The organism is Plantibacter sp. ME-Dv--P-095 (genome assembly GCF_030209365.1).
Lineage (GTDB): Bacteria > Actinomycetota > Actinomycetes > Actinomycetales > Microbacteriaceae > Plantibacter.
Window position 1 is genome coordinate 168,123 of record NZ_JARVSB010000003.1, and the last position, 56,095, is coordinate 224,217.

A 56,095-nucleotide genomic window follows, 5' to 3' on the forward strand; every position below is an offset into this window, starting at 1 on the left:
CGGGCTCAGGGACCGGGACCAGAACCCTGTCACCGCGCAACGACACTGATCAACACTCGAACCGCTCAAGGATCGAGAGAACGTAGAGAACATGGCAGACGAAACCAACGACGAGGTAGAGGTCCCCGACGAGGACCACGGCGTACACGGCCGCATCGACCAGGTCGACCTCCAGCTCGAGATGCAGCGCAGCTACCTCGACTACGCGATGAGTGTCATCGTCGGCCGTGCGCTCCCTGACGTCCGCGACGGCCTGAAGCCCGTCCACCGCCGGGTCATCTACGCGATGTACGACGGCGGATACCGTCCCGACCGCTCCTTCTCCAAGTGCGCGCGCGTGGTCGGCGACGTCATGGGCCAGTTCCACCCCCACGGCGACACCGCGATCTACGACGCCCTGGTGCGTCTCGTCCAGCCGTGGAGCCTCCGCTACCCGCTCGCGCTCGGCCAGGGCAACTTCGGTTCGCCCGGTAACGACGGCGCTGCAGCCCCTCGGTACACCGAGACGAAGATGGCGCCGCTCGCGATGGAGATGGTGCGCGACATCGACGAGGAGACCGTCGACTTCCAGCCGAACTACGACGGCGAATCGCAGGAGCCGGTCGTCCTGCCGGCGCGGTTCCCGAACCTGCTCGTCAACGGTTCCGTCGGTATCGCGGTCGGCATGGCCACCAACATCCCGCCGCACAACCTGCGCGAGGTCGCCGACGGCGCCCTGTGGCACCTGTCGAACCCCGACGCCAGCCGTGAGGAGCTCCTCGAGGCGCTCATGCAGCGCATCAAGGGACCGGACTTCCCCACCGGTGCCCAGATCCTCGGCATCAAGGGCATCCAGGACGCGTATCGGACGGGCCGCGGCTCCATCACGATGCGCGCCGTCGTGAACGTCGAGGAGATCCAGGGTCGTACCTGCCTGGTCGTCACCGAGCTGCCGTACCAGGTGAACCCCGACAACCTGGCGCTGAAGATCGCCGACCTCGTCAAGGAGGGTCGCCTCGGCGGCGTCGCCGACATCCGCGACGAGACCTCCGGCCGCACCGGCCAGCGGCTCGTGATCGTGCTCAAGCGCGACGCGGTCGCGAAGGTCGTCCTCAACAACCTCTACAAGCACACGCCGCTGCAGGACAACTTCGGTGCGAACATGCTCGCGATCGTCGACGGCATCCCGCGCACCCTGCCGCTCGACGGCTTCATCACCAACTGGGTCACCCACCAGGTCGAGGTCATCGTCCGCCGTACGGTGTTCCGCCTGCGGAAGAAGGAGGAGCGCGCGCACATCCTCCGTGGATACCTCAAGGCGCTCGACGCCTTGGACGAGGTCATCGCCCTCATCCGTCGTTCGCCGTCGGCCGACGAGGCGCGGACCGGCCTGATGGACCTCCTCGAGATCGACGAGCTCCAGGCCAGCGCCATCCTCGACATGCAGCTGCGTCGGCTCGCAGCGCTGGAACGTCAGAAGATCATCGACGAGGCTGCCGAGATCGAGGCGCAGATCGCCGACCTCAAGGACATCCTCGCGAAGCCCGAGCGCCAGCGTCAGATCGTCAGCGAGGAGCTCACCGCGATCGTCGACCGGTACGGTGACGACCGTCGCACCGAGATCATGTTCGGCTTCGACGGCGACATGAACATGGAAGACCTCATTCCCGAGGAGGAGATGGTCATCACCGTCACCCGCGGCGGATACATCAAGCGGACGCGGAGCGACAACTACCGTCAGCAGCACCGCGGCGGCAAGGGCGTGAAGGGTGCCCAGCTGCGCGCGGACGACGTGGTCGACCACTTCTTCGTCACGACGACGCACCACTGGCTCCTCTTCTTCACCACCAAGGGTCGTGTGTACCGCGCGAAGGCGTACGAGCTGCAGGAGGCCGGCCGCGACGCGAAGGGCCAGCACGTCGCGAACCTGCTCGCCATGCAGCCCGACGAGGAGATAGCCGAGATCCTCGACATCCGCGACTACGAGGCGGCCACCTACCTCGTCCTCGCGACGCACGACGGTCTCGTCAAGAAGACGGCTCTCTCGGAGTACGACACGAACCGCTCCGGCGGCATCATCGCGATCAACCTGCGCGAGGGCGACGAGCTCACCTCGGCCCTCCTCGTGGAGAACGACAGTGACATCCTGCTCGTCTCCCGCAAGGGCATGTCGATCCGGTTCACCGCGAGCGACGAGACGCTGCGACCGATGGGACGTGCCGCCAGCGGCGTCATCGGGATGCACTTCCGCGACGAGGACAAGCTCTTGTCCGCCTCGGTCCTGCCCTCCCTCGAGGGCGAGGAACGGGAAGCGTTCGTGTTCGTCGTCACCGAAGGCGGGTTCGCCAAGCGGACCAACATCGACCAGTACCGCGGTCAGAACCGCGGTGGTCTGGGCATCAAGGTGGCCAAGCTGAACGACGATCGAGGCACGCTCGCCGGCGCCCTGATCGTGGATGAGGGCGACGAGGTCCTTGTGGTTCTCGCCAGTGGCAAGGTGGTAAGGTCTGCCGTGGCCGAAGTTCCAGCGAAGGGGCGCGACACGATGGGCGTCGTCTTCGCACGTTTCGCGGAGAGCGACCGAATCATCGCGCTGGCCAAGAACAGTGACCGAAACCTTGAGACCCAGGATGTTCCGGAGACGGTTGCAGACGCAGCGGCTCTGGAGGGTGCAGAACCCGAAGCATCCGTGCCGGACGAGACTCCGGCGATGAAGGAAGAAGTAGATGAGCAGTAGCGTCGCAGAGAAGTTGGCCAAGAAGTCGACCAAACGCACCAGCACCAAGCAGGTGCGCCTCAAGCTGGTGTACATCGACTTCTGGTCGGCGGTGAAGCTGTCGTTCCTGGCGGCGATCGCGGTCGCCGTGGTCATCGTGGTGTTCTTCTTCCTGGTGTACACCGTGCTCAACACCACGGGTGTCTTCACGAAGGTGGGCGGGCTCTTCACCGACATCGCCGGTCCCGGGAACAACATCCTCCAGTACGTCAACCTGCCGCAGGTCATGGCCTTCGCCGGCATCGTGGCGCTGCTCAACCTGATCGTCATCACGCTGATGGGAGCCCTGCTCGCGGGGCTCTACAACCTCAGCGTGAAGATCACGGGTGGTCTCCTCGTCGGGTTCACCAACAACTGACCTTCCTCCCGGTCCCAGCGTCGCTCGATTATGAGTTGCGCTGGGAATCGGGTAGTCTCATCAAGGTTCAAAACGGGGCTATAGCTCAGGCGGTTAGAGCGCTTCGCTGATAACGAAGAGGTCCCAGGTTCAAGTCCTGGTAGCCCCACCCTGCACGACACGCAACACACTCGATGGATCAGGATCTCGTGTCCGGATCTGTTCGGGGCCTTAGCTCAGTTGGTAGAGCGCCTGCTTTGCAAGCAGGATGTCGGGAGTTCGATTCTCCCAGGCTCCACAATCGAGAAGCAGCCTCCGTCACTCGACGGGGGCTGTTCTTGTTCGAGCAAGCAGCTCGCGAGCACCGCTACATCGCCGTCTACGATGTGTCACTCGCTCGGCCGCCACGACCAATCGGTCCAGTAGTCGCCACGCACGACCCACACGTCGTCGCCGAACTCTTCCGCTGACACGGTGATCGGCCGTGGGTCCCAGAGGGTGCCGTCCAGCCGGCCGCGGTCGACGAGGTAGGTGTTCTCGAAGGCTGTCCGCTCAGCTCCCGCTGGGGGTCTCACGGTGAAGAGCGACCAGCACCCGCCGTTGGCGCATTCGCTCCGCACGCTCATCAGCGTGGTGCCGTGTGGGAACCGCATCGCCTCGGTCGACGGAACGGCGGCACTCTCGGAGCGTCCGAAATCCAGGATCAGGAGCCGAAGCGGGTAGAGATGCAAAGAGACGTCCAGCACCAGCGCCACGGCGATGAGGACGGCCGCCGTCCAAGCCCGTCGGCGTCTCGTCCCTTGCATGGTGCCCCCGTCTCGCCGGCCCCCGCCGGAGACTCGACGGTAGCAGCGTTGCCCGTTCCCCGAGCGACGGCGGTTAAGCTGGCGGCATGGACATCCGCGTCGCTGCATATGCCGTCATCGTCGACGAACGGGGCATGCTGCTCTCCCACTGGAACGAGAGCGGCCACAGCGGCTGGACACTTCCAGGCGGCGGGATCGACCCCGGTGAAGACCCGGCCGACGCGGCCGTGCGCGAGGTGTTCGAGGAGACCGGGTACCACGCAGAGCTCGACGAGCTGATCGGCGTCGACTCGCAGGTCGTGCCCGCTGAGCGTCGCCTCAGCTCGACGGCCACCGGGCCGCTCCACACCCTGCGGATCGTGTACCGGGCGCACCTCACCGGCGGCACCCTGACCTATGAGGCCGATGGCAGCACCGACTATGCAGCGTGGTACCCGCTCGAGGAGGTCGGCTCGCTCGACCGCGTCAGCCTCGTCGACGTCGGCCGACGCTTCGCCGGCCTCATCTGAGGCAAGCGACCGCGGCACACGCGGCCCGCACAACACGAAGCCCCTCCCCGGTCGGAACCGGCGAGGGGCTGCGTCGTGCGAAGCGAACTCAGGAAGCCGCGGGCTCCTCGTCGGAGACCCAGAGCTCGTCGTCGGCACGGAACGTCTGCCAGACGGCGTACGCGACACCGGCCGCGGCGAGGACGCCCAAGCCGATCGCGATGACGGTACCGGCGCCGGCACCCTTCTTGGCGGGCAGCACCTGCTCGGGGACGTGGAGGCGACGCAGCGCCGACTGCACGCGCGTGTCCTTCGCGATGTCGCCGATGCTCAACACCGTGCCGACGACGCCACCGACAGCGGGGACGACGCCGTGCGAGATGCCGTGCTTCACGCCGTCGACGGCGTTCCGCGAGTACTTGATACCGCGGTCGACCGTGGGGACGACGCGGTGCTCGTAGGTGTCGCGGACGACAGGCGCCACCTGCTCCTTCGAGAAGTTCCCGAGCTGACGGCTCACCTCACGAGCGACCTCGTTGGCGTGGTTGAGTACATCCTGCTGGGAGTCCCAGAGGTCGGCAGCGGAACCCTTGAGCTTCTTGAGCTCTTTCCGGCGCTTGCGTGACAGGCTCATGTGGTCATCTCCAATGATCGCGGCAACAACGTAACCTCCATCTTGCCACTTAGACCCCTGGATACCATCCGAGAGTCCCGAACCCTTGTGCAAGAATTGTCTGTATGTCAAAGCACACCGCAGTCGCCACGTTGCACACCAACCACGGTGAGATCAAGGTCAACCTCTTCGGAGACCACGCTCCCAAGACGGTCAAGAACTTCACCGACCTGGCGACCGGCGGGCGCGAGTGGACGGACTCGAAGACGGGCCAGACCCGGAACGACGCGCTGTACAGCGACCTCATCTTCCACCGCATCATCCCCGCCTTCATGATCCAGGGCGGCGACCCGCTCGGCACCGGCACCGGCGGCCCGGGCTACAACTTCGACGACGAGATCCACCCGGAGCTCACTTTCGACGAGCCCTACATCCTCGCCATGGCGAACGCCGGCAAGCGCCGCAACGCGATCACCGGTGCCGTCGAAGGCACCAACGGCTCGCAGTTCTTCATCACCACCGTTCCGACGCAGTGGCTCCAGGGCAAGCACACCATCTTCGGTGAGGTCGCCGACGCCGACTCCCGCGCCGTCGTCGACGCCATCCAGACAGTCCCGACCGGTGCCGGCGACAAGCCGATCGAGCCGGTCGTCCTGCAGAGCGTCACCATTTCCGAGGCGTAGACCCGACTCGGAGGACAGACCGTGACCCTGCCCCGGGATCCGTCGGCCAACGTCTGCTATCGCCACCCAGACCGTCAGAGCTTCGTGCTCTGCCAGCGCTGCGGTAGGACGATCTGCGGCGAATGCCAGACGCCCGGGGCAGTCGGTTTCATCTGCCCCGAGGACATGAAGGCGCAACGCCAGAGTGCCCCGCGCAACCGGATCGGCGCGAGGATCAGCAACTCCTCCCCGATCGTCACCTACGCGATCATCGCCGTGACGGCGTTCGTGTTCCTCCTGCAATGGATTCCCGGGCTCGGCGTCACCAACGCCCTGCTGTACGCCGGCGTGTACTCGGATCCCGCCTACGGCGCCTTCCAGCCCTGGCGGATGCTGACCGCGGTCTTCGTGCACTCGCAGGGGTTCATCTTCCACATCCTGCTGAACATGTACACGCTCTGGATCTTCGGCCGGATCCTCGAGACCATGCTCGGCCACTGGCGCTTCCTCGCGCTGTACCTCGTCGCCGGGTTCGCGGGCTCCCTCGGCGTGTTGTTCCTCTCCGCCCCGCAGACCGCCGTCGTCGGTGCATCGGGAGCCATCTTCGGCCTCCTCGGCGCGTTCCTCGTCATCCAACGCCGGATGGGCGCGGACACCCGCGGGCTCCTGGTGCTCCTCGGCATCAACCTCGTGATCGGGTTCATCCCGGGTGTGAACATCGCGTGGCAGGCCCACCTGGGCGGCCTCGTCGGTGGCGCCCTCATCGGCCTCATCCTCGTCAATACCCGGAAGCGCACGCAGCAGCCCCTCCAGGTGGTCCTCATCGGCGCCGTGAGCCTCGCCTTGGTCGGCGCGAGCCTGGTCCCCGCGCTGGTCTGACGCACCTCGACAGGCTCGGTGACCGGGTCCGGCTCGGTGACCGGGTCCAGCTCGGTGACCTGGTCGGGGCTGCCGACCTGGCCTCGTCGGCGATCCCGAACCACACTCGCTTCGCGTCCATCGGTCGGGGCCGTCGGAGCGTTCGTGTGCGCCGAGCCCACGAAGGTTCAACCATGCAGCCCACGTTGAAGCTTCGAGGAGTTATCCACAGAGTTATGAACACTGGGGATAATTACACGGTTGTCATTCCCCGTGTTTCCGCGGGCCTGTGGAGTTCTCCACAGCGCGGTGTGGATAACCGGGAAGTTCTCCACATTCCTGTGGAGAACTTGGCCGGCTAGGTGCTCCGCGCACGAAACAGCGGGCCGTCCGAAGGACGACCCGCTGTGCACGAAGTATTGGGGTGGGGCTAGCGCCACCTGGTGGTCATGAGGAACCCGATGAAGGCGATGCCGAAGCCGACGAGGATGTTCCACGGCCCGAGGGACTGCACCGGCAGCAGCGTGCCGCTCAGGTAGTAGACGACGATCCAGGCGAGGCCGAGGAGCATGAACCCGAACATGACCGGCTTGAACCAGACGGCGTTCGGTGCGGGCTCGCCGCTCCTCTGCTCGGGTTCGCGGGACGGTTTGGTGCGTGCCTTCGTGCGTGCCATGCCGACATTCTACCTGTTCAGCTCAATCGCTGCCTTGAGGATCAGCTGAACCGAGGTTCTTCTGGGTAGAATCCATGGGTGACAGACGACCTTCCCTCGCGAGCGAGCGCACGCGCCTCCGAGCGCCGCGCCCCGGCGAAGCACCGCATCAGCGTCTTCGGCGTCGCGGGAGAACTCCTCATCACGGCAGGCATGGTCGTCCTGCTGTTCCTGGCTTGGCAGCTCTGGTGGAACGACATGATCATGGCCGGCAGCCAGGCGAACGCCGCATCCAGCCAGTCACAGCAGTGGATCGCGAACGCCGAGACGGAGCCGGCGCCGGAGCCGACCGTCGATGCGAGCGGCGCCCCCAACTACGGCGAACCGCCGGTGACGGCTCGCCCGGCCCCCGGCGATCCCTTCGCCGTGCTCTACGTGCCCCGGTACGGAGCGGACTACCGTCGCGTCGTCGCCGAGGGCGTCGACACGGCGACCGTCCTCAACAGCTTCGACCTCGGCGTCGGTCACTACCCCAGCACGCAGATGCCGGGTGAGGTCGGCAACTTCGTGGTCGCCGGACACCGCAAGGCCTACGGCGGCGCGATGACGCTGATCAGCGACCTGCAGATCGGCGACCGCGTCTACGTGCAGACCGCAGACGGCTACTACACCTACGTTTTCCGGAACATCACCTACGTCCTGCCCACCCAGGTCGAGGTGCTGAACCCGGTTCCCCAGTTGGACGGCGTCGCGCCCACACAGCGCATCCTCACCTTGACCACCTGCAACCCGCTCTACTCGACGGCGGAACGCAGTATCGCTTACGCGGTGTACGAGTCCTGGCAGCCACTGTCCGCCGGACCGCCCGCCGAGATCGCCGCGTCCGTCGCGGCCGCAGGAGGCTGACGATGTACGGCGCACTCTGGAGGGTCCTCCCCGGACCCGTGTGGCTGAGGATTATCATCCTCATCGTGCTGTTCGTGGCCGTGGTGGCCGCGCTCTTCACCTGGGTCTTCCCCTATGTCGACTCGTTCATCGTCGATCAGAACGTGACCGTCGGCGAGGAATGACCCGCATCCTGGTCATCGACAACTACGACAGCTTCGTCTACACGCTGATCGGATACGTCGAGCAGCTGGGTGCTGAGACCACCGTCGTCCGGAACGACGGGATCGACGTCGACGACCTCGAAGGCCGCATCCGTGAGATGGACGGCGTCCTCGTCTCACCTGGACCAGGACGCCCTGCGGACGCAGGGATCTCCGTCGCCGCTGTGCGGGCTGCGCACACCACCGGCACGCCACTCCTGGGCGTGTGCCTCGGTCACCAGGCGATCGCCGAAGCGTACGGCGCAACCGTCGGCGCCGCCGAGGAACTCATGCACGGCCAGACCTCGTCGATCGAACACAACGGCAGCATGCTCTACGAGGGCGTCCCCCACCCCTTCAACGCCACCCGCTACCACTCGCTCGCCGTCGTCGACGGCACCGTCCCCGAAGACCTCGAGGTCACCAGTCGGACGGTCGGCGGCGTCATCATGGGGCTCCGACACCGCGAGGTGCCCATCCACGGCGTCCAGTTCCATCCGGAATCGGTCTTGTCCGAAGGGGGCTACCGTCTCCTGGCGAACTGGCTCGAGACGGCCGGACTGCAGGGAGCTCGACAGCGCGCGGCGGGACTCAGCCCACTCATGCAGCGAGGCCCTTCGACAAGCTCAGGGACCGGGGTTCGCTGAGGGCTGAGGCCGGTTGCCGGGCTACGGCCCTTCGACAGGCTCAGGGAGCGGGGGTTCTCTCAGGGACCGGGACTCAGGGGCCGGGGTTCGCTGAGGGACGGGCCCTTCGACAAGCTCAGGGACCGCGGGGTGCGGCTCAGGTGCCGGGGGTGCAGCTCAGGGACGGGCAGGTGGCTCAGGGGTCGAGGAGGCCTACGGGCCGGTGCAGTACGTCAGGGTGATGACGGACTTCTGCGGGACGTCTCCCGGGCCAGGTGACATCGCCTTCACCGGATCGCCGGCGACGGCCTTGCAGGTCGCGTCCGCCTGCGGCTGCACGACGAACTGCCTCGTCGAGTCCTGCAGGTAGTTGGTCGCATCGACGAGCGGCTGGCCGACGACGTCCGTCAGGGTCACGTTCCCGCTCGACACGACGAGGTTCACCGCGGAGCCCTGATCGACCGAGGTCCCCGCTGCGGGATCCATCCGGAGCACCACACCTGCCGGCACGGTCGGCGAGTTCTCGCGCGTCACGGAGCCCTGGGTGAGCCCTGCGGCGGCGATGGCGGCCCAGGCGGCCTCTGACGACTGGTTGGTGACGTCCGGGATCTCGACCTGCACACGGCCGGTGGAGACGTAGACCTTGATCTGCGTGTTCTTCGTGACCGTCGTGCCGCTCGGCGGATCGGTGCGGATCACGTGCCCGGCCTCGTAGTCGCTGCTGGCCTCGTCGAACTTCGTGGGCACGAGCTCGAGCTGCTCGATCGTGCTGTTGGCACTCTCCCACGTGGCATCGACGAGATCGGGGACCTCACGGGAGTCGGTGGAGATGCTGGTGGCCGGCGGGAGTTGCACGACCCAGAACACCAGCGAGAAGAGGATGACCGCGATACCGGCGACCGCAGCCCAGATCCACACGACCGGTGGCCGACGCTGGGTGCGCGTGACCGTGTCGTCGGAGGTGAGCTGGCGGATCGCCTGTTCGGTGCTCGAAGCGGCCGTCGGCGAGGGGCCGAACAGGGAGTCGTGGTCGTCGCGACGGACGGGGACATGACCGGCGCCGGCCTCGTCGAGGTCCTCGCGGAACTCGACCGCGCTCTGATAGCGCTCGAAGCGGTCCTTCGCGAGGCCGCGGAGCACCACCTGGTCGAGGGCAGGAGACACCTTCGGGTTGATCGAGCTCGGCTTCACCGGTCGCTCGCTGACGTGCTGGTAGGCCACGGCGACAGCGGTGTCGCCGCGGAACGGCGCCTTGCCCGTCAGCATCTCGAAGAGCACGACACCGGTCGAGTAGAGGTCCGTCCGTGCGTCGACCGTCTCGCCCTTGGCCTGCTCCGGGGAGAAGTAGGCGGCGGTACCGAGGATGGCGGTGGTCTGAGCGACGGTGGTCGATGAGTCGGAGACGGCGCGCGCGATGCCGAAGTCGGTGACCTTGACGTCGCCGGCCGTCGTGATCATGACGTTGCCCGGCTTGATGTCGCGGTGGACGACACCGGCGCGATGCGAGTACTCGAGCGCGGTGAGGATGCTGTGCGCGATCCGCACCGCCTCCTCTGAGGCGACCGGGCCCTCGGCGATGAGGTCCTTGAGCATACGGCCTTCGACGTACTCCATGACGATGAAGGGCTCGATGAGATCGTGGCCGGAGCCGTCCTTCACGCGCTCCTCGCCGGCGTCGTACACGCGGACGATCGTGGGGTGCGCCATGCGCGAAGCTGCCTGTGCCTCCTGGCGGAAGCGGGACCGGAAGGCCGGGTCGGTGGCGAGCGTCGACTTCAGGACTTTGATGGCGACGGTGCGCCCGAGCTTGGTGTCCACGCCACGGAAGACGTTGGACATGCCTCCGCGACCGATGAGGTCGCCGACGACGTATCGACCTGCGAGCAGGCGTTGATCGTCAGCCACGTACCACCCCTGAATTCGCTTGGAGGACAAACACTAACAGCTTACTCGCGCGCCCTTCGAGCGCTCTCAGGGATGACCCTGAGAGCACTCGCGGAGGCATCGGCCTACTGTTCCTTGATGACGTTGACCGCGGTCGACGACGGCGATCCGGACGAGGTGCCGGTGCTGCATCGGACCGCGTACGACACCGTCAGCTGCCCCACGGCGTCGACCGTGATGGTGCCGGTGGTGGTGTTCGCGTCGAACTGCCCGGAGGAGTTGTTCTGGAAGTACCCACCGGAGACGGCGACGGTGTAACCGAGGAAGTCCGCACCGGTCGGGCAGGCGTTCTGCAGCGCGAGCCAGTCCACCTTGATCGTGGTCGAGGTGGCGTCCTTCGGGATGACGAGCGATCCGTCGTCGAGCGAGGACTGGTCGAGCTTCGGCGCCTCGGTCGGCGGGTCGATGACGGCGACCTCGTCGTAGACGGTCAGCGTGATGGCCGAACCGGTCTTGACGTTGCCCGTGGGGTTCACGTCGTAGACGGTGTCGACCTGCTCGGGAGACGTCGCCGGGTTGCCGACGTTCTTCGAGACGCTGAAGTTGTAGGGCGGGGCACTGAAGATCGTGTTGAGCTCTTCGAAGGACCGGCCCTGGAGGTCGCTCAGGTTGATCGGGAAGACGGTCGGCGTCGGGGTGGGTGTCGGCGTCGGGGTCTTGGTCTTCGTCGGGGTGGCGGAGCTGGCGGTCGCCGACGGCGTGGTCCCGCCGGCATCGTTCCCCTGGTTCGCGAACACCGCGATGAGCGAACCCACCAGCACGATGACGAGGAGCGCGACGAGACCGATGAGCGGCCAGGTCCACTTGCTGCGCTTCTTCTTCTCGCCCTCGACCGCTGCGTCGTCCTCGAACTGCTCGGCCTCCGCGGCCGACAGCAGCTGCGTGGTGGCGTCGTCGGCGGCCGGCATGCGGCGCGTCTGGTCCATCACGGTGGTCGCGGCTTCGCCGGCTCCACCGAGGATCATCGGGACGGCTGCGGCCGCAGCGTTGAGGTCGCCACGGCGGAGGGCCTGGGCGGCCCGGGCGACGTGCGCGGAGGACGCGGGACGATCGACCGGGTTCTTGGCGATCATCGACATGACGAAACGGCGGACCGGCTCGGCGATCGTGACCGGGAGCTCCGGCGGGGCCTCGTTGATCTGGGCCATCGCGATGGCGACCTGCGACTCGCCCGTGAACGGACGACGTCCGGCCAGGCACTCGTACGCGACGATGCCGAGCGAGTAGATGTCGGTCGACGGCGACGCCGGGTGCCCGCTCGCCTGCTCCGGCGAGAGGTACTGGACCGTTCCCATGACCTGACCGGTCGCGGTGAGCGGCACCTGGTCGGCGATGCGGGCGATGCCGAAGTCGGTGATCTTGACGCGGCCGTCGGGCGTGATGAGCAGGTTGCCCGGCTTGATGTCGCGGTGGACGAGGCCGGCGGCATGCGCGGCCTGCAGTGCCGACGAGGTCTGCGCGACGATGTCGAGCACCTTGTCGGTGGGGAGCACGCGCTCGCGCTCGAGGACGGTCGAGAGCGCCTCGCCGGGGACGAGCTCCATGACGAGGAAGGCGCTGCCGTCCTCCTCGCCGTAGTCGAAGACGTTGGCGATGCCCTCGTGATTCACCAGGGCGGCGTGCCGAGCCTCGGCACGGAAGCGCTCGAGGAACCCGGGGTCCCCCATGTACTCGTCCTTGAGGATCTTGATGGCGATGGTCCGGCCGATGACGAGGTCAGTGGCCTGCCACACCTCGCCCATTCCACCGATCGCAATACGAGATTGCAGTTCGTAGCGACCCCCGAAGGTCAGCCCGGCTGTCGGTCTCATTTATTCAGCACCGCCTCTAGTACTTTCTTCGCGATCGGCGCGGCCACGAGGTTGCCGTAACCGTCCTGTCCGAGTCCACCGCCATCTTCAACAACGACCGCCACGGCGACCTTGGGGTCGTCCGCGGGCGCGAAACCGGTGAACCACAGCGTGTACGGATCGTCCGATCCGTTCTGCGCCGTGCCTGTCTTTCCAGCCACATCGACCCCATCTATTCTTGCATTAGTCGCAGCACCGCTCTGGACGCCCTGGACCATGATGTCCGTGATCTCCTTGGCCACGTCGCTCGTGATCGGCTGCGACAACTGCGCCGGTTCGAACTCCTTCAGCACGCTCAGATCCGGGTTCACGACGCGGTTGACGAGCTGCGGGTTGCAGACGACACCGCCGTTCGCGATACCCGCGGAGACCATGGCCATCTGGAGCGCCGAGGCCCGGACCGTGTACTGCCCGAAGGCGGCCATGGCGGTCTGGTCGTCGCTCAGCGCGTTGGGGAACGTGCTCGGCTGCATCGGCATGGGGTTGAGGCCGGTGCCCGTGATGTTCACGTCCATGTTGAAGCCGAAGCTCTGCGCCATGTCGCGGATCTTCTCGTACCCGAGCTCGACACCGAGCTCGGCCAGCGGGATGTTGCAGCTGAGCTGGACGGCCGTCGCGATGGAGACGGTCGCCCCACCGCCGCAGCTGCCGCCCTCCGAGTTCCGGATCACGGTGCTCGTGCCGGGGAGGGTGTACGTCGACGGGTTCGGGAACTCCGACTCCGGCGTGTACTGGCCGGAGGCGAACGCGGCCGCCGCGGTGACGAGCTTGAACGTGGACCCGGGCGGATCGAGGTCGCCGTCGACGCCCTTGTTCAACAGCGGCTGACGGTCGTCGTCGTCGAGGGCGCGGTAGGCGTCGAGGACGGCGGCGTTGTCGTGGCTCGCGAGCACGTTCGGGTCGTAGCCGGGGCTCGACACGGACGCGAGGATCTTGCCGGTCTTCGGTTCGATCGCGACGATCGCTCCCTCTTGGTCGCCGAGGGCGTCGAACGCGGCCTGCTGCACGACGGGGTCGAGCGTGACCTCGACGGCGGCGCCCTTGGGCGCCTGCCCGGAGATGAGCCGGTTGATGGAGTCGAGGAACTGCGAGTTCGACGTGCCGCTCAGGTAGTCGTTGGTGGCGAGCTCGAGCCCGGAGGACCCCTGCGTCGGTGAGAAGTAGCCGGTGACGGGTGCGTACAACGGCCCGTTCGCGTACACCCGCTGGTACTTGTACTCGTCGTCGCTCGCGACCGATGAGGCGATCGCGGTGCCGTCCGAGAGGAGGATGGGACCGCGTTCCGTGCGGTAGCTGTCGTACAGCGTGCGCGTGTTGCGGCCGTCCGCGTTGAGGGTGTCGGCCTGGAACATCTGGATGATGGTCGTCGACCCGAACAGGGCCAGGAACATCGCCAGGACGACGATGCTCACCCGCTTGAGTTCACGATTCACGAGACCACCGCCTTGGGTTGGGTTCGGACCGTGTCGGAGATGCGCAGCAGCACGGCGATGATGATCCAGTTCGCGACGAGGGACGATCCACCGGCGGCCAGGAACGGCGTCGTGAGACCGGTGAGCGGGATGATCCGCGTCACGCCGCCGACGACGACGAAGACCTGCAGGGCGACCGTGAACGCGAGGCCGATCGAGAGCAGCTTGCCGAAGTCGTCGGTGCCCGCGTAACCGACCCGGAATCCCCGGGAGACGAGCAGCAGGTACAGCGCGAAGATGGCGAACAGACCGGCGAGACCGAGCTCCTCACCGAGGCTGGCGATGATGTAGTCGCTCTGCGGGACCGGCGTGATCTCCGGCATGCCCTGGCCGAGACCGGTGCCGAGCAGCCCGCCGTGGGCGAGGCCGAAGATCCCCTGGACGAGCTGGTAGCTGCCGCCGTCGCGGTCGAAGACCTCCGGGTTGAAGGCGTCCCACCAGTTGTGGAACCGACCGGCGACGTAGGACAGCGTCTGGCCGGCGATGAACGCGCCGGCGAAGAACATGGTGAGGCCGATGATGATCCAGCTGGCGCGGCTCGTGGCGACGTACAGCATGACGAGGAACATGCCGAAGTAGAGCAGACCCGTTCCGAGGTCGCGCTGGAAGACGATCACGCCCATCGCCATCGCCCAGACCACGAGGATCGGGCCGAGGTCGCGCAGCCGCGGGAACTGGACACCGAGGAACTTCTTGCCCACCATCGACAGGCTGTCGCGGGTGCGGACGAGGTAGCCGGCGAAGAAGACGGCGAGGGCGATCTTCGCGATCTCACCGGGCTGGAAGGTGACCGCGTCACCGATCCCGATCCAGACGCGCGCACCGTTGACCTCCCGGCCGATGCCCGGGAGCAGGGGCAGCAGGAGGAGGACGAAGGCGAAGAGGCCGGCGACGTAGGTGTACTTGAAGAGGATGCGGTGGTTCCGGATGATGAGGACGACCGCGATGGCCCCGCCGATGGCGATCGCGCTCCACACCATCTGCCGGACGGCCGCGCTCTCCCAGCCGGCGTCGCCGAGGGCGATGTCGATCCGGTAGATCTCCGCGATGCCGATCCCGCCGAGGACGGTGGCGATCGGCAGGAGGAACGGGTCGGCCTCGGCTGCGGTGTAGCGGAGCACGATGTGGAACGCGAGGACGAGGAGCGACAGCCCCGAGCCGAAGGTGATCAGGGCGAAGTCGAGATGACCGAGCGCGCCGAGCTGCACGAGCATGACGGCGACCGCGTTGATCGCGAAGGCGAAGATGAGGAGTGCCAGCTCGAGGTTGCGGAGCTTCTTCGGGAGCCGGAGCCGACGCATCGTCTTGATGACGCCGGTGTCGGCCTGGATCGGGGCTGCGACGTCACTGGTCATCGGTCACCCGCAGACGTTTGACGATGTCGAGGGCCTCGGAGAACGAGGACGCGCTGATGGTCTGGTCGACGGCCTGCCGATCGAAGTCGGAGAGCGAACCGAGCGGGATGCCCGTGTCCTCCTTGACACTCGACAGCTGGATCGGCCCGACGTCCTGCTGGATGCCCTGGTAGATGACGACCGTGTCGGTGTCGCCGCCGACGAAGTAGCGCGTCTGGGTCCAGGCGTAGCCGAGCACGACGCCGCCGACGATCGCGACGATGACGACGATGAGTCCGACGAGCCAGGTGATGCGGCGGCGCCGCGCACGGCGCTCGTCCTCCTCGATCAGCTCGTCGAGGTAGTCCTCCGACGCCGGCTCGAAGTGGGAGTTGCCGAGCGAGGTGACCCGCCCCGGGTGCAGCCAGCTGTTCGGGATGAGCGACGGCTTCTTCACCGAGGGGGTGAGCGCGAAGGCGACGGGCTTCGAGGCGGAACCGACGACGACGGGATCGGCGTCGCCGACCGGCTGGTCGACGATGTCGACGACGACGACCGTCACGTTGTCGGGTGCGCCGCGGTCGAGGCTCTGTCGGACGAGCTTCTCGGCCGTCCGCTGCGCCGACAACTCCTCCGTCAGCGTGGCCGCGATGTGCGTCTCGTCGACGACGCCGGAGAGGCCGTCGGAGCAGAGGATCCAGCGGTCGCCTGGCTGCGTGCCGAGCGTCATCGTGTCGATCTCGGGCGAGGCGTCGACGTCGCCGAGGACGCGCATGAGCACGGATCGGCGCGGGTGCACCATCGCCTCCTCCGCCGTGATCCGGCCGGAGTCGACGAGGCGCTGGACGAAGGTGTGGTCGACCGTGATCTGGCTGAGCTCGCCCTCGCGGAACAGGTAGATGCGGGAGTCGCCGATGTGGGCGATGGCGACCTCGTTGCCGATGACCGCGAGGGCGGACACCGTGGTGCCCATGCCCGTGAGCTCCCGATGCTTCGAGACCGTCTCGCCGAGGATGGAGTTGGCCGCGAGGATGGCCGCCTGCAGCGTCGCCTCGGCCGCCTCCGACGAGGGATACGGCTCGTCGGCTTCGATGATGCGGTTCAGCGCCATCGCGGAGGCGACGTCGCCTCCGGCGTGGCCACCCATGCCGTCGGCGACGACGAACAGGTGACGCCCGGAATACCCGGAGTCCTGGTTGTTTGAGCGCACTTTACCCACATGGGAGAGCGCCGCGCCGGCGCCGCTGGTCGTCACCGGGTTACCGCCGCAGCTCGAAACTGGTCTGGCCGACCTTGACGGGGGTGTCGAGCGGGATCTGCGTCGGGACACTCACGCGCTTGCCGGCGAGGAACGTGCCGTTGGTGGAATCCAGGTCCTGGACCATCCATTCGTCGTTCCAGAGCATGAGGCGTGCGTGATGGGTCGAGGTGTAGTCGTCGCGGATGATGAGTCCCGAATCGGCCGAGCGGCCGATGGTGATCGGCTCGCGTCCGAGGGGCAGCTCGGTGCCCTGCTTCGGACCGGAGACGATGACGAGGCGGGACGTGTTGTCGACCGTCGCACGCGCGGGCGTGCCGCTCGAGCCGCTCGACGTCGGCCGGCTGGGAGCCGGTGCGGTCGCGGCCCGCATCGGCTGCGGTGGCGTGGCCGGCGCGCCGTTGGACGCCTGCGGTTGCGGCTTGCGGGTGCGCGGACCGAAGAGGTCGGTGCGGAGGGCGTAGACGATGCCGAAGACGAACGTCCAGAGCAGGAGCAGGAAGCCGATGCGGAGGACCAGCAGGGTCAGTTCGCTCACGCGCCGTCTCCCCACGAGTCGCTGAAGGACGACACGTCGTGACGCCGGGTCGCGTCGCTCATCCGTCGGTCCGATCCGGCGGCCTGGGCCACGACCCGGAACACGATCCGGGTGCGGCCGATCTCGATGACGGCGTCGGGGGAGAGTGCCGCCTGGCGGAAGGGCTGACCGTTGAGCTTCGAGCCGTTCGTGGAGCCGAGGTCGCGCGCCTGTCCGGCGTTGCCGTCCCAGAGGATCTCGACGTGCTTCCGCGACGTGCCCGTGTCGGGGATGGTGATGTCGGCCTCGGTGCCACGGCCGATGACGGTGCGGGCCTGCGTGATCGGGTAGCGCTTGCCACCGATGTCGAGCACGGGCGCCCAGGTGACGGAGCCCTTGAGGTTGACGCTGTCGATCTGGACGAGGCCGTCGGGCAGGGAGCGGTCGCCGGACAGCCGGATGGTCACGGCTCCCGGGAACGAGTACCCCTGGCTCTTCGCGTGCTTCTGGACGAGCGAACCGAGCTCGTCGATGAGCGAGGGCCCGATGGCGTCCATGCGCTCGAAGTCGGTGGGGGACATGCGGACGGTGAACTTGTTGGGCACGAGGATGCGGTCGCGGGAGACGACGGCGGCCTTGGTGTCGAGCTCGCGTCGGAGGGCGCTCGTGATCTCGACCGGCTGGAGTCCGGACTTGAAGGTCTTCGCGAAGGCGCCGTTGACGGCGCGTTCGAGTCCCTTCTCGAAGTTGTCCAGAATGCCCACGGTCTCTCGATTCGTGTCGGTGTCCTGGCAATGTTAGACGGTTTGGCTGTACAGGAGGCCAATCGACGCCGGTGCCGACGACAGGTGTTCACCCGCTCGGCAGGCCGGGATCGGGCGTTGTGGAGGAGCGTCGCGGCCGTTTCGTCCCGCCCTGGCGCGGATCTCCGGTGTTCTCCGCCGTGGGTTCCGCGTGCTATCCTCGATAAGTTGCCGCGAGAGCGGTGACGTCTGGTGTCTCGCGCGAGTGGCGGAATTGGCAGACGCGCTGGCTTCAGGTGCCAGTGCTCGAAAGGGCGTGCGGGTTCAAGTCCCGCCTCGCGCACCAGTGGATGTGACACGAAGGCCCTCGAGGAATCGGGGGCCTTCGTCGTGTCCGGGGTCGCTCAGCGAGCATGCTCCGGTCGCTCGCGGACTCGTTGCACCTCGAGGACGACGACCGCGACCCCGACCGCCGTCGCTGTCCCGAGCACGGTCACGATCGGGAGTGCCGCCGACGCGAGGACGACCGCCGCAGCGACGAGGAACAGCGCGGAGGCTCCGGTGGAGATCCGCCCGCGGAGGAGGACGAACCACACCGCGACCATGAACACGGTGACCGGCACCGTGAGCGAGAACGAGGCGTCGGCGGCGGTGAGATGCTCGCCGGCCTCGGTCAGGAGGTCGAGCTCCACCTCGATCCCCGCCGAGACGGCTCCGGCGGCGGCGAAGACGAAGTAGTGCGCGTACCCGAAGGTGAAGCCCTGCCGGGCTGACGTCAGTCGATCAGCCTGCTCGCGGCTGAAGTACATCCACCACATGCCGGCCGCGAGGACGATCCCGGCGACGGCGAGGCCGACGAGACCGTCGATGCGGCGGTCGGCGTTGGCGGCGTCGATGATGGCGTTCGCCGAGCCGAGCAGGCTCTCACCGAGCAGGATCAGGGTGAAGAGGCCGTAGCGTTCCGCAACGTGGTGGGGGTGCCACGGCGTGCGGTGGACACGCTCGGCCCACACGGGCACCAGTACCTCGAGGAGCATCGCGGGCCAGAAGGTCCAGAACTGCCCCTCGACCGGCAGGGCCAGGCGGGCCACCCAGAGCACCTGCACCAGGCTGATGCCGATGGCGAACCGGAGGGCGACGGCCCGCTGCTCCGGGTCGGAGAGCGCGAGCCGGAGCCACTGCGCCACCATCGCGAGGCGCATGATGACGTAGCCGACGGTGATGATCGCCCAATCACCCTCCACCATGGCGTCGTGCACGCCGGCCGCGAGCACGAGGACACCCGCCATCTGCACGATGGTCGTCAGTCGGTAGAGCCAGTCGTCGGTGTCGAACGCGGAGGCGAACCAGGTGAAGTTCATCCACGCCCACCAGATGGCGAAGAAGATCATCGCGTAGGAGATGGTCGTCTCCGCGGCGTGGCCCTCGACGATGCCGTGGTGGAGGTTCTGCGAGGCCTGCGAGACCGCGACGACGAAGACGAGGTCGAAGAGCAACTCGAGCGGACTCGCGACGCGGTGGCCCTCGCCGGGGTCGCGGCCGGACATGCGGAGGAGGCCCAGTCGGTTCAGCATGGTCTCAGTGTGCCGCCTCAACGGATGCCAAGGGCACTTGACACTCCCAGGGATGACAAGCACACTTGACGCATGTCAGGTTTCCTTGTCACTCCGGTCCTCACCGTCGAGGTGCCCCGATGAGGCCCGCGACCGGCGGACGCGAGGGTCACGGCCGCGAAGCCTTCCGGCGGCTCGCCGCGATGAGTGCCCGCGACGTGCTGAGGAATCCCCTGACCGGGGTCTCGATGTGGTTCATGACGGGCATCATCCTCGTGATCTACGTGTCGATGTGGCTGGCGTTCGTCGTGCTCGGGCCCGCTCCGGTCGCCTCCGTGGATGCTGCGGACCCCCGCATCGCGTCCGCCCTCGAACGGGCCGGCGTCCGCGTGGTCGCCGAGGACGCACCCGAGCGGAACACCGTCGTGACGGTCGTCGATGGTCGGGCGCTGGTCGTCCTCGACGCGTCCGACCAGGCCGCCTGGGATCCGATCTGGTTGGGCCTTCGCGACGCGGGCGTCCGTGCCGACGCCGTGACCGTGGTGGACGACGAGGGCGACGCCGAGCTCGACCCCCTGCAGGAGAACCTCGGGATCGTGGTCCTGGTCGGGGTCGCGAGCGTCGCGTTCATCGGGACGACCGTCCCTCTGGTCGCGATGCGGGAGCGCGGACTCCTCCGTCTGCTCGGCACGACACCCCTCCGGCGCTCGACCTTCCTCCTCGCACAGCTCCCGCTCCGCGCGCTGGTCGCCGTCGGCGTACTGCTCCTGACCGCCGGGATCGCGGTGTGGCGCCGGTACGTCGACGGGCTCGACCTGCTGACCCTCGGCACGTCCTTCCTCCTGGGGACGACGATGTTGTTCGCCGTCGCGCTGGCGTCCGCCGCCCGATCGCGGAACGCCGAGGCGACCCAGCAGACGATGGTGATGGTGACCCTCGGACTCGTCTTCGCGTCCGGAGGGCTGCTGCCGCAGGCGATCCTGCCCGCTGCGGTGCAGGTCGTCATGAACTGCCTGCCGACCACCTGGTTCGTGGCCGCCACCAGCGCCTCCCTGACCGGGGCCGAACCCTTCCTGCCCGTGCCGGCGCTGTGGGGGCTCATGGCCGTCGTCACCGTCGCCGCCGGGGCGCTCGCCGTGCGGCGGTTCGAGTGGGATCAGTCCGAACGCCGGCCGGGCGCGACAGAGACATCAGAGACATCCGAGACATCCGACACACGAAGCGAGGTCACAGCATGAGAGCGAACACCGACCGGGGATCGACCCCGCAGGAGCGACGAGCGTCCCTGCGGTACCTGTGGGAGATCGCGGCCGGGGCCATCGGCTTCCTCGTGACCTTCCTCTTCCTGCCGGAGATCGTCCGGACCGAACCGGGCTCCGCCGCAGGCGTGGTCGTCGCGCTCGTCCCACTCGTCCCCGTGGTCTGGATCGCGGTCGCGCTGATCCGCCACGTCGGCCGTGTCGACGAGCTGCAACGCGGACTCCTGCTCCTGAGCCTCGCGATCGGGTTCGGCGCGGCGATGCTGATCAGCCTCGTGATCGTGTTCCTCTCGACCGCGGCGATCGTCGTGGATCAGCCCGAGTGGTGGGTGTTCATCGGCGGGATGGCGGTCTGGGGCGTCAGCATCGGCGTCCTCTCGTTCCGGGCGAACCGATGAAGAACGACGTCCGCGCACTGCGCACCGAACGCGGATGGACCCAGGTCCAGTTCGCTGAGGCCCTCGGGGTCTCCCGGCAGACCGTGAACGCCCTCGAGACCGGCCGCTACGACCCGTCGCTGCCCCTGGCGTTCCGTGTCTCCGCCCTCCTCGCGCGCCCGATCGAGGAGATCTTCTTCCCGGGCGAACACGATGCCCCGCCGTCTGGAGGACGACGATGAACGACCACGCCAGAGCTGTCATCACCGTCGATCGGCTCAGCAAGCACTATGGAGACCGGACCGTCCTGCGCGACGTCTCCCTGAGCGTCCGGGAGGGCGAGGTGTTCGGACTCCTGGGGCCGAACGGTGCCGGGAAGACCACCACGCTGGAGACCATCGTCGGACTCCGGCGACCCAGCGCCGGAACCGTCCGGGTGCTCGACCACGACCCCGCGAGCGACCGCCGCTTCGTGACGGAGCGCCTGGCGGTGCAGCCGCAGGCCGCCACGCTGTTCCCGACGCTGACCGTCGCGGAGACGCTCGAGCTCTTCGCCTCGTTCCACGCCCGCGTCCGCCCGCCCGAGGACGTCCTGGACGAACTCGAGCTCGGCGACGCCCGCCGGGGGCGGGTGAAGCACCTCTCCGGCGGGCAGGAGCGGCGCCTGCTCATCGCCATCGCCCTGATCGGCGACCCCGAGATCGTGGTGCTCGACGAACCCTCCGCCGGACTCGACCCACAGGCTCGCCGCAACCTGTGGTCCATCATCCGGCGCCAGCAGGAACGTGGCACCACGATCCTGCTGTCGACGCATCACATGGACGAGGCCACGCAGGTCTGCGACCGGATCGCGGTGCTCGTGGACGGGTCGATCGCCGCCATGGGGGAGCCGGAGACACTGGTCCGGGAGCACGCCTCCACGGCGACAGTGACGTTCGAGATCCCCGATGCGACCACGGTCGCCGAGTTGCAATCCCACGACATCCCCGGTGCGATCACCGTGACGGCGAAGGGCGCGCTCAGCCTCGTCGAGGTCGTGACCGACGATCCCGACGCCGTCCTCCGCAGACTCACCTTCTCCACCGGCCTCCGGCCGCGGGGGTTCCGCGTCGCGCACGGCTCGCTGGAGGACCTCTTCATCGACCTCGCGAACCGCCCGCGATCCTCGGCCGAGGGCGAGCGGGCGCACGAGCGGTGAGCACGAGCACGATGCAGACGTTCCGGTCGCAGCTTCGGAGCTTCACCACGGCCCACGCGCGCGACCTCCTCCGGGACCCGAGCTCGGCCATCATCCTCGTGGCCAGCTTCCTCGGCTTGATCGGGTTGCTCTGGGGCGTCGACGTCATCGTGGCGGGAGCCGGTGGAGCCCCGGCCGGGGTACTCGAGCGCGGCCTGCCCCTGGTGGCGACGACCGGGCTCATGGCGGTCGCATTCATGCTCACCACGGTCCCGCTCGTCCGGCATCGCGGTACCAGCCTGCTGCGCGCCCTGTCGACGACGCCGGCGCGTCATGACGCGTACCTGCTCGGGCACCTGCCGATCCGCCTCGGCGTGGTCGTGGGGCAGACGGTCGTGATCGTCGCCCTCGCGGCCTGGACGTCGCCGGAGCGTCCGCTCGGCGACCTCGTGGCCGTCGCGGTCACGGTCCTGTTCGGCGGTGCCATGCTGCTCGGGCTCGGATACCTGCTCGCCACCCGGCTGTCGAACCCGGATGTCGCGATGCAGCTGGCGTACCTGCTGCCGATGCTCGCCCTCGTGACGTCCGGGGCGCTCTTCCCGCTCTCGGTCCTCCCCGAGTGGGCCGCTGGGATCTTCCGCGTCCTCCCCTCGACGTGGATCGTCGGCACGCTCGACGCGATCCTCTCGCAGACGCCGCCACCGGCACCGCTCGCGGTGATGTGGGGGCTCCTGGCGGCCTGCGCGCTCGTGGCGGGTCTCGCCGTCGGACGACTCCACCGCTGGGGTGGGCGCGAACGCCTGGCGTGATGCCGGCGGGTCAGGACCGTCGCGGTGGCGCCGTCGACTCGCGGACGATGAGCTGCGAATCCAGACTCGCGACCGACCGCGGGGCGGCACCGGCCATGGCGCGCACGAGGACCTCGACCGCGAGTGATCCGCAACGGTTGATGGCGAGTCGGACGGTCGTGAGCCCGGGCTGACGGATCGAGGCCATCTCGATGTCGTCCGTGCCGATGATGCTGAGGTCTTCCGGGCACCGCTTGCCCAGGGTCCTGACGCCGGATTCGATGCCGAGGGCGACGAGGTCGTTGTAGGCGACGACCGCGGTCGCACCGCTCGCGACGATCGTCGCCGCTGCGGCCAGGCCGCCCTGGATCGACGCCGCCTGGTGACCCAGGCGGGTGAACTCGATGTCGAGGACGGCGCACGCCGCGGCGACGGCGTCCCCACGACGCAGATCCGCCCAGGAGTGTTCGGGGCCGGCGGCGTAGGCGATGTGCCGGTGTCCGAGGGCTGCCAGGTGCTCGACCGCCTGCCGGGGACCGCTCTCCGTGTCCATCACCACGTACGGCAGACCCTCGATGATGCGGTTGACCACCACGACGGGGGTGTCGCCCACGAGCGCGCGGATCTCGTCGTCGGGGAGGCGGGGGGAGCAGAGGAGCATCCCGTTGAGCTTCCGCGCCAGTTCGAGCTGTTCGTGCTCCCGATGCAGGTCCTCATCGGTGTCGAACAACACCGGGCGGTGGCGTCCCTGCCAGGCCTGGGCGTGGACACCCTTCAGGAGTGTCGCGTACACGGGGCTCGCGACGTCGGGGACGATGACGCCGAAGGTCTTCTCCGTCGTCGCGCCGTTGGGGTTGGCGTACCCGAGGTCCGCCGCCGCGCTCAGGACCCGTTCCAGCGTCGCGTCGGCGAGTCGGTCCGGTTCGCCGAAGGCCCGCGATGCGGTGGCGATGGAGACGCCGGCGTGACGGGCGACATCGGTCAGGGTGGCGGTCACGGTTGATCCTTCGCGGGGTCTGGTCTACTCATGATGCGGCATGCCCGCGCCATGAAACTACTTGACAAACTTTGTACAAACCAATCAGAATCGCTTTCATGACGATCGATGCGGATCTCCGCCAGCCGATGCTGCAGCGCCCCGAGGCTACGCGATGACGGGCCCGATCGGGCGACTCGGTGCCGGTTCCGCCCCGCAGCCCGGACACCCCGTACCCTCCGCAGCCGGTGTCCTGCACCTCGGCCTCGGCAACTTCCATCGGGCCCACCAGGCCGTGTACACGGCTGCAGCATTGCGTGCCGGTGGTGACGACTGGGGCATCATCGGTGTCGCCTCACGCTCCCGCACGGTCGTCGACGCCATGCAGGCGCAGGACCTCCGCTACGCCGTCGCCGAGATCTCGCCCAGCGGGACGGCCATCACCGTGCCCGCCGTGCACACCGACGTCTTCGTCGCCGCAGCGGACCCCCAACGTGTCGTCGCCGGTCTCGCCGACGAGCGCATCCGGGTCGTGACGCTGACCGTGACGGAGCACGGGTACAGCACCTCACCGTCGACGGGCCTACTGGACCTCTCGGACCCGCTCATCGCCGCCGACCTGCGCGGCGGTGCACCCCGGACCACCATCGGCCAGCTCGCGCGCGGACTGCAGCGGCGCGCATCCGGAAACGGTGCCCCCGTGACGATCCTCAGCTGCGACAACCTCAGCGAGAACGGGGCCCGCACCGAGGCGCTCGTCCGGACCTTCCTCGGCGAACTGCCCGGCTCGGAGGGTGCGGAGGCGCTCGCCTACCTCGACAGTGCCGTCGCCTTCCCCTCCAGCATGGTCGACCGCATCGTGCCCGCCACGACCGCCCAGCTGCGCGACCTCGTATCGGCGCGCCTCGGCGTCCGTGACGAATCGCCCGTCTCCGCCGAACCGTTCACCATGTGGGCGATCGAGGACCGCTTCGCCGCCGCACGCCCCGCCTGGGAGGCCGGCGGGGCGGTGTTCACCGACGAGGTTGGCGCGTACGAGCAGATGAAGGTGCGGCTGCTGAACGGGACGCACTCCCTCATCGCCTACCTCGGCGCGCTCCGCGGGGCGGCCACGATCTCCGAGGCGATCGCCATGCCCGACGTGGAATCGGCTGCGCGGTCGATCCTCCACCACGAATACGAACCCTCGGTGCGATTCCCCGCCGGAGTCGACGTGGACACCTACGAAGCGCAGCTCTTCGAACGATGGGCGAACCACGCCCTCGGGCACCGCACCGCGCAGGTCGGCACCGACGGCTCGGTGAAACTCCGCCAGCGCATCCCGGAGCCCGCCCTCCGCAGCCTCGACAGCGGATCGACACCGCATCTCATCGCGCTCACCGTCGCGGCCTACCTGTCCTGCATCGCCCCGATGCCCGGGTTCGACCCCGGTCCGCACGCGCGGGCCATGGTCGACCCGGCCCGCGAGGAACTCGCCCGCCTCGCGGACGCCTCGACGGACGGCGCGCAGCTCGCCCACCGGGTCATCGCCGGCCTCCACCTCTTCGGACAGGAGCTCGCCGAGCGACCGGCGTTCATCGCCCGGGTCGGCGAGCTGATCGACACCATCGCGCGACACGGCGTCGACGCGGCGATCCAGGACAGCGTCGCCGCCACGGCCCGACCGACCACCACGACAGGAGCCCTCCGATGAAGACGCTCGCGATCCACGGCGCAGAGGACATCCGCTGGGAGGACACCGACACCCCGGAACCCCGCGACGGCGAGGTCCGCCTCCGGGTGCGGTACGTCGGCATCTGCGGATCCGACCTGCACTACTACTTCCACGGCGCGAACGGCGAGTACGTCATCCGCGAACCCCTCACGCCCGGCCACGAACTCTCCGCCGAGGTCGACGCGGACCCGTCCGGTCAGCTCGCCCCCGGCACCCGGGTCACCGTGCACCCCGCCCGCTACGGCCCCAGCCTGCCCGGGCTCGAGGACCGCCCACACCTGCGACCGGGCGGCGACTACCTCGGCAGCGCCGCAGCGGACCCGCACCGACAGGGTGGCGCAGCGGAGTACCTGATCGTCGAACGGTCGATGCTGCGCGTCCTGCCCGAAGCGCTCCCGCTCCAGCGCGCGGCGCTCGCCGAACCCCTGGCCGTGGCCATGCACGCGGTCGGACTCGCCGGGGACCTCCGCGGCGCCCGGGTCCTCGTCCTCGGTGCCGGCCCCATCGGCCTGCTCGTGATCGCCGCCGCCGTGCGTGCCGGAGCGACCGCGGTCACGGCGAGCGACATGCGGGAGGAGGCCCTCCACCGCGCCGCCACGGTCGGGGCGGAGACGCTCCTCCTCGTGGGACGCGACACCGTCGCCGACGAGTCCGCCGACGTCGTCTTCGAATGCTCCGGTGCGCCCGTCGCCCTCACCCAGGCGGTCCGCGCGGCGAAGCGAGCCGGAACGATCGTCCAGGTCGGCATGCTCCCCGACGCCGCCAGTCCGATCAACCTCGCGCCGATGCTCGCCAAGGAACTCACCATCCGCGGTGCGTTCCGGTTCTCGACCGAGATCGACGAGGCGATCGCCTTCCTCGCCGAGAGCGACCTCCTCGACCGTGTCGTGACCCACGTCCTCCCCGCCGAGGAGGCGGTCGACGCGTTCGCCGTCGCCCGCGACTCCTCCCGTTCCGCGAAGGTGCTCCTCGCCTTCTGAGTCGCACCCCACCGCTCCACCTCCACTCCCGCTTCATCCCGTAGGTCCGAAGGAGTACCTCATGTCAGACCCGAAATCAGCAGTCGCCACCGGCGACCCGACCGCGAACCGTTCCGTCCGCGACCTCGTCCGGGCGGCCATCTCCGGCTGGCTCGGCACCGCGCTCGAGTTCATGGACTACCAGCTCTACTCGCTGGCCGCCGCGCTCGTGTTCGCCGACCTCTTCTTCTCCAACGAGGACCCGGCCATGGCCGTCGTCGCCGCGATGGCGACCTACGGTGTCGGCTACGTCGCCCGCCCGGTCGGTGCCTTCTTCTTCGCCCGGCTCGGTGACAAGACCGGCCGGACGAAGGTCCTCTTCTACACGATCCTGCTCATGGGGCTGTCGACGACGCTCATCGGCTTCCTGCCCACCTACTCGCAGGTGGGGCTCCTCGCGCCGATCCTGCTGGTGCTCCTGCGGATCGCGCAGGGCTTCGGAGCGGGCGCGGAGATCTCGGGTGCCGGCGTCATGCTCGCCGAATACGCCCCAGCGAAGCGACGCGGCATCATCGCCTCGCTCGTCGCACTCGGGACCAACTGCGGCACCCTCCTCGCCTCGGCACTGTGGGCCGGCCTGCTCCTCGCGTACAGCGAGGACGAGGTCATCGCCTGGGCCTGGCGCATCCCCTTCATCGGCAGCGTCGTGATCATGCTGTTCGCGGTCTGGGTCCGCTTCAACCTCAAGGAGAGCCCGGTCTTCGAGGAGCGTGACGACGTCGTCGACGGCAAGGCGCTCACCAAGCAGGAGACGATCGCCCTCGCGACCGAGACCGGCAACCTCCGCACCCTCGAGGCGATGAACCGCAAGCCGATCAAGGCGTTCGCCATCGCGCTCCTCCTGCGCTTCGGACAGGCGGGCAACTCGGGACTCGTGCAGACGTACCTCATCAGCTACATCACCGTCGTCCTGCTGCTCGACCGGTCGATCGGCGTGAACGCCGTCATCGTCTCCTCGCTCGTCGCCTTCATCACCGTGCCGCTCTCCGGCTGGCTCGGTGACCGCTACGGACGGAAGCGCATGTACATGGTGTGGGCGATCATCGCGCTCATCGTCATCGTCCCGACCATGCTCATGATCCACAGCAAGGAGACCGCCCTGGTCTTCGTCGGCTACGTCGTCCTGCACAACCTGGCCGTGATGAGCTTCGCGTCGCTGGAGAACCTGACCCTGCCGGAACTCTTCGGTGCGCGGAACCGCTACACCTATACGGCGATGGCCCGGGAGATCGCGGCGATCGTCGCGACCGGCGCCGGCCCCGTCATCGCCGCCGCGTGGGTGTCCGCCGCCACCGGCTCCTTCATCCCGATCATCATCATGCTCGGCGTCTTCACCCTCTGCGCGCTCATCGCGTCCATCTGGATGCCGGAGGTCGCCGGTCGTGACCTCACCGACCCGCGCGACGCCATCTGAGCCGCCTCGACCTCCTCGAAAGGAACCCCATGAGCATCGAACGCGCGGACGTCATCGTCACGAGTCCCGGCCGAAACTTCGTCACCCTGAAGATCACCACCAGTGACGGGGTGGTCGGCTGGGGCGACGCGACCCTCAACGGGCGCGAGCTCGCCGTCGCGTCGTATCTCGGCGACCACGTCGCGTCGATGCTGATCGGGCGCGACGAGGACCGCATCGAGGACACCTGGCAGTACCTGTACCGCGGGCCGTACTGGCGTCGTGGGCCGGTCACGATGGCGGCCATCGCGGCGGTCGACATGGCCCTCTGGGACATCAAGGCGAAGAAGGCCGGCGTGCCGCTGTACCAGTTGCTCGGCGGGGCGAGCCGATCGGGCATCCGCGCGTACGCCCACGCCTCCGGCACGGACTACCAGGCGCTCGCGAACGCGATCACCGGCTACCAGGAGCTCGGCTTCACCGCCGTGCGCGTGCAGACCGGTGTGCCGGGGCTCGGGCAGGTCTACGGGGTGTCCGCCGCAGGTCCCGGTGTCCGCTACGACTACGAGCCGGCGAAGCGGGCGTCCGACGGCTCGGCGGCGACGGCGCCCACCGAGGAGTCCTGGGACACCGCCGGGTACCTCGCGCACATGCCGGGCGTGTTCGAGCGGATCCGCGAGGACTTCGGGACGGGCCTCCGGATCCTGCACGACGGACACCACCGCATGTCGCCGATCGAGGCCGCACGGTTCGCGAAGGACATCGAGCCGTACAAGCTCTTCTGGCTCGAGGACTGCACCCCGGGGGAGGACCAGACCGCCCTGCGACTCGTCCGCCAGCACTCGACCACGCCGTTGGCGATCGGTGAGGTCTTCAACTCGGTGTACGACTACCAGACCCTCATCACCGAGCGCCTCATCGACTACGTGCGTTCGGCGGTGACGCACACCGGCGGCATCACGGCGATGAAGAAGCTGCTCGACTTCGCGGCGATCTACGGGATCCGGTCCGGCATCCACGGCCCCACCGACATCTCGCCCATCGGGATGGCCGCGGCCCTGCACCTCGACCTCGCGATCCACAACTTCGGGATCCAGGAGTACATGCCGCACAACGAGCAGACCCTCGAGGTGTTCCGGACATCGTTCACCTTCGACGAGGGCTTCCTGCACCCCGGCGAGCAGCCCGGCCTCGGCGTCGAACTCGACGAGGAGGCGGCTGCGGCGTTCGAGTACACGAAGGCGTACCTCCCGGTGAACCGGCTGACGGACGGTACCGTCCACGACTGGTGAGGGCTGTGCGCTGCGCCGCCGGAGCTCCGGTGCGCGGCCGACGATAGGGTGAGGACCCGTGACGGCCGCCCTTCCCCCTGAGCACCGCGAGACGACGCCACGCGGCGTCCTCGTCTCCGTCGTCGCCTCGTTCCTGTTCGCGGCGCTGTTCTTCCTGCCGCCGCTGCTGGAGCCGTTCGAGGCGAACGAGATCTTCGCCTGGCGGGTGATCGCCACGGTGCCGGTGCTCGCCGCTCTCGTCGGGGTGTTCGGCTGGTGGCGGGACGTCCGCGACATCGCGCTCCGTCTCGCTCGTCGCCCGCTCCTCGTCCTGGTGATCGTGCTCGACGGGCTCCTGCTGTCGGTACAGCTGTGGCTGTTCGGCTGGGCACCGCAGACCGGCCACGGGCTCGAGCTCGCGCTCGGGTACCTGCTGATGCCGCTGGCGATGGTCGTGGTCGGCGTCGTCCTGCACCGGGAACGCCTCGCCCCACTGCGCATCGCCGCGGTGGCCGCTGCGGCCGTCGGGGTCACTGCGGCGATCGTGGTCGCCGGCGGACTCTCGTGGGCGACCGTCGCCGTCGCGCTCGGCTACCCGGTGTACTTCGCGATCCGTCGCCGGGCCGGGCTCGACTCCATCGGCGCGTTCTGCTTCGAGCTGCTCGTCCTGGTGCCCGTCGCGGTCGTGCTCGCCCTGCAGCCGTCGTCGCTCGACGTCCTGGCGGCCCACCCGCAGCTGGGGTGGGGGATCCTCCTGCTCGGCGTGATCGGCGGCGTCGCCCTCGTGCTCTACCTCGTCGCGAGCCGCCTGCTGTCGTTCGGCGTCTTCGGGCTGCTCAGCTACCTGGAACCGGTGCTGCTGGTGCACGTCGCGGTGCTGCTCCTCGGGGAGTCGCTGACGCTCACCGACGTCTTCGTCTACGGGCCGATCGTGCTCGCCCTCGTGCTGCTGGGCCTCGAGACCGTGCGCCGCCCGAGCCGCTGAGTGCAGGCCCACCATCGGCGCGTCGCCGCGAACCTGGGAAGTCAAGCCTGCAGGCGCCTTCCACTCGGCCGCCTAGCCTGAGGGCATGGTTACGAAGCATGCTCAAGCAGTGTCGCTCGAGTCGCCGTTCCCACGTGTCGAGGACTCGGCCGAGCGTCATCATGTCGTCCCGATCGGGACCCGCCAGTGGCGGATCTCGAACGACGCCGACCCGTCATCGCCCGAATGTCGTCTCGCCTACGTGGAGGCGCAGGGCACCGGGTACGACGTCCTCATCGTGGCGCCCAGCCCGCCCGAATGGCTGCACGTCGACACCTTCGACGAGGCGAAGCGGGCCGCCGTCCGGCGCCCGACACTCCTGCTCTGACTCGCTCCACCAACGTTCATTCGCCCATGTTTGGGCGACGGAGTGCCCGTTCGCCCAAACATGGGCGAATGAAGGGGATGCGCGAGTGGCTGCTCAGCTCGCGGGCGCTGCGAGGTGCCAGTAGGTGACTCGCGCGCCCGGATAGGTCTCGGTGATCGCGTTCGTCACAGAACGGTAGTGGCTGTCGAGTGTGTGGCCGGCGAAGTACACCTGCCGGTCGGCACCATCACCGACGATCCTCGTCACGATGCCGGTGTGATCCTCGTCGCCGGAGTCGTCCCAATCGAACTGGACGATGTCGCCGAGCTGCAACGCGCTGAGGTCGGTGGCGGCGAGTTCCGTCGCCCGTTCGGGGTGGGCCCGGAGATAGCGCTCGAACAGTGTCGAGCTCACCCACGCGTCCGAATACTCGTGGTCGCCGTCGGCATCGGTGTCGAACGACCAGCCATCGTCCATCTGCCACCCGCGAGCAATGAGTGACTGACTGGCGAAGTTGACGCAGTCGGAGTCCGGCAGGGCGCCGTACTCGGCGTCGTTGTAGGCGTTCCAGTGCGCGTGCACGTAGTCGAGCTGCGCCTGGATCGACGCGTCGTCGGAGCGCTGCTCGATCTGCTCGGGTGAGCATCCCGACAGACCGATCGCCGCGGCCGCCACGGTGACCGCAACGAGCGTGGCGCGGAGGCGCCGTGTGATTCCCGAGCCGATCATCAGACCAACGTTAGGCGTGCCCTGCTGGGGGAACCGTGTGGGTCGGTCCGTCCGACACGATGGCGCGGGGTCGTTCATCGGTCGCGGCGAGATCTGAGATCATGCAGTGTCGCCCGGATGGTACGCGATCCGTCGTGTCGCCATCTGCAGCACGACGCGGTTGCCTGCTCCGGGAGCAACCGCGTGAACCGGGCCCGGACGAAAGGGCACTCCGTGATCCAACCCTCGCCGCCGTCGACGAATCGACCTCCGCTCGGTGGAGGCCTGGTGACCGTGATCATCGCGGCGTTCGTGCTGCAACTCGTCGGCTACGCAGCGCCTCTCGCGATGATGATCGCCGGCACCGCTCCATTCGCGGCGGCCGTCGAAGCCGAGCTGAACGCTCGAGGGTTCACCGGTGAAGACCTCCTCGAGGACGGGTTCATCGACGAGTCGATGCCCTCGCCCGCAGAGGCTCGTGCCCAGGCGAACGCGACGCTCACCGCGGCCTCGTCGCTCATCCCGTTCAACACGATCATCAGCGAAGAGGGCGAATGGGAGGAGTTGGCGTGCTCTTCAGCTGCTTCGGACGGCAGCGAGGTCTCCTTCGCGCGCTCGATGAAGACGTTCGAGGTCGCTCCGGGCACGAGTGAATCGTCGGAGCAGACGATCGCCGACTACTTCGCCGACGAAGGCTGGCCGGTCTACCTCGGTGGCACCGACGAGCCGACCTGGATCAGCTTCGACCTCTCGGAGTCGGCCGAGGCGATCGACCTGCAGAGCTTCGACGACGCCCTGGGTGTGCAGGCGTACACCGAGAGGGCCCGGGAGTACGTGGTGCTGATCTCCGACGAGGGCTGCTACCGCTGACGGGTTCAGACGCTCCCGCGACGCACGATCGACGTGGGGACGAACGAGCCGGTGGGGGAGATGGTCTCGCCCCGCAACTGCGCGAGCAGCACCTCCGCGGCCCGCTCACCGACGGCCGCTGCCGGCTGATGGACGGTCGTGAGCGGCGGGTGACAGCGCAGGGCCCAAGCCGAGTCGTCGAAGCCGACGACCGACACGTCCTCAGGGACCCGCCGACCGGCGGCGCGCAACGCCTCGAGGGCACCTGCCGCGACCGCGTCGGACGCCGCGAAGAGGCCGTCGATCTCCGGTACTCGTGCGAGGAGTTCGGTCATGCCGGAGAAGCCGTCCTGATGGGAGTAGAACGGGACCTCGACGACGAGCCGTTCGTCGAACCGGTCGCCGAGGGCGTCACGGAATCCGGCGAGTCGGTCTGAGCCGGAGTCGCGGTCGAGCGCCGCCGCGATCATGCCGATACGCCCCCGGCCGGCACCGATCAGCTCGCGAGTGATGTCGGCAGACGCGGCACGGTTGTCGATGCCGACGAACGGGAGTTCGCGGAGGTCGGGCGGGTGGCCGACGAACGTCGCCGGGAGCCCGAGGCGTTCGATCACCCGGGTGATCGGGTCGTTCTCGCGCGCGGAGACCATGATGACCCCGTCGACGAAGCCGCCGGAGAGGTACCGGGTGATGCGGTCGGTGTCGCGTTCCGAGTCGACGACCAGGCAGACGAGCTGGTGGTCCGCCTGCGAGAGGGCCTCGTTCGCGCCGAGCAGGATGTTGCCGATGTTGGGGTCGTCGACGAAGAGACTGTGGGGCTCGTGTACGACGAACCCGACGGCCTGCGTGCGCTGCATGACGAGGTTCCGGGCGGCCGTGTTGGGCACGTACCCGACCTTCTCGATGGCGGCCTCGATCGCCTCGCGGGCCTCGGCCGAGACGTACCGCTCGCCGTTGACGACCCGGCTGACGGTGCCGCGCGAGACGCCAGCCTCGACCGCGACATCGTGCACCGTGGCCCGTTTGCGTCGAGTCGGCGGAGGGGTCACGGCTCCACCCTAGCGCCGCGCCGAACGCGCCACGGCGCTCGTCGTGTTGACAGATTCTGAAATCCGACCGTACTCTGTGTACGTTCACAGACTCTCAACGTGGAGTTGTCGCTCTTCGATCTGTGCACGTTCACAGATCGCGGAAGGCACCATGAGCTCCACCCCCACGTTCAGCCACGACGGCATCGCCTACGGCTGCGACTACAACCCCGAGCAGTGGGACCGGTCCGTCTGGCGCGAAGACGTCGCCCTCATGCAGGAAGCCGGCGTCGACCTCGTCGCCCTCAACATCTTCGGGTGGTCGCACCTCGAGCCGCGCCCGGGCGAGTTCGAGTTCTCCGGCCTTGACGAGATCCTCGACCTGCTCCACGCGGCGGGCATCCGGGTCAACCTCGGAACCGGCACCGCCTCAGCACCCCCGTGGCTCACCTTCCGCCACCCCGAGATCCTCCCCGAGACCGAGGACGGCACGACGCGCTTCCCCGGCGGCCGCCAGGCCTGGTGCCCGTCGTCCGCGGTCTTCCGCCGGTACGCCCTGGAACTGGTCGAGCGGGTCGCCGAGCGGTACGGCGCCCACCCGGCCGTCGAGCTCTGGCACGTCTCCAACGAGCTCGGCTGCCACAACGCGCTCTGCTACGACGACGAGTCCGCCGAAGCGTTCCGCGGTTGGCTCCGCGCCCGCTACGGCACGATCGAACGCCTGAACACCGCCTGGGGCACCTCGTTCTGGAGCCAGCAGTACAGCGACTTCGCCGAGATCCTGCCGCCCCGTCTCACCCTGTCGAGCCGCAACCCCAGCCAGGTCGTCGACTTCCACCGCTTCTCCTCCGACGAGCTGCTCGACTACTACCGCGCCGAGCTCGAGGTCTTGCGTCGTCACAGCACCGTGCCGGTCACCACCAACTTCATGGTCACCGCGCACATCCGGAACATGGACTACTGGCAGTGGGCTCCCGAGATGGACGTCGTCGCAAACGACCACTACCTCGACAACCGGCTCGCCGACCCGACCGCGGAGCTCTCCTTCGCGAGCGACCTCACGCGCGGCCTGGCCGGCGGCGGCTCCTGGTTGCTCATGGAGCAGTCGACCGGTGCCGTCAACTGGCAGCCGCAGAACCTCGCCAAGGCGCCAGGCGAGATGACCCGGAACTCGCTGACGCACGTCGCCAAGGGAGCCGAAGCCGTCTGCTTCTTCCAGTGGCGGGCCTCCCTGCAGGGCTCCGAGAAGTTCCACTCCGCCCTGCTGCCCCACGCCGGCACCGACTCGGACGTCTGGCGGGAGGTCGTCGCGCTCGGCGGCACCCTCGATCGACTCGACGAGATCGTCGGGACGCGCGTGCAGGCCGACGTCGCGCTCATGTTCTCGTGGGAGAACTGGTGGGCCGCCGACGGTGAGAGCCGCCCGACCCACGCGGTCGACTACCTCTCGCAGGTGCACGCCGCCCACGCCTCGCTGCGTCGACTCGGCCACACGGTCGACGTCGTCCGTCCCGGAGCGGACCTCTCCGCGTACCGCCTCGTCGTCGTCCCCAACCTCTACCTCGTGCGGGACAGCGAGGCCGCGGTCGTCTCCGACTTCGTCACGGCCGGCGGTCACGCGGTGGTCACCTTTTTCAGCGGGATCGCCGACGAAGAGGACCGCGTCCGCCCCGGCGGGTACCCGGGCGCCTTCCGCGAGCTGCTCGGCGTCAGCGTCGAGGAGTTCGCACCCGTCCTGCCGGGCCAGCCGCTCACGCTCGCCTCCGGGAAGACCGCGACCGCCTGGTCGGAGCGCACCCGCGCCCGCGGCGCCGAGGTCCTCGACACCTTCGCCGACGGCCCCTCGATCGGCCGGCCGGCGATCACCCGCAACCGCATCGCGGGCGGCGGGGACGCCTGGTACCTCGCGACGAACCTCGACGCCGACGCCCTCGACGACGTCCTGCGCGACGCCGCAGCAGGCGCGGGCGCCGTGCCACAGGGCGACGAGCAGCTGCCGGGCCTCGAGGTCATCCGTCGCGTCGGCGACGACCGCAGCTACCGCTTCCTCATCAACCACTCGACGCACGACGTCGAGCTGCCGGCGACCGGGCACGAGCTCGTCACCGGCGAACCCGTCGACTCCATCGCACGCGTGCCAGCCGGCGCCGTGCGCGTCATCAGAGAGGACCGCACGCGATGAGCGTCAACATCGAGACGGCGGAGGCGACGTCACCACGTCCGTCCCGCCGGCGGACGGCAGCGCGACTGCCGAAGGCGGTGGTGCAGCACAAGCGGGCGATCGCCTTCTTCATCGTCCCGTTCGCCGTCCTGTTCGCCCTGTTCTACCTCGTGCCGATCGGCTACGCCGTCTACCAGTCGTTGCTCGTGATCGAGCGTGACGGCACCTTCGGCCAGGCCCGTGAGGTGTTCGGCGGGTTCGCCCAGTACGTGCAGGTCTTCCAGAACGGACCGTTCTGGCAGTCCGTCGGTCGGGTGCTCCTGTTCGGTGTCGTCCAGGTGCCCGTGATGCTGGGCCTCGCTCTCCTCTTCGCCCTGCTGCTCGACTCGCCGCTGCTCCGCGGCAAGCGGTTCTTCCGCCTGGCCTTCTTCGTGCCGTACGCGGTCCCCGGCGTCATCGCCGCCATCATGTGGGGCTTCCTCTATTCGCCCAACCTGTCGCCGTTCACCGCGATCACGCAGAACGTCAACTTCCTCTCCGCCGACCTCGTGCTCTGGGCCATCGCGAACGTCGTGACCTGGGTGTTCGTCGGCTACAACATGCTCATCATCTACTCCTCGCTCCTCTCCATCCCGACGGAGATCTACGAGGCAGCGCGACTCGACGGCGCCGGCCAGGCCCGCATCGCCTGGTCGATCAAGATCCCGCTGGTGATGCCCGCGATCGTCCTCACCGCGATCTTCTCGATCATCGGCACGCTCCAGCTCCTCGCCGAACCGCAGGTGTTCCGGTCCTTCAGCTCGGCCGTGAGCAGCACCTTCACGCCGAACCTCACCGTCTACACCACCTCGTCCATCCCGAACGTGAACCTCGCAGCCGCCTTCTCGGTCGTGCTCGCGCTGGCGACCTTCGTCCTCTCGTTCGGGTTCCTGAAGTTCACGCAGCGAAAGGAAGGCAAATGACCGCCATCCTGTCCACCGGCCGCGGCCCGCAGGAGAGCCGCCTGTCGCGCGCCGGCGCGCTCATCGTGATGCTCGTCTTCACGCTCTACTTCCTCATCCCCATCTGGTGGCTGTTCATCGCGTCGACCAAGTCGTCGTCGCAGTTCTCGAACACCGCCCCGCTCTGGTTCGCCGACTTCAACCTCTTCGAGAACGTCGGACAGCTCGTCGCCTACCGCGACGGCGTCTACCTGAAGTGGATGCTGAACTCGGTCCTGTACGCCGGGCTCGGCGCACTCCTCGGCACCCTGTTCGCGGCGATGTGCGGCTACGCGCTCGCCAAGTACCGGTTCCCGGGCCGCGACCTGATCTTCAACGTCGTGCTCGGCGGTGTGCTCGTGCCGGCCACGGCGCTCGCCCTCCCGCTGTTCCTGATCTTCAGCCAGGTGGGTCTCACGAACACCTTCTGGGCCGTGTTCCTGCCGTCGCTCGTCAGCCCCTTCGGCGTCTACCTCACCCGCATCTTCGCGGCGTCGAGCGTGCCGGAGGAACTGCTCGAGGCCTCGCGGCTCGACGGTGCGGGGGAGGTCCGGACCTTCTTCACCATCTCCGTGCGACTCATGTTCCCGGCGCTCGTCACCGTGTTCCTCTTCCAGTTCGTCGCCATCTGGAACAACTTCTTCCTGCCGCTCATCATGCTGCGCGACGAAGCCCTGTTCCCCGTCACCCTCGGGCTCTACTCCTGGAACTCGCAGGTCAACCAGATCCCCGAACTGCGCCTGTACGTCCTCGTCGGCGCGTTCCTGTCGATCATCCCGCTCGTCATCACCTTCCTCCTGCTCCAGCGGTTCTGGCGGTCCGGCCTCGGTGCCGGCGCCGTGAAGTGACCGCCCGCCGATCAGCACCTCCCGAACCACCCGCACCAGCAACACCATCCCTCACCATTCACAGAAGAACGGATTCGCAATGAACCTCAAGAGAACAGCGGTCGCCGCAGCGGTGCTGTCAGCCGTCGTCCTGAGCGGCTGCTCCTCCACCGGGTCGGACGGCGGCAGTGCTGCTGCGTCCTGTGCCCCGGCGGAGGGCAAGGTCGACCTCAGCTTCACCTCCTGGATCCCCGGCATCGAGGAGGTCGTGGACGTCTGGAACAAAGAGAACCCCGACATCCAGGTCAAGGTCCAGACCGGCCCGAACGGCAACAGCGGCACGTACCAGAACTTCTTCAACCAGTTGAAGGCCGGCAACGCGCCCGACCTCGGTCAGATCGAGTACGACGCCCTCCCGAACTTCCGCGTGCAGAACGGCCTCATGGACCTCGGTGCATGCGACGAGGTCATGGCCGCGAAGGACGACTTCGTCGACTGGACCTGGGGTCAGGTCTCCCTCGGCGAGTCCGACTCGGTCTACGCGGTCCCGCAGGACTCCGGCCCGATGGCCATGTTCTACCGTGCCGACCTCTTCGAGCAGAACGGGATCGCCATCCCGACGACGTGGGCCGAGTACAAGGAGGCCGCCAAGCAGGTGCGTGCCACCGGTGCCTACATCACCAACTTCTCGCAGGGTGACATCAACCAGTTCGCGGGTCTCGTCTGGCAGGCCGGCGGCAGCTGGTTCAAGAACGACGGCAGCGACTGGACCGTCGACCTGACCGACCCCGCCTCCAAGCAGGTCGCCGACTACTGGCAGGACCTGATCGACGAGGACCTCGTCTCGACCGTGCCGACCTGGACGACCGAGTGGGACAACGCCTACAACTCCAGCGCCGCGTGGACCTGGAACTCGGCGGTCTGGGGTGCGAACTCCATCGCCTCCGGTGCTCCCGACACCGCCGGCAAGTGGGCCGTCGCGAAGGCGCCGCAGTGGAAGGCCGGCGACTCCGCCGCCGGCAACTGGGGTGGCTCGTCCACCGCGGTCTTCACCGGTTCCGAGCACCCCTACGAGGCTGCGAAGTTCGCCCTGTGGCTGAACACCTCCGATGAGGCGCTCACCATGCTCAACAAGAGCGCCAACATCTACCCGGCGACGAAGGACGGCCTGAACCTCCCCGTCCTCAAGGAGGGCGTCGACTTCTACGGCGGCCAGCCGATCTACGATGTCTTCGCGGAGGCTTCCTCCGAGGTGTCCGAGGACTTCGCCTGGGGTCCGACGATGACGCAGACGTACAACGACGTGTCCGACGGCTTCAAGGCGGCGGTGTCCGGCAACGGCACCCTGCTCGACGCCCTCACCAAGGGCCAGTCGGCGACGATCGACGCCCTGAAGGCGCAGTCCATCCCCGTCAAGGAGTAATGCAACCGTGATCCATCACCTTCGTGCCGCGGGCGTCAGCCTGATCGTCGACGCCCGTGGCACGGAGGTGCCCACTATCCTCCACTGGGGAGCCGATGTCGGCGAACTCGCCGCCGCCTCCCTCACCGCACTCGCCGATGGCCTGACGCCCGCGATCCCGCCGTCGTCCATCGACGCCCCGCCGCGCCTCAGCCTGCTGCCCACCGTATTCGACGGTTGGAGCGGCCGACCGGGTGTCGGCGTGCACCGGCCGGGCGGACCGGATGCGTCGAACCTGCTCGCGCTGCGGCTGCTCGACCAGCAGGCCAACGACACCTCCCTGATCCTGACGACGTCCGACGAGCGCGCTGCGGTGACGGTCGTCTCGACGATCGAGCTGACCCCGCAGGGCGTGCTGCGAGTCCGGCACGCGGTGCGGAACGACGCCGAGGTCGACCGACCGCTCGCCGTGGACGCTCTCGCCGTCGTGCTGCCGGTCCCGGACCGCGCCACCGAACTCCTCGACTTCACGGGCCTCTGGACCCACGAGCGCACGCCGCAGCGTCACCGCCTCGGCCAGGGCGCCTGGACCCGCGAGCACCGTCACGGCCGACCGGGGCACGACGCCGCCTTCCTGTCCGTCGTCGGAGCCCCCGGCTTCGGCTTCCGCACGGGTGAGGTGTGGGCGACCCACCTCGCCTGGAGCGGCGACCAGGTGCTCTGGACCGAGCGTTCGGCGCTCGGACCCGCGGCCACCGGGTCCGGCGAACTCCTCGCCTCCGGTGAGGTCGTCCTGGCGCCTGGCGAGCGCTACGAGTCGCCATGGACGGTCGCCGTCTACTCCGACGCGGGTCTCGACGGCGTCTCCGCGCGACTGCACCCCTGGATCCGCTCCTGGAGCACGATCACGAAGCCCCGCCCCGTGGTGCTCAACACCTGGGAGGCCGTGTACTTCGACCACGACCTGCCCACCCTGCTGTCGCTCGTCGAGCAGGCGAAGCGCGTCGGGGTCGAGCGGTTCGTGCTGGACGACGGTTGGTTCACCGGCCGGACCGACGACCGACGCGCACTCGGCGACTGGTTCGTCGACCCGGAACGCTGGGCCGGCGGGCTCTCACCACTGATCGACGCGGTCACCGGTGCCGGCATGGACTTCGGGCTGTGGGTCGAACCCGAGATGGTGAACCCCGACTCCGAGCTCGCGCGCACCCACCCCGACTGGGTGCTGGGGCACCCGGACGCCCCGACCTGGCGCTTCCAACGGGTGCTCGACCTCGACCACTCGGACGCGTTCGCCTACCTCCTCGGCCGACTCGACGCACTGCTGACCGAGTACGACATCGCGTTCCTCAAGTGGGATCACAACCGCGACCTGCTCGGCGGTTCGGCACACCGGCAGACCGCGGCGCTCTACCGACTGCTCGACGAGGTGCGCGCGTTGCACCCCGGGGTCGACATCGAGTCGTGCGCCTCGGGTGGCGCGCGGATCGACCTCGGCATCCTGGAGCGCGTCGAGCGGGTGTGGACGAGCGACACGAACGACCCGCTGGAGCGCCAGTCCATCCAGCGGTACACGGGCCTCGTGATCCCGCCGGAGTATCTCGGCGGACACCTCGGCGCCGCCCGCTCGCACACCACCTGGCGGACCTCGGACCTCGCGTTCCGCCTCGCCACGGCACTCTTCGGGAGCGCGGGCATCGAGTGGAACCTCAACGAGGCGGGCGAGGACGAGCTCGACCTCATCGCGGCCTGGATCGGCCACTACCAGCGCCTCCGGCCGCTGCTGCACTCGGGTTCCGTCGTCCGCATGGACGGCGCGGACCCCGCCCTGCAGGCGCATGGCGTGATCGCCCAGGACCGCTCCTCCGCGATCGTCGCGCAGGTGGCGCTCGCCGCACCTCGGACGGCTGTTCCTGCGCCGCTCCGAGTGCCGGGCCTCGATCCCGAGCGTCGCTATCGCGTCCGTCCGCTCGACCTCGGCGCGCCCGCCCGGTCGATCCAGGACGCACCGCCGACGTGGCTGGCCGAGGGGTCGATCGTGCTCACCGGCCGCGCGCTCGCCGAGGTCGGGATCGCGATACCGCTCCTCGCCCCCGAGCAGGCGCAGCTCTTCACGCTCGACGCGGACTAGCCGCTACGGACGAGGACTCCCTTGCCCAGGTTCAGGCGGGGGAGTCCTCGTTCGCGCGAGCTTCGGTCAGATGTTGCAGCCGGAGGCGCGAGCCGCGTCGTAGGGGAACCAGTCGACCGGACCGGGTCCCATCTGCGGCGCGCACAGGATGTTCCAGGTCTCGGCACCGACGACGCCGTCGACCTGCATGCCCCAGTAAGTCTGGAAGGCGACGACGGCTGCTCGGGTCTGGTCGCCGAACTGGCCGTCCACCTCCAGGTTGGACACACCACCGGGGATCCTCGGTCCGAAGGCGTTGAGCAGCGTCTGGATGTTGGCGACGCACCCGCCGTCGCCGCCGACGGAGTACTGGTAGTCGACGCACTGACCGGCGGCGTGGGCTGGGGCGGCGGTCGCCACGCCGCCGACGGAGCCGGCGATCGCGAGACCGAGGGCGGCCCCCGCGAGGGCGATCCTGCTGCGCATCGTTCGTGTGGTCATGATGTTCCTCTCGTTGGACTGCTCGGACGTCCCGAGCGGAGGTCGAGCATCTCGAGCGGTTGCATGGGGAGCGGTGCCCATCAGATGTCGCAGCCGGAGGCACGAGCAGCCTCGTACGGGTACCACGTGATCGGCCCGGGGCCCATGTGCGGGGTGCACATCTGGGCCCAGGTCGCGGGGCCGACGACCCCGTCGGGCTCCACACCGAAGGTGTTCTGGAGCGCGATGACGGCCGTTCGCGTCTGCTCGCCGAACTGGCCGTCGACCTCCAGCTGGGGACCACCGGTCTTGAAGGCGTTGAGGAGCGTCTGGATGTTGGCGACGCACCCACCGTCGCCGCCGACGGAGTACTGGTAGTCGACGCACTGGCCGGCGGCGGACGCCGGTGCGGCGGTCGCGACACCGCCCAGGGAGCCGGCGATCGCGAGACCGAGGGCGGCCCCCGCGAGGGCGATCCTGCTGCGCATCGTTCGTGTGGTCATGATGTTCCTCTCGTTCGACTGCTCGGACATCACGAGCGTAGGTCGAGCGCGTCGAACACCGAATGGGGAGGAGTGCCCATGCCCGGCCGCCGTTCATTCGCCCATGTTTGGGCGAGTGTGTGTTTGTTCGCCCATGTTTGGGCGAACGAAGCGCGCTCAGTCGATGCCGATGTCCTCGCCGACGACGGTGATCTGCGCGGGCACCGGCCACGGGTGGTCGCCGACCGGCGCGAGGCGGACGAGCTCGGTGACCCGAGGGGCCGGAGCACCGGCCTCACCGATGAGCCAACCGCCGACGAGGAACGTCGTGCCGGGGACGGACCACACGGCGATCCCGGTCACGCCGAAGTCGCCGTAGGCACCGTCGGAGAACCGCACCGTCACGAGGTCGCCGTGGGTGAGCTCGGCGAGCTGAGCGGTGACGGCGCCCGGGTCGGGGTCGACGGGATCCAGCTCGGGGATCGTCTCGAGCACCTGCAGGGGCTTCGTCGGCTTGCCGTTCTGATCGAGTGCCGTGCCGGCCAGCAGGAGGCCGCCGATGATCGGCGAGCGACGGGCTCGGCCGGCGAGGTCGAACACGCCGTAGCGGGGCACGCTCAGACGCGCTTGCAGGGAAGCGGTGTCCTCGGCCGACTCGATGGCGGCCGTGAGACCTTTGATGTCGCGGCGAGCGGGAGCGCTGAGGTCGTAGTTCACCCGTCAACTCTCGCAGATCGCGGCGACGCGTGCCTGTCGGCCTTCGTCCACCGAGGTCGACGGAGGTGGGAGGCTGGGGTGGTGATCGCCGCACTCGAACTCCCCGCCACCCTGACCACCCGCGAGCAGACGCTCGTCCTCCGCCGGGCCGGCCTCGGCGACCTCGACGCCCTGATGGCGTTGCTCGCCGACGACCCGATCAGTGCCGCGCGAGGCGACCAAGCCCAGGAGAGCGACCTGCCCGCCTACGAGCGCGCGCTCGCGGACCTCATCGACGACCCGTCGAACGAGATCCTGCTCGTCGAGGACGCCGCCGGTGCCGTCATCGCGACGATGCAGCTCACCCGTATCCCCGGCATGGCCCGACGCGGTTCGACCCGGATGCTCGTCGAGGCGGTGCGGGTCTCCTCCGCGCTGCGGTCCGGCGGTGTCGGTTCGGCCATGATGCGCTGGGTGACGGACGTCGCCGCCCCCGCGACGGGGTCGTCGATCGTGCAGCTGACCTCCGATGAGGCCCGGATCGACGCCCACCGCTTCTACGAGCGTCTCGGCTTCGTCGGCTCGCACCGCGGCTTCAAGTACGCCGTGACGGCGGCGAACTGAGATGGGCGTCGTCCGCACCGCCGCACGCCTGCTCCTCGGGGCCGCCCTCGTGTTCGCCGGCGTCGGCCACCTCACCTTCGCTCGACAGTCGTTCGTCGCCCAGGTGCCGCAGTGGTTGCCGCTGCCCGTCGACCTCGTCGTGCTCGCGTCCGGGGTCGTCGAGATCCTGCTCGGCCTCTCGCTCCTGCTCCTCGGACGGCACCGGGTCGTGGTCGGTTGGGTCGTGGCGGCCTTCTTCGTCGCCGTGTTCCCCGGCAACGTCGAGCAGTTCGTCAGCGGGACCGACGCCTTCGGGCTCGACAGCGACGCCGCCCGCGCCATCCGGCTGCTCTTCCAACCCCTCCTCGTCGTGTGGGCGCTCTGGTCGACGGGAGCGTGGCGCTCCTTCCGGACGAGGAAGCTCAGTCGCGAGGGTGCCTAGTCATCCGGCCCCGCCGGGTGTCAAGGGGCCTGAGCTTCCAGGCTCGATCCGGCAGGGTGGATGCATGCGATGCATTACATACGCGGGTGAGAATGTTGTGACGACCGACGAGGTCGCGGCTCTGCTGGTCGAACTGACGGCGGAGCTCGCGAAGCGCGGCCGCGCTGAAGCGGTCACCATCCCGATCGTCGTCGACTCCGATGTCGAAGACGCATCGGCTCAGCTCGTGATCGGTCTCGGCAACGACGTGCTGTCCGTGCCGCACGCCTGGGATCAGGCCGTACCGGACTTCAGTGAGGCCGAATCGCGTCTCCAGGGCTACCTCGACGACATCCGCCCGTCCACGACGGCGTACGAACCTCGCGACTCCATCGAGACCTCCGACGTCCTCGAGGATCCCGACCTCGACCTGCGCGACTTCTCCCGCTGAGTCGTCCCTACACGCAAACGCCGGCGTCGACCCCTCGGGTCGACGCCGGCGCTCGTTCCGGTCCGCTCAGCGCGGCAGCGGCAGCTTCGCCGTCTCCCGCGCCCGCAGCACGACGATCAGCGTGATGAGCGCTGCCGCCATCACGTAGAACGCCGGAGCGAAGCGGTTGCCGGTCGAGGCGATGAGGAACGTCGCGAAGTACGGCGTGATCCCGCCGAACACGGCGACCGAGAGGTTGTACGCGATCGCCATCGAGCCGTAGCGGATGCTGGTCGGGAACAGCTCCGCCATCGCCGCACTCGATGCACCGTCGTACGCGGCCATGAACACGCCGAGGATGACCATCGCGACGGCGGCGGCGGCGAAGTTGCCGGCGCTCATGAGCATCAGGGTCGGGTAGGTCAGGACGAGGAACCCGACGCAGCCCGCGATCATCACCGGCTTCCGTCCGATCCGGTCGCTCAGCAGGCCCATGAACGGCACGAGGATCGCGATCGCGAGGAGCCCGAGGACCGTGACGCCGTAGCTGAGCGGTTGTGAGTAGCCGAGGTCGGTCTGCAGGTACGAGGGCATGAAGGTCTGCAGGATCCAGTGGCCGACCGCCTTGATCACGACGAAGCCGACGCAGAAGAGCAGGGCCTTCCACGAGGTGCGCAACGACGTCCGGAGCGGTGACTTCGAGACGGCGCCCTTGGCCTGGATCGCCTGGAACTCGGGGGTGTCCTCGAGCTTGTTCCGGAGGTAGAGCCCCGCGAGCCCGAGGGGGAGCGCGAGGAAGAAGAGGGCGCGCCAGCCCCAGTCGTTGAGCGCGTCGGTGCCGAGCGTCGAGGTGAAGAGGAGCACCAGACCTGCGCCGACGACGAAGGCGGCGAACCCGAACACGTCGATGAAGCTGGTCACGAAGCCGCGCCGGTTGGACGGGGCGTACTCGGCGAGCAGCGTGGTCGCGCCGGAGCTCTCGCCACCGGCGGCGAACCCCTGGACGAGGCGGACGATGACGAGCAGGATCGGCGCCCACAGGCCGATCATGTCGAACGTCGGTAGGAGGCCCATGACGACGGTCGCGCCGGACGTCACGAGGATCACCGTCGCGAGGACGGTCTTGCGGCCGATGCGGTCGCCCATCGATCCCCAGAAGAGGCCGCCGAGCGGGCGCATCACGAAGCCGGCTCCGAACACGGCGAACGCGGACAGGAGCGCGGCCTGTGGGTTGCCCTGTTCGAAGAAGTTGAGGCTGATGACGGTCGCGAGGGTGCCGTAGAGCCCGAAGTCGAACCACTCCACGAAGTGACCGGCTCCCGCGGCCCAGATGACCTTCCGCATGCGGCGCGAGCGCTCCGCGTCGTCATAGGGGGTCTGCGCGCTGTGCGCGGCGGCCTCCGCCAGAGTCTCGGTCTGTGTCCTGCTGTCGTCCATCGGTCCTCACATCGTTGTCGGGGTGTCTGGAAGTTCACCTGCTGACGTAGCATACCCACTGAACGGGAAACTCGTACCGCTGAATGGTAGCGTGGAGCAAGCCGCAGGTCGACACCGATCTGACGGCTTCCAGGATCACGCATCACGAAGGAGTGTCGTCCATGCAGCACCGCACCCAGTCCGCCGACGTCGTCGTCATTGGCGGAGGTCTTGCGGGGGTCTCCGCCGCCGTCGCTGCCGCCCGTCTCGGTTCCCGGGTCTCGCTCGTCACCAACCGTCCGGTCCTCGGGGGCAACTCCTCCAGCGAGGTGCGCGTGTGGGTCGTGGGAGCGACCGCGCACGGCCACCAGCGGTTCGCCCGCGAGACCGGGATCATGGGCGAGCTCTTCCTGGAGAACCAGTACCGCAACCCCGAGGGCAACCCGTTCTACTGGGATCAGACGGTCCTCGACCTCGTGCGCGCCGAGCCGAACGTGCAGTTGCACCTCAACACGGACGTCCGCATCGTCACGATGGCGGAGCCGACGGGGGAGGAGTCGTCGGAGGGACCGCGGATCGCGTCCGTCACCGGCTGGACGATGGGGAGCGAGATCGAGACCGAGTTCGTCGCACCGGTCTTCATCGACTGCACCGGAGACGGACTCGTCGGCCACCTCGCCGGCGCGACCTCGCGGATCGGCCGGGAGGGCCGCGCCGAACACGGTGAACCCTGGGCGCCCGAGGTGGCGGACGACGAGCTCCTCGGCAGCTCGATCTTCTTCTACACGAAGGACACGGGACGACCCGAGCGCTTCGTCGCGCCCGACATCGCCCGCGACATCCGCGACACCCCGATCCTCACCAACCGGATCATCCGCACCGGCGACAACGGTTGCAACTACTGGTGGATCGAGTGGGGTGGCGAACTCGACACCGTCGCCGAGAACGAGCAGATCCGCGACGAGCTGTGGAGCGTCGTCTTCGGGATCTGGGACTACATCAAGAACTCCGGTGAATTCGACGCGGACACCCTCACGCTCGAGTGGGTCGGGTCGATCCCGGGCAAGCGCGAGTACCGCCGGCTGCTGGGCGACCACACCCTCACGCAGAACGACCTGCTCGACCAGGTCGACTTCGAGGACACCGTCGCCTTCGGCGGATGGTCGATCGACCTGCACCCGGTGGAGGGCGTCTACGCCGAGACCGCCGGCGCGCAGCAGCGCTTCAGCAACGGCACCTACGGCATCCCGTTCCGCAGCCTCTACTCACGGGACGTCGGCAACCTGCTCTTCGCCGGTCGCAACATCTCCGCGTCGCACGTCGCGTTCGGGTCCACGCGGGTCATGGCGACCTGCGCGACCCAGGGCCAGGCGGTGGGGACGGCGGCGGCGCTCATCGCCCGCGACGGACTGACCCCGCGTGGGCTCGCCGGTGATGCGTTGCCGCTCCTGCAGCGCACCCTCCTCCGCGAGGACGCCCCGGTGATCGGCGTCACCGTCGACGACCCCGACGACCTGGCTCCGCGCGCGACCGTCTCCGCCTCCAGCGCGCTCGCCGGGATCTCGACCCTGGAGCACCTCGGCGACGGTGAACGGTTCGCCCTCGACCGCGACGTCGCGATCCTCGTACCCGTCGCTCCGACGCTCGATCAGATCACCCTGCTGGTCGACGCCGCGCGCGACACGACCCTCCACGTCGAACTGTGGAGCGCGGGCAAGCGCCAGAACGCCGTCCCGGTCGAGCACCTCCTCGACGGCTCGGTGGAGGTCGCCGCGGGGACCGGTGTCCCGGCGACCGTCCGGTTCGGGTGGACGCCCGACGTGGAGCAGAACGCCGTGGTCGTCGTCCGCGCGAACCCCGATGTGAGCCTGCTCCTCACCGACGGCCACCCCTACGGGCTCCTCGTCCTCACGGCCAGGCACGCCTCGGACGAGGTGTTCGACGACCACATCCCCGAGGAGCAGGACCAGGCGATCCTCGACTGGAACGCCCGGAAGCTCCGGGGCCGGAGCGTCGCGCTGACGGTGGGCGGGGGCACCACGGCGTACCGTCCCGAGCGCGTGCTCGACGGCTATCAGCGCCCGTACGGCGGCCCACATTTGTGGTCCTCGGAGCGGCTCGACGAGGGCCGCGACCTGGTCGCCGAACCTGAGGTGCTCAGCCTCCGGTGGGACGGGCCCGTCGACGTCGCCTCCGTCCGGATCGTCTTCAACGACGACGTCGACGCGGACCTCATCAACCTGCACCACCACCGCACCGACTTCGAGGCGGTGCCGGAGCTCGTCGCCGCGTATCGGCTCGAAGCGCGGCCTGCGGGCGCGGCCGAGGGCACGTGGACGGTCTTGGCCGAGGTCGAGGGGAACCGGCACCGGCACCGGATCCACGACGTCGAACCCGTGCGGATCGATGCGCTCCGACTCGTCGTGACGGCCACGAACGGCTCGCCGTACGTCAGCGTCGCGAGTGTGAAGGTGTTCGAGCAGCCGAGCGGGCGCACCACCCGGCCGCGCCGAGCCCGACCGCTACGCTGAACACGGCCTTCCGAGGCCGGACACCCGAACCGACAGCGACACCGTGGAGGACCCGTGGCAGGCGAGATCCAGCAGGGCATCGGTCGTGCGGCATCGGTGCTCGCCGTGCTGGGCGCCTCGACGACCGGGCCGTTGCGGGCCTCGGACATCGCGCGCGCGACCGGTCTGGGCACCTCGACGACCGCCCGGCTCCTCGGCACCCTCGAGGAGCTCGGCTACGTGTCCAAGTCGGCCGACAGCCCGTCGTACGCGATCGGCGCGACGATCCTTGCGCTGGCGAGCGAGGGGCTCAACCAGAACCCGGTCCACCGGGAGTCCCGGGCGCCGGCGCAGGAACTCGCGCAGCGCATCGGCCTCAGTGTGAACGTCGGGGTCCTCGACGGCTCCAGCCTCATCTACCTCTGTCACTTCGAGGGCGCGCTCGCCCCCAAGTCGCACTCCATGATCGGGCTCCGGCAGCCGCTGCACGCGTCGGCCCTCGGCAAGTGCCTGCTGCTCGACCTCGATGCGGACGGCCTCCGCGCGCTGCTCGGTGCGGAACCGCTCGCCCGCTACACGGCCAACACGATCACCGAGCACGCGGCGCTCGTCGCCGAGCTCGCGGCGGCTCGGGAACGCGGCGTCTGCACCGAGGACCAGGAGCTCGCGCTGGGGCGTCTCGGCATCGCGGCGCCCATCCGCGACGCGAACGCCAGAGTGGTCGCGGCGATCTCCATCTCCGGCCGCCTGAGCCTCATGCGCGAACGCGACCTCGACGTGCTCACCGAGGACCTCATCGAGGTGGCCGACCGCATCAGTGTGGGACTCGGACTCATCTCCGCGATCCCGTCCTCCTGACCCGTCCTCCCGTATCCGATCTCACGAACCGAAGGTGACCCGTGGCGCAATTCGACCTGCCCATCGCCCAGCTCCAGCAGTACCTGCCCGACCGCGAGGAGGCCGCCGACTTCGACGCGTTCTGGGCCGACACGATCGCCGAAGCGCATGCGCTCGCCCAGCCGACGGAGCGTGAGCGCTCCAACCCTGAGCTGACCGGTCTCATCGTCGAGGACGTCACCTTCTCCGGCTTCGGCGGCGACCCGATCAAGGGCTGGTTCATCCGTCCTGCGGGCGCGACCGGCCCGCTGCCCTGCGTCGTGCACTACATCGGCTACAGCGGCGGCCGCGGGTTCGCCCACCAGTGGACGATGCTCCCCTCCGCCGGGTACGCGGTGTTCGTGATGGACACCCGCGGTCAGGGCAGCGCGAACCTGCCCGGCGCGACCGCGGACCCCGTCGGCAGTGGACCCCAGGTCGCCGGCAAGATGAGCGCCGGGCTCGACAGCCGGGAGACGTACTACTACCGCCGGGTGTTCACGGACGCCGCGCTCGCCGTCGACGTGGTCCGCAGCTTCCCCGAGGTCGATCCGGCTCGTGTCGTCGTCGCCGGGGTCAGCCAGGGCGGCGGCATCGCGCTCGCCGCTGCCGGGCTCAGCGAGGGTCTCGCCGGCGCACTCGTCGACGTCCCGTTCCTGTCGCACTACCGTCGAGCCCTCCAGATCACCGATGCGAGCCCGTTCGCGGAGCTGAAGACGTTCCTCATCAGCCGTCGCGGCCAGGAGGAGCAGGTGTTCCGCACCCTCTCCTACTTCGATGCGACGAACTTCGCGGCCAGGGCCACGGCACCGACGCTCTTCTCGGTCGCGCTGTGCGATGCCGTGTGCCCACCCTCGACCGTGTACGCGGCGTTCAACCACTACGCGGGTGCGCAGAAGGACATCGCCGTGTACCCGTACAACGGGCACGAGGGTGGGGGACCGGTGCAGGAGCAGCGGCAGCTCGAGGTCCTCGCCGACCTCTTCGCCTGACGCGTCGCCCACCCGCACCGGGGTGAGCGGGCGTGGGACGATGTGCACGTGAGCGAGACCGACGGCACCGATCAGACCCTGCAGGCCGCCCGACGTCGGACGCGGGCCGGCATGATCGCGGCGATGGCGCTCGTGCTCTCGTTCGCGGCCGGGGCGACCGACGCTTTCGCGTTCCTCCAGCTCGGCGGCGTCTTCACCGCCAACATGACCGGCAACTTCGTGCTGGCCGGCCTCACGAGCCGCCCGGACTTCGCCGAGGTCCTCCTCGGGGCGTCGGTCGCGGTGCTGCTGTTCTCCGTCGGGACGTTCCTGGCCTTCCGGTTCACGAGGCCCGTCGCCACCACCGATCGACCGACGCCGGAGGCGCCGCAGCGCCGGCTGGTCCTCGTCCTCGGCGGTGCGGTGGTCGCACAGTCGTGCGTCCTCCTCGGGTGGATCGTGTCCTCCGACCACCGCACCATGCCCGTGGTCTGCGTCCTCATCGCGCTCTCCACCCTCGCCATGGCCGGGCAGACGGCCGTCGCGCGTCGCATCGAACGCTCGGGCGTGACGACCACGTTCGTGACCGGCACCCTCACCAGCCTCATGCAGAGCCTCGCCGACGGCATCCACGACCACCACCTCATCCGCATCGGTGCGATCGTGCTACTCGTGGCGGGTGCCCTCTGCGGCTCGCTCCTCACGGGCGTCGACCCGGTGTTCGGTGCGGCGCTGCCCCTCGTCCCGTCGATCGTCGGGCTGGTGCTCCTCCGGCTCGCGCCGTCGGCATCGGCGCACTGACGACGAGCGTCGGCGCCGAACCGGTCAGGCGATCGCGGCGGTCGCCTCGATCTCGACGAGCTGGTCGTCGTAGCCGAGGACGGTGACACCGAGCAGCGTCGACGGCACGTCGTGATCGCCGAAGGCGGCGCGCACGACCTCCCAGGCCGTCACGAGGTCGGACTGCTTGGTCGAGGCGACGAGGACCCTGGTGCTCGCCACGTCGGCGAGGGTCGCCCCGGCGGCCTCGAGGGCGATGACGAGGTTCTCGACGCACTTCGCCGCCTGCCCGGCGACGTCACCCACGGCTGCGGTCGAGCCGTCGAGGTTCAGCGGGCACGACCCGGCCAGGAACAGCAGCTTCGCGCTCGCCGGGACGGACGAGGCGTAGGCGTATTCGGCCGCATCGGAGAGCTGTTCGGCTCGGATCAGCGTGACGACGGACATGGATCCTCCTCGTGGTTCGGCTCGGTCGCGAGACGACTCATGCTCCATCGTGCCCGACGGCGCCGCCCGGGTTCGACGCCGACGCCAGCTCGGGGAGCTGAGCGTCGCGCGTGAGCTGCGCTCGGATGACCACCGGGAAGTGGTCGCTCGCCTCGGAGGTCGGCGGCTGATCGTCGACGAGGGTGTCGATCGGCTCCAAGTCGGCGTGGGGGCCGGGTCCGCCCGAACGGCCGAGCACCCAGTCGATGCGCGCGTTCCCGGGACGTTGCGGGCCGTACCCGTGGAAGGTGCCGACGTCCGTGCCCTCGGCCGCCGGCGACAGGTCGACGAACCCGGCTCGCTCGAACGCGACGTGCGCTGCGGATCCGCGCGGGGTGTTGAAATCGCCCGTGAGCAGGATCGGCGTGTCCACCTCGGAGAACCGGTCCGCGATGAGTTCGGCGCTCTTCGTCCGGACGTCGTCGCCGTGGGGTGTGGCCTCGTGGTCGAGGTGCGTGTTGGCGAAGACCAGCTCGTCCCCGGTCTGTCGCTCCCGGAGCCGCACCCAGGTGACGAACCGGGCGTGGAGCGACGGCCAGGTGTTCGAGCCGGGTTCGTCGGGGGTGTCGGAGAGCCAGAAGTCGCCGGCGTCGAGCCGCTCGAACCGTGAGCGACGGAAGAACACCGGACCGTACTCGCCGGCGGTGCCGCCGTCGCGACCCTGCCCGAACCAGTCGTACTCGGTGAGGTCTGGGAGGAGGTCGCTGAGTTGGTTCCCGCGGACCTCCTGCAGGCCGAGGAGGTCGGGCCCGGTGCGGGCGATGACCTGCGAGACGAGCGGAGCCCGGTCCACCCATTCGTGACCGGGTTGGGCGACGGCGGTGCGGATGTTGTAACTCATGACGGTCAGGAGGCTCCGGGCCAGGATGGTTTCGCTCACCCGGTCAGCGTAGGGGAGGAGGATGAAGGGGAGCTGTCCCCATGTCGCGGGCGCGTCGGTCTGCCTAGACTCACCCCATGACCTTCGACCTCCGCGATGCTCAGGCCCGGATCCTCGCCCTCAACAGCGAAGACCTCCCCTTCATCTACGACCCGACGCCCGACGGTGTGGTCGCCCACTGGCGGTACGCCGACCAGCGGTGGCTCGGTTTCCTCGGGGCGGGGATGTTCAGCGCGGAGTACGAGCTGCGGGTGGAGTTGCACCCGGAGGACGGCGAGTGGGAGTTCCACGAGGAGTCCTCCTCCTCGAAGACGACGCTCGGGCTGGACGGCCTCTCCACGAAGCGCACCTGGCAGTCGGGGCCTCAGAAGACCTTCACCTTCGGGCGGAGCGTTGCCCCGATCGCGCAGTCCACCGACCGCGACGGCACGACGACCGGCCACTTCATGGGCTACGACTTCACCACCGACGAGGTCAAGCAGCCCGTCATCGACGCCCTCACCGCGGCCGGCTGGCAGCCGCGCAAGGGGTTCTTCGGCAAGCTCTTCGGCGGCTGATCAGCCGCGAGCCACCTCGGCGGGTGCCGCACCGGTCGAGTCGCGGACGACGAGTTCCGGGCGCAGGAGGATGGCGGGGGTCGATTCCCGGTCGTCGGTCCGTTCGCGCGTGACGACCTGCTCGACCGCCAGCGCGGCCATGCGGGCGATGGGCTGACGGACGGTCGTCAGCGACGGCGACACGAGATCGGCGAGGGGGATGTCGTCGAAGCCGACGACGGAGACGTCCGTGCCGATGCCGAGCCCCAGATCGCGGATGCCCTTGCAGACCCCGAGGGCCGTCATGTCGTTGATCGCGATGATCGCTGTCGGCGCTGGACCGGCGCTGAACAGCTCGTGCACGGCTCGTCGGCCGACCTCGGGGGCCTCGAGCTCGTCGGCGCCTGCCGGGAGTCCCGCCCACACCGGCAACTCCGACGCGTCGAGACCCGCCGCCTGCACCGCGGCGAGGAACCCCGCGTGCCGGACGGTCCGGTTCACCGAACGCTGCGACCCGGAGACGAACGCGATCCTCCGGTGCCCGAGATCGGTCAGGTGGGATGCGGCGACGCTGCCGCCGAGGTGGTTGTCGATCCCGATGCTCGCGACGAGGGGCGGATCGCCTGGCTGGACGGGACGGTCGAACAGGATGAGGTTGAGGCCCCGCTCGACGAAGGCCGCCAGGTGCTCGAGCGACGGCAGTGAGGTGCAGAGGACGATGTCGCGGACGCCGTTGTCCCACAGCTCCTCCACGTAGCCGAGCTCTCGTCCGGGGTCGCGCTCGCTGTTGCCGAGGAGGACGTTGTAGCCGTGGCCGAGTGCCGCCTGTTCGAGCTCGCGGGCGAAGGCGCCCCAGAACGGGTTGCTGACCGACGGCACGATGAGGCCGATCGTCTTCGTCTGGCCGGTGCGCAGTTGCCGCGCGGCCCGGTTGGGTCGGTAGTCGAGCGCTCGGATGGCCGCGAAGACCCGATCGCGGGTCTCGGGCTGCATGCGGTCGGAACGACTGTTGAGGACGTTCGACACGGTGCTCGTCGAGACGCCCGCTGCTGCGGCGACCTGTTGGATCGTCACCTTGTCGGCCATGACCGCCCCTCTCGTGCCTCCGCGTCGACCGGGATTCCGGCAGCGGTGCCTTGCTCCAGTGTATCGATACAGCACTCACGCCGCCAAGCTGAAATCGATTCTTCCGCGCGTTCACTGGGATCGCGAGGGGCGAGCACTGCTGGCTCGGTTGACGTCACCATGATCGGTGGTTATGGTCGGTAAATCGATACACAAGATCATCGCCGATCCTGGATACCGATGACGACGACGTCACGGACTCGCGGCATCGTCGCCCCGAATCGATACCCGTGAAGGGAACCAACGCATGACCACCCGGACCATGAGGCCACGCCACCGGCGGACCACCGGCCTCCCCAGGGCGGCCCGTCTCGCCACCGGACTGCTCACCGCGAGCGCGCTCACCCTGGCGCTCGGCGCGTGCTCGACCCCGGAGGCCGAGCAGGACGCCGATCCGAACGCCATCAGCGGCGACCTCACCATGCTGACCCCGATCTTCGAGGGCTCCGCGGGGCAGAAGCTGCTCGAGGAGGAGCTGCTGCCGCAGTTCACGGCGATGTACCCCGACGTGACGGTGTCCGTCGACTACACCAACTACGCCCGCCTCAACGAGAAGCTGACCACCGGCGTCGTCTCCGGCCTGGTGCCGGACGTGATGATGATGGGCGTCGGCTGGATCGAGGCCTTCGCCGATCGAGGCGTCCTGTCCAACCTGAGCGACGGAGGCCTCACCGCCGAGTCGCTGGAGGAGACCATGACGCCGGAGATCGTCGAGGCCGGGCTCTGGAACGGCGACGTGTACGGCGTCCCGATCATGCTCGACGCCCGCTTCGGCGTGGCCAGGATGGACCTCCTCCGGGAGGCCGGCTACGACCACACCCCGCGGACCTGGGATGAACTCGTCGAGATGGCCGACGCGCTCACCGAGCGCGACGCGAAGGGCAAGCTGACGCGCACCGGCTTCGACATGTTGACGATCGAACCGCGCCAGATGTTCGAGACGGCGCTGTTCTCGAACGGCGGATCGCTCTTCTCCGAGGACAACAGCTCGCCTGCGTTCGACTCCGAGCAGGGAGTCGAGGCGCTGCAACGGATCGTCGACCTCTTCCACGACCAGAAGGTCGAGGACACGGGCTTCTCCGCGCCCAACGCGACCGTCAACCCGCTCATCAACGGCCGTGCGGCGATGGCGATCGCCCACAACAACGTCTGGACCCAGGCCGAGGCGGCCGACCCGGAGGTGCTGGACGACCTCGAACCGTTCCTCATCCCCGGCGACTCGCCCAGCATGTTCGTCGGCGGGACGATGGCGGCGGTCTCCGCCACCTCGGCTCATGAACAGGCGGCGCAGAAACTCGTCGAGTTCCTGGCGAGCCCCGGCCCGGCGCTGGCGGCCAACCAGCAGCGCGGCAACGTGCCCGCCCTGACCGAGCTCCTCGAGAGCGACTACGTGCAGGACGACCGCCTCGTGCAGTTCGCGATGGAGAACCTCTCGGTCGCCAAGCGTGAGGGCGGACCTCCGAAGTGGCTCGGGCTCCGCGGCGACGTCGCCCCGGCCATCGAGAACGCGATCCTCCGCAAGAAGACGGCGAAGGCGGCACTCACCGACCTCGCCGCGGCCTTCCAGAAGAAGTTGGACCGGTGATCATGACCGCGACACGCACCCCCGACGTCCCCAGGACGCTCGACCCCCGACAACCGCCACCCATCCCGCGGCGGGCCGCCAGCAAGCGTGCGGCTCGGAAGAGCGGTCTGTTCGGCTGGCTCATGGTCGCTCCGGCCGTGTTCCACATCGGCCTCTGGACGGCGATCCCCGTCCTCGCGACGATCGCCCTGAGCTTCACCGACTACGACATCTTCGACGCCCCCGCGTGGATCGGTCTCGACAACTACGTGGAGATCTTCCAGGACCCGGTGTTCGGCCAGGCCACGTGGAACACGATCGTCTACACCTTCTGGACCGTGCCCGCCTCGATGGCGATCGCGATGGTCATCGCCGTCGCGCTCAACCAGAACCTGCGTCTCCGCACCTGGTTCCGGACCGCGTTCTTCCTGCCGCAGGTGACGGCCACGGTCGCCATCGCGATGGTCTGGCTGTGGATCTTCAACCCGCAGCAGGGTCTCCTGAACGGGATCCTCTCGGTGGTCGGCATTCCGGGTCAGGCCTGGCTGGCCGACCCGGAGTGGGCGCTGCCCTCCGTCATCCTCGTCGGCGCATGGCAGGGCATCGGCATCAAGATGCTCATCTACATCGCGGCGCTCCAGAACGTCGACCCCTCGCTGTACGAGGCCGCCGCGGTCGACGGTGCGGGCCCGATCCGGAAGTTCTTCGCGATCACCGTGCCGATGCTGAAGCCCGCCACCTTCTTCGTGCTCATCATCTCGATCATCGGAGCGTTCCAAGTGTTCGACCAGATCTACGTCCTGACCGACGGCGGACCCGCCAACTCCACGACGATGATGACCTACGAGGTCTACCGCTCCGCGTTCCAGAACTTCGAGATGGGCATGGCGTCGGCGCAGTCGGTGCTGCT

At 68.7% G+C, this 56,095-nt stretch carries 56 protein-coding genes and 3 tRNA genes (1 of these 59 running past the window's edge); 38 read left to right on the plus strand and 21 right to left on the minus strand.

Annotation, left to right across the window (positions count from 1 at the left end; translation table 11 throughout):
• The first annotated feature begins 91 nt into the window (after positions 1-91).
• The 4 genes from gyrA to QRN26_RS03330 all read left to right on the plus strand — a co-directional run bounded on the left by gyrA (position 92) and on the right by QRN26_RS03330 (position 3,390).
• Positions 92-2,716 (plus strand): DNA gyrase subunit A, encoded by a 2,625-nt coding sequence (gene gyrA / locus QRN26_RS03315; protein WP_285035251.1) that lies wholly within the window; start codon positions 92-94, stop codon positions 2,714-2,716.
• Positions 2,706-3,113 carry a DUF3566 domain-containing protein gene (locus QRN26_RS03320; RefSeq protein ID WP_056010202.1) on the plus strand — a complete coding sequence of 136 codons (408 nt, stop codon included), beginning with the start codon at positions 2,706-2,708 and terminating at the stop codon, positions 3,111-3,113. The genes gyrA and QRN26_RS03320 overlap by 11 nt, the downstream gene beginning before the upstream one ends.
• Before the next feature lie 74 nt (positions 3,114-3,187).
• Positions 3,188-3,261, plus strand: a tRNA-Ile gene (locus tag QRN26_RS03325).
• Positions 3,262-3,317: 56 nt separating this feature from the next.
• A tRNA-Ala gene (locus QRN26_RS03330) sits at positions 3,318-3,390 on the plus strand.
• 91 nt (positions 3,391-3,481) lie between these two features.
• On the opposite strand, the gene QRN26_RS03335 is transcribed toward QRN26_RS03330, so the two are convergent.
• Positions 3,482-3,898, minus strand: coding sequence for a hypothetical protein (locus QRN26_RS03335; RefSeq protein ID WP_285035253.1), 417 nt, complete (start codon positions 3,896-3,898; stop codon positions 3,482-3,484).
• Between the two features lie 86 nt (positions 3,899-3,984).
• On the opposite strand from QRN26_RS03335, the gene QRN26_RS03340 reads away from it, so the two are divergent.
• Positions 3,985-4,407 carry an NUDIX hydrolase gene (locus tag QRN26_RS03340; protein ID WP_056010199.1) on the plus strand — a complete coding sequence of 141 codons (423 nt, stop codon included), beginning with the start codon at positions 3,985-3,987 and terminating at the stop codon, positions 4,405-4,407.
• 88 nt (positions 4,408-4,495) lie between these two features.
• Here the strand turns inward: QRN26_RS03340 and QRN26_RS03345 are convergent, their stop codons facing one another.
• Positions 4,496-5,020, minus strand: a complete 525-nt coding sequence (locus tag QRN26_RS03345) for a hypothetical protein (protein WP_056010197.1) — start codon at positions 5,018-5,020, stop codon at positions 4,496-4,498.
• Positions 5,021-5,124: 104 nt separating this feature from the next.
• Between QRN26_RS03345 and QRN26_RS03350 the strand changes: the two genes are divergently transcribed.
• Entirely contained in the window at positions 5,125-5,682 is a 558-nt protein-coding gene (locus tag QRN26_RS03350; protein ID WP_285035255.1) for a peptidylprolyl isomerase, read from the plus strand.
• 165 nt (positions 5,683-5,847) lie between these two features.
• A complete protein-coding gene (locus tag QRN26_RS03355) occupies positions 5,848-6,540 on the plus strand; it encodes a rhomboid family intramembrane serine protease (protein WP_235526791.1) in 693 nt (230 codons plus the stop codon).
• Positions 6,541-6,949: 409 nt separating this feature from the next.
• On the opposite strand, the gene QRN26_RS03360 is transcribed toward QRN26_RS03355, so the two are convergent.
• Positions 6,950-7,195 carry a cell division protein CrgA gene (locus tag QRN26_RS03360; protein WP_056010191.1) on the minus strand — a complete coding sequence of 82 codons (246 nt, stop codon included), beginning with the start codon at positions 7,193-7,195 and terminating at the stop codon, positions 6,950-6,952.
• 78 nt (positions 7,196-7,273) lie between these two features.
• Between QRN26_RS03360 and QRN26_RS03365 the strand changes: the two genes are divergently transcribed.
• Genes QRN26_RS03365 through QRN26_RS03375 form a run of 3 tightly spaced genes read left to right on the plus strand, consistent with a single transcriptional unit; the run spans position 7,274 to position 8,909 of the window.
• Entirely contained in the window at positions 7,274-8,080 is an 807-nt protein-coding gene (locus tag QRN26_RS03365) for a class E sortase (RefSeq protein WP_285035256.1), read from the plus strand.
• A 2-nt stretch (positions 8,081-8,082) separates the two neighbouring features.
• Positions 8,083-8,244 (plus strand): hypothetical protein, encoded by a 162-nt coding sequence (locus QRN26_RS03370; RefSeq protein WP_164488336.1) that lies wholly within the window; start codon positions 8,083-8,085, stop codon positions 8,242-8,244.
• A complete protein-coding gene (locus QRN26_RS03375) occupies positions 8,241-8,909 on the plus strand; it encodes an anthranilate synthase component II (RefSeq protein ID WP_285035258.1) in 669 nt (222 codons plus the stop codon). Before QRN26_RS03370 ends, QRN26_RS03375 begins: the two co-directional genes overlap by 4 nt.
• Before the next feature lie 192 nt (positions 8,910-9,101).
• Here the strand turns inward: QRN26_RS03375 and pknB are convergent, their stop codons facing one another.
• From pknB to QRN26_RS03410, 7 genes are all read right to left on the minus strand, one after another.
• A complete protein-coding gene (gene pknB, locus QRN26_RS03380) occupies positions 9,102-10,793 on the minus strand; it encodes a Stk1 family PASTA domain-containing Ser/Thr kinase (protein WP_285035260.1) in 1,692 nt (563 codons plus the stop codon).
• A gap of 104 nt (positions 10,794-10,897) precedes the next feature.
• Positions 10,898-12,643 (minus strand): protein kinase domain-containing protein, encoded by a 1,746-nt coding sequence (locus tag QRN26_RS03385; protein WP_056010185.1) that lies wholly within the window; start codon positions 12,641-12,643, stop codon positions 10,898-10,900.
• Positions 12,640-14,115: a peptidoglycan D,D-transpeptidase FtsI family protein gene (locus tag QRN26_RS03390; protein WP_285035263.1), complete on the minus strand. Its 1,476-nt coding sequence runs from the start codon at positions 14,113-14,115 to the stop codon at positions 12,640-12,642. The genes QRN26_RS03385 and QRN26_RS03390 overlap by 4 nt, the downstream gene beginning before the upstream one ends.
• A complete protein-coding gene (locus QRN26_RS03395; RefSeq protein WP_056780493.1) occupies positions 14,112-15,509 on the minus strand; it encodes an FtsW/RodA/SpoVE family cell cycle protein in 1,398 nt (465 codons plus the stop codon). The genes QRN26_RS03390 and QRN26_RS03395 overlap by 4 nt, the downstream gene beginning before the upstream one ends.
• Positions 15,499-16,743, minus strand: coding sequence for a Stp1/IreP family PP2C-type Ser/Thr phosphatase (locus QRN26_RS03400; protein ID WP_285035265.1), 1,245 nt, complete (start codon positions 16,741-16,743; stop codon positions 15,499-15,501). Before QRN26_RS03400 ends, QRN26_RS03395 begins: the two co-directional genes overlap by 11 nt.
• A 4-nt stretch (positions 16,744-16,747) precedes the next feature.
• Positions 16,748-17,284 (minus strand): FHA domain-containing protein FhaB/FipA, encoded by a 537-nt coding sequence (locus tag QRN26_RS03405; protein WP_285035267.1) that lies wholly within the window; start codon positions 17,282-17,284, stop codon positions 16,748-16,750.
• Positions 17,281-18,027 carry an FHA domain-containing protein gene (locus tag QRN26_RS03410; RefSeq protein WP_056010176.1) on the minus strand — a complete coding sequence of 249 codons (747 nt, stop codon included), beginning with the start codon at positions 18,025-18,027 and terminating at the stop codon, positions 17,281-17,283. The genes QRN26_RS03405 and QRN26_RS03410 overlap by 4 nt, the downstream gene beginning before the upstream one ends.
• Positions 18,028-18,265: 238 nt before the next feature.
• On the opposite strand from QRN26_RS03410, the gene QRN26_RS03415 reads away from it, so the two are divergent.
• Positions 18,266-18,352 (plus strand) — tRNA-Leu (locus QRN26_RS03415).
• 58 nt (positions 18,353-18,410) lie between these two features.
• Here QRN26_RS03415 and QRN26_RS03420 read toward each other — a convergent pair.
• A complete protein-coding gene (locus QRN26_RS03420) occupies positions 18,411-19,580 on the minus strand; it encodes a low temperature requirement protein A (protein ID WP_285035269.1) in 1,170 nt (389 codons plus the stop codon).
• 119 nt (positions 19,581-19,699) lie between these two features.
• On the opposite strand from QRN26_RS03420, the gene QRN26_RS03425 reads away from it, so the two are divergent.
• The 5 genes from QRN26_RS03425 to QRN26_RS03445 are packed head-to-tail and all read left to right on the plus strand — an operon-like array spanning position 19,700 to position 23,181.
• Positions 19,700-20,797 (plus strand): ABC transporter permease, encoded by a 1,098-nt coding sequence (locus QRN26_RS03425; protein ID WP_285035271.1) that lies wholly within the window; start codon positions 19,700-19,702, stop codon positions 20,795-20,797.
• Complete coding sequence (locus QRN26_RS03430) at positions 20,794-21,216, plus strand: hypothetical protein (protein WP_056010160.1); 423 nt, start codon at positions 20,794-20,796, stop codon at positions 21,214-21,216. The genes QRN26_RS03425 and QRN26_RS03430 overlap by 4 nt, the downstream gene beginning before the upstream one ends.
• Positions 21,213-21,437 (plus strand): helix-turn-helix transcriptional regulator, encoded by a 225-nt coding sequence (locus QRN26_RS03435; protein WP_056010156.1) that lies wholly within the window; start codon positions 21,213-21,215, stop codon positions 21,435-21,437. Before QRN26_RS03430 ends, QRN26_RS03435 begins: the two co-directional genes overlap by 4 nt.
• The gene (locus QRN26_RS03440; RefSeq protein ID WP_056010153.1) at positions 21,434-22,393 is read left to right on the plus strand and encodes an ABC transporter ATP-binding protein; all 960 of its coding nucleotides are present in this window, start codon (positions 21,434-21,436) and stop codon (positions 22,391-22,393) included. Before QRN26_RS03435 ends, QRN26_RS03440 begins: the two co-directional genes overlap by 4 nt.
• Positions 22,390-23,181 (plus strand): ABC transporter permease, encoded by a 792-nt coding sequence (locus tag QRN26_RS03445; RefSeq protein ID WP_056780462.1) that lies wholly within the window; start codon positions 22,390-22,392, stop codon positions 23,179-23,181. Before QRN26_RS03440 ends, QRN26_RS03445 begins: the two co-directional genes overlap by 4 nt.
• A 10-nt stretch (positions 23,182-23,191) precedes the next feature.
• Here the strand turns inward: QRN26_RS03445 and QRN26_RS03450 are convergent, their stop codons facing one another.
• Positions 23,192-24,157 carry a LacI family DNA-binding transcriptional regulator gene (locus QRN26_RS03450; RefSeq protein WP_056780459.1) on the minus strand — a complete coding sequence of 322 codons (966 nt, stop codon included), beginning with the start codon at positions 24,155-24,157 and terminating at the stop codon, positions 23,192-23,194.
• Between the two features lie 154 nt (positions 24,158-24,311).
• Here QRN26_RS03450 and QRN26_RS03455 point away from each other — a divergent pair, with 154 nt between their 5' ends.
• From QRN26_RS03455 to QRN26_RS03480, 6 genes are all read left to right on the plus strand, one after another.
• Complete coding sequence (locus tag QRN26_RS03455) at positions 24,312-25,829, plus strand: mannitol dehydrogenase family protein (protein ID WP_056780457.1); 1,518 nt, start codon at positions 24,312-24,314, stop codon at positions 25,827-25,829.
• The gene (locus QRN26_RS03460; protein WP_285035273.1) at positions 25,826-26,830 is read left to right on the plus strand and encodes an L-idonate 5-dehydrogenase; all 1,005 of its coding nucleotides are present in this window, start codon (positions 25,826-25,828) and stop codon (positions 26,828-26,830) included. The genes QRN26_RS03455 and QRN26_RS03460 overlap by 4 nt, the downstream gene beginning before the upstream one ends.
• A 61-nt stretch (positions 26,831-26,891) precedes the next feature.
• On the plus strand, positions 26,892-28,283 hold the full coding sequence (locus QRN26_RS03465) for an MFS transporter (RefSeq protein ID WP_056780452.1): 1,392 nt from the start codon (positions 26,892-26,894) through the stop codon (positions 28,281-28,283).
• Between the two features lie 29 nt (positions 28,284-28,312).
• Entirely contained in the window at positions 28,313-29,554 is a 1,242-nt protein-coding gene (gene manD, locus QRN26_RS03470) for a D-mannonate dehydratase ManD (protein WP_285035274.1), read from the plus strand.
• Between the two features lie 58 nt (positions 29,555-29,612).
• Positions 29,613-30,518, plus strand: a complete 906-nt coding sequence (gene rarD / locus QRN26_RS03475) for an EamA family transporter RarD (RefSeq protein ID WP_285035275.1) — start codon at positions 29,613-29,615, stop codon at positions 30,516-30,518.
• A gap of 85 nt (positions 30,519-30,603) precedes the next feature.
• Entirely contained in the window at positions 30,604-30,885 is a 282-nt protein-coding gene (locus QRN26_RS03480) for a hypothetical protein (RefSeq protein ID WP_157580308.1), read from the plus strand.
• A 93-nt stretch (positions 30,886-30,978) separates the two neighbouring features.
• On the opposite strand, the gene QRN26_RS03485 is transcribed toward QRN26_RS03480, so the two are convergent.
• Positions 30,979-31,593, minus strand: a complete 615-nt coding sequence (locus tag QRN26_RS03485; RefSeq protein ID WP_285035276.1) for an amidase domain-containing protein — start codon at positions 31,591-31,593, stop codon at positions 30,979-30,981.
• Between the two features lie 267 nt (positions 31,594-31,860).
• Here QRN26_RS03485 and QRN26_RS03490 point away from each other — a divergent pair, with 267 nt between their 5' ends.
• Positions 31,861-32,442 (plus strand): hypothetical protein, encoded by a 582-nt coding sequence (locus QRN26_RS03490; protein ID WP_285035277.1) that lies wholly within the window; start codon positions 31,861-31,863, stop codon positions 32,440-32,442.
• Between the two features lie 5 nt (positions 32,443-32,447).
• Here the strand turns inward: QRN26_RS03490 and QRN26_RS03495 are convergent, their stop codons facing one another.
• Positions 32,448-33,470, minus strand: a complete 1,023-nt coding sequence (locus tag QRN26_RS03495) for a LacI family DNA-binding transcriptional regulator (protein ID WP_285035278.1) — start codon at positions 33,468-33,470, stop codon at positions 32,448-32,450.
• Between the two features lie 151 nt (positions 33,471-33,621).
• Here QRN26_RS03495 and QRN26_RS03500 point away from each other — a divergent pair, with 151 nt between their 5' ends.
• From QRN26_RS03500 to QRN26_RS03520, 5 genes are all read left to right on the plus strand, one after another.
• Entirely contained in the window at positions 33,622-35,631 is a 2,010-nt protein-coding gene (locus QRN26_RS03500; protein WP_285035280.1) for a beta-galactosidase, read from the plus strand.
• Positions 35,628-36,572: a carbohydrate ABC transporter permease gene (locus QRN26_RS03505; RefSeq protein WP_056010127.1), complete on the plus strand. Its 945-nt coding sequence runs from the start codon at positions 35,628-35,630 to the stop codon at positions 36,570-36,572. The genes QRN26_RS03500 and QRN26_RS03505 overlap by 4 nt, the downstream gene beginning before the upstream one ends.
• Positions 36,569-37,438: a carbohydrate ABC transporter permease gene (locus QRN26_RS03510; protein WP_082456000.1), complete on the plus strand. Its 870-nt coding sequence runs from the start codon at positions 36,569-36,571 to the stop codon at positions 37,436-37,438. The genes QRN26_RS03505 and QRN26_RS03510 overlap by 4 nt, the downstream gene beginning before the upstream one ends.
• Before the next feature lie 79 nt (positions 37,439-37,517).
• Positions 37,518-38,840, plus strand: a complete 1,323-nt coding sequence (locus QRN26_RS03515; RefSeq protein ID WP_285035281.1) for an ABC transporter substrate-binding protein — start codon at positions 37,518-37,520, stop codon at positions 38,838-38,840.
• Positions 38,841-38,847: 7 nt separating this feature from the next.
• Complete coding sequence (locus QRN26_RS03520; protein WP_350223904.1) at positions 38,848-40,950, plus strand: alpha-galactosidase; 2,103 nt, start codon at positions 38,848-38,850, stop codon at positions 40,948-40,950.
• A gap of 66 nt (positions 40,951-41,016) precedes the next feature.
• On the opposite strand, the gene QRN26_RS03525 is transcribed toward QRN26_RS03520, so the two are convergent.
• The 3 genes from QRN26_RS03525 to QRN26_RS03535 form a co-directional block, all read right to left on the minus strand.
• Positions 41,017-41,430, minus strand: a complete 414-nt coding sequence (locus QRN26_RS03525) for a peptidoglycan-binding domain-containing protein (protein WP_285035282.1) — start codon at positions 41,428-41,430, stop codon at positions 41,017-41,019.
• An 80-nt stretch (positions 41,431-41,510) separates the two neighbouring features.
• On the minus strand, positions 41,511-41,912 hold the full coding sequence (locus QRN26_RS03530; protein WP_285035283.1) for a peptidoglycan-binding domain-containing protein: 402 nt from the start codon (positions 41,910-41,912) through the stop codon (positions 41,511-41,513).
• A gap of 156 nt (positions 41,913-42,068) precedes the next feature.
• Positions 42,069-42,608 (minus strand): hypothetical protein, encoded by a 540-nt coding sequence (locus QRN26_RS03535; RefSeq protein ID WP_056010116.1) that lies wholly within the window; start codon positions 42,606-42,608, stop codon positions 42,069-42,071.
• Between the two features lie 81 nt (positions 42,609-42,689).
• Between QRN26_RS03535 and QRN26_RS03540 the strand changes: the two genes are divergently transcribed.
• The 3 genes from QRN26_RS03540 to QRN26_RS03550 all read left to right on the plus strand — a co-directional run bounded on the left by QRN26_RS03540 (position 42,690) and on the right by QRN26_RS03550 (position 44,062).
• Positions 42,690-43,211, plus strand: coding sequence for a GNAT family N-acetyltransferase (locus tag QRN26_RS03540; protein ID WP_056011818.1), 522 nt, complete (start codon positions 42,690-42,692; stop codon positions 43,209-43,211).
• Between the two features lies 1 nt (position 43,212).
• Entirely contained in the window at positions 43,213-43,632 is a 420-nt protein-coding gene (locus QRN26_RS03545) for a DoxX family protein (RefSeq protein ID WP_056010113.1), read from the plus strand.
• Positions 43,633-43,729: 97 nt separating this feature from the next.
• Positions 43,730-44,062 carry a hypothetical protein gene (locus tag QRN26_RS03550; protein ID WP_157579937.1) on the plus strand — a complete coding sequence of 111 codons (333 nt, stop codon included), beginning with the start codon at positions 43,730-43,732 and terminating at the stop codon, positions 44,060-44,062.
• Positions 44,063-44,128: 66 nt separating this feature from the next.
• On the opposite strand, the gene QRN26_RS03555 is transcribed toward QRN26_RS03550, so the two are convergent.
• The gene (locus QRN26_RS03555; protein WP_285035284.1) at positions 44,129-45,478 is read right to left on the minus strand and encodes an MFS transporter; all 1,350 of its coding nucleotides are present in this window, start codon (positions 45,476-45,478) and stop codon (positions 44,129-44,131) included.
• An 83-nt stretch (positions 45,479-45,561) separates the two neighbouring features.
• Here QRN26_RS03555 and QRN26_RS03560 point away from each other — a divergent pair, with 83 nt between their 5' ends.
• The 4 genes from QRN26_RS03560 to QRN26_RS03575 are packed head-to-tail and all read left to right on the plus strand — an operon-like array spanning position 45,562 to position 50,615.
• Entirely contained in the window at positions 45,562-47,988 is a 2,427-nt protein-coding gene (locus QRN26_RS03560; protein WP_350223905.1) for an FAD-dependent oxidoreductase, read from the plus strand.
• A gap of 54 nt (positions 47,989-48,042) precedes the next feature.
• Positions 48,043-48,825 carry an IclR family transcriptional regulator gene (locus QRN26_RS03565; protein WP_056010105.1) on the plus strand — a complete coding sequence of 261 codons (783 nt, stop codon included), beginning with the start codon at positions 48,043-48,045 and terminating at the stop codon, positions 48,823-48,825.
• A gap of 41 nt (positions 48,826-48,866) precedes the next feature.
• Positions 48,867-49,835 (plus strand): acetylxylan esterase, encoded by a 969-nt coding sequence (locus QRN26_RS03570; protein ID WP_285035288.1) that lies wholly within the window; start codon positions 48,867-48,869, stop codon positions 49,833-49,835.
• A 48-nt stretch (positions 49,836-49,883) separates the two neighbouring features.
• On the plus strand, positions 49,884-50,615 hold the full coding sequence (locus tag QRN26_RS03575; protein ID WP_056010099.1) for a YoaK family protein: 732 nt from the start codon (positions 49,884-49,886) through the stop codon (positions 50,613-50,615).
• Between the two features lie 24 nt (positions 50,616-50,639).
• Here the strand turns inward: QRN26_RS03575 and QRN26_RS03580 are convergent, their stop codons facing one another.
• Together QRN26_RS03580 and QRN26_RS03585 are read right to left on the minus strand one after the other, a co-directional pair.
• Complete coding sequence (locus QRN26_RS03580; RefSeq protein WP_056010096.1) at positions 50,640-51,041, minus strand: RidA family protein; 402 nt, start codon at positions 51,039-51,041, stop codon at positions 50,640-50,642.
• 37 nt (positions 51,042-51,078) lie between these two features.
• On the minus strand, positions 51,079-51,960 hold the full coding sequence (locus tag QRN26_RS03585; RefSeq protein ID WP_056010094.1) for an endonuclease/exonuclease/phosphatase family protein: 882 nt from the start codon (positions 51,958-51,960) through the stop codon (positions 51,079-51,081).
• 77 nt (positions 51,961-52,037) lie between these two features.
• On the opposite strand from QRN26_RS03585, the gene QRN26_RS03590 reads away from it, so the two are divergent.
• Positions 52,038-52,517, plus strand: coding sequence for a hypothetical protein (locus QRN26_RS03590; RefSeq protein WP_056010092.1), 480 nt, complete (start codon positions 52,038-52,040; stop codon positions 52,515-52,517).
• Here QRN26_RS03590 and QRN26_RS03595 read toward each other — a convergent pair whose 3' ends face one another.
• On the minus strand, positions 52,518-53,582 hold the full coding sequence (locus tag QRN26_RS03595) for a LacI family DNA-binding transcriptional regulator (RefSeq protein ID WP_056010090.1): 1,065 nt from the start codon (positions 53,580-53,582) through the stop codon (positions 52,518-52,520).
• A 286-nt stretch (positions 53,583-53,868) separates the two neighbouring features.
• Between QRN26_RS03595 and QRN26_RS03600 the strand changes: the two genes are divergently transcribed.
• Both QRN26_RS03600 and QRN26_RS03605 read left to right on the plus strand, forming a co-directional pair.
• Positions 53,869-55,206 carry an extracellular solute-binding protein gene (locus QRN26_RS03600; protein ID WP_285035291.1) on the plus strand — a complete coding sequence of 446 codons (1,338 nt, stop codon included), beginning with the start codon at positions 53,869-53,871 and terminating at the stop codon, positions 55,204-55,206.
• A gap of 2 nt (positions 55,207-55,208) precedes the next feature.
• On the plus strand, positions 55,209-56,095 hold the 5' portion of the coding sequence (locus QRN26_RS03605; protein WP_079706135.1) for a carbohydrate ABC transporter permease. 64 nt of this gene lie beyond the right edge of the window; the window shows 887 of its 951 coding nt (coding positions 1-887); the start codon lies at positions 55,209-55,211; its stop codon lies beyond the right edge, outside the window.

Coding starts and splice junctions, on each gene's coding strand:
- QRN26_RS03560 (WP_350223905.1), top strand. CDS start 45,562: ATGGTAGCGTGGAGCAAGCCGCAGGTCGACACCGATCTGACGGCTTCC.
- QRN26_RS03465 (WP_056780452.1), top strand. CDS start 26,892: ATGTCAGACCCGAAATCAGCAGTCGCCACCGGCGACCCGACCGCGAAC.
- QRN26_RS03435 (WP_056010156.1), top strand. CDS start 21,213: ATGAAGAACGACGTCCGCGCACTGCGCACCGAACGCGGATGGACCCAG.
- QRN26_RS03600 (WP_285035291.1), top strand. CDS start 53,869: ATGACCACCCGGACCATGAGGCCACGCCACCGGCGGACCACCGGCCTC.
- QRN26_RS03425 (WP_285035271.1), top strand. CDS start 19,700: ATGAGGCCCGCGACCGGCGGACGCGAGGGTCACGGCCGCGAAGCCTTC.
- QRN26_RS03320 (WP_056010202.1), top strand. CDS start 2,706: ATGAGCAGTAGCGTCGCAGAGAAGTTGGCCAAGAAGTCGACCAAACGC.
- QRN26_RS03595 (WP_056010090.1), bottom strand. CDS start 53,582: ATGGCCGACAAGGTGACGATCCAACAGGTCGCCGCAGCAGCGGGCGTC.
- QRN26_RS03555 (WP_285035284.1), bottom strand. CDS start 45,478: ATGGACGACAGCAGGACACAGACCGAGACTCTGGCGGAGGCCGCCGCG.
- QRN26_RS03525 (WP_285035282.1), bottom strand. CDS start 41,430: ATGACCACACGAACGATGCGCAGCAGGATCGCCCTCGCGGGGGCCGCC.
- manD (WP_285035274.1), top strand. CDS start 28,313: ATGAGCATCGAACGCGCGGACGTCATCGTCACGAGTCCCGGCCGAAAC.
- QRN26_RS03515 (WP_285035281.1), top strand. CDS start 37,518: ATGAACCTCAAGAGAACAGCGGTCGCCGCAGCGGTGCTGTCAGCCGTC.
- QRN26_RS03580 (WP_056010096.1), bottom strand. CDS start 51,041: ATGTCCGTCGTCACGCTGATCCGAGCCGAACAGCTCTCCGATGCGGCC.
- QRN26_RS03505 (WP_056010127.1), top strand. CDS start 35,628: ATGAGCGTCAACATCGAGACGGCGGAGGCGACGTCACCACGTCCGTCC.
- QRN26_RS03420 (WP_285035269.1), bottom strand. CDS start 19,580: ATGCTGAACCGACTGGGCCTCCTCCGCATGTCCGGCCGCGACCCCGGC.
- QRN26_RS03395 (WP_056780493.1), bottom strand. CDS start 15,509: ATGACCAGTGACGTCGCAGCCCCGATCCAGGCCGACACCGGCGTCATC.
- QRN26_RS03500 (WP_285035280.1), top strand. CDS start 33,622: ATGAGCTCCACCCCCACGTTCAGCCACGACGGCATCGCCTACGGCTGC.
- QRN26_RS03510 (WP_082456000.1), top strand. CDS start 36,569: ATGACCGCCATCCTGTCCACCGGCCGCGGCCCGCAGGAGAGCCGCCTG.
- QRN26_RS03590 (WP_056010092.1), top strand. CDS start 52,038: ATGACCTTCGACCTCCGCGATGCTCAGGCCCGGATCCTCGCCCTCAAC.
- QRN26_RS03545 (WP_056010113.1), top strand. CDS start 43,213: ATGGGCGTCGTCCGCACCGCCGCACGCCTGCTCCTCGGGGCCGCCCTC.
- QRN26_RS03440 (WP_056010153.1), top strand. CDS start 21,434: ATGAACGACCACGCCAGAGCTGTCATCACCGTCGATCGGCTCAGCAAG.
- gyrA (WP_285035251.1), top strand. CDS start 92: ATGGCAGACGAAACCAACGACGAGGTAGAGGTCCCCGACGAGGACCAC.
- QRN26_RS03345 (WP_056010197.1), bottom strand. CDS start 5,020: ATGAGCCTGTCACGCAAGCGCCGGAAAGAGCTCAAGAAGCTCAAGGGT.
- QRN26_RS03460 (WP_285035273.1), top strand. CDS start 25,826: ATGAAGACGCTCGCGATCCACGGCGCAGAGGACATCCGCTGGGAGGAC.
- QRN26_RS03430 (WP_056010160.1), top strand. CDS start 20,794: ATGAGAGCGAACACCGACCGGGGATCGACCCCGCAGGAGCGACGAGCG.
- QRN26_RS03455 (WP_056780457.1), top strand. CDS start 24,312: ATGACGGGCCCGATCGGGCGACTCGGTGCCGGTTCCGCCCCGCAGCCC.
- QRN26_RS03385 (WP_056010185.1), bottom strand. CDS start 12,643: ATGAGACCGACAGCCGGGCTGACCTTCGGGGGTCGCTACGAACTGCAA.
- QRN26_RS03485 (WP_285035276.1), bottom strand. CDS start 31,593: ATGATCGGCTCGGGAATCACACGGCGCCTCCGCGCCACGCTCGTTGCG.
- QRN26_RS03350 (WP_285035255.1), top strand. CDS start 5,125: ATGTCAAAGCACACCGCAGTCGCCACGTTGCACACCAACCACGGTGAG.
- QRN26_RS03355 (WP_235526791.1), top strand. CDS start 5,848: ATGAAGGCGCAACGCCAGAGTGCCCCGCGCAACCGGATCGGCGCGAGG.
- QRN26_RS03530 (WP_285035283.1), bottom strand. CDS start 41,912: ATGACCACACGAACGATGCGCAGCAGGATCGCCCTCGCGGGGGCCGCC.
- QRN26_RS03375 (WP_285035258.1), top strand. CDS start 8,241: ATGACCCGCATCCTGGTCATCGACAACTACGACAGCTTCGTCTACACG.
- QRN26_RS03360 (WP_056010191.1), bottom strand. CDS start 7,195: ATGGCACGCACGAAGGCACGCACCAAACCGTCCCGCGAACCCGAGCAG.
- QRN26_RS03340 (WP_056010199.1), top strand. CDS start 3,985: ATGGACATCCGCGTCGCTGCATATGCCGTCATCGTCGACGAACGGGGC.
- QRN26_RS03370 (WP_164488336.1), top strand. CDS start 8,083: ATGTACGGCGCACTCTGGAGGGTCCTCCCCGGACCCGTGTGGCTGAGG.
- QRN26_RS03480 (WP_157580308.1), top strand. CDS start 30,604: ATGGTTACGAAGCATGCTCAAGCAGTGTCGCTCGAGTCGCCGTTCCCA.
- QRN26_RS03335 (WP_285035253.1), bottom strand. CDS start 3,898: ATGCAAGGGACGAGACGCCGACGGGCTTGGACGGCGGCCGTCCTCATC.